Raw genomic sequence first — 57,671 nt, 5'->3', positions numbered from 1 at the left:
ACAATAAACAAGTGCCTATGCTTGTAAAAATTGCACCGGATCTAGATCAAATTCAAATAGAGCAAGTAAGTGAGTCACTTTTAAATAATAAAATCGATGGTGTAATTGCCACCAACACCACGCTTGAGCGAGCTGCAGTTATGGGCCAGCTATATGCAGAAGAAGCCGGCGGTTTATCAGGTCACCCAGTTAGAATGCGTTCTACAGAGGTAGTGAGTGAATTGAAACGCTTAACACAAGGTAAGTTACCAATCATCGGAGTAGGCGGAATAGATGATGCGCAATCAGCAAAAGAAAAGTTCGATGCAGGCGCAAATTTAGTCCAGGTTTATACTGGGTTCATCTACAAAGGTCCACAATTGGTAAAGTCGATCGTTAACGGCTTATAAGGATCAGTTATCTAAGCTTTTGATCGTTCGATAAATGTTCTAAGCAAGCATTTTAAAAGTGGTCAAAAGCGGTTATACTGTGAGCAATAATTATTCAACATACCCAAGGAGGAGTAAATGTTACAAGCATCAAAGCAATGGCAGTGGATTACTTGTCCTAATAAAAATCGTTTGTTACTTGATTTAAATGACGACATGCAATTATGTACGCCCTATAAGTTAAGACAACTCACCGATTCTGTTTTTAAAAATCCACGTTTTAGTCTAGAAGATGCTGCATTTTATGAACAAGTTTATAACTATTTAGATGGGTTTGAATTGTGGTCTGCTGCTCAAATTTGTCAAATATCGCTAAATGCAACCGCTGTTAAATATCACTTAAAACCCGTTTTATCAAAAAGCTGGTTTTTTGAAGAGTACACTGGAACAGAGCCAAGTGTAGAAGCAATAGTTAAATTAATATCTAAAACGCAGACTGGCGATTTTTTAATTGTAGAGCATTGCCCTGATGCATCTATTTGCTTAAATTTAAGCGAAACCTTTAAATTAGACGAAAACTTATCTTTAGCGCAATTTGAAGTAATCCGTATTTTGAATAATCGAGTACACCCCATCCTAAATCAGCAATATCAAAGTCAAACCGCCTAACCAAATTTAAGTCTTAAGCGTGTCTTTATGGCGTGTTTGTAGCCCAACCTATGTTATAATCCTGCGCAATTAGCTATTAAGGGTTATTACTTTGCAATTTATCGCACTTACTTCTATCGGAATCGAAAATTTATTGGTTGATGAACTAACAGAACTTGGCGCAACTGTGTCTAAGCAAACTGTTGGTTCTGTTCGTTTTGAGGCTGACTCATTACTGGCGCAAAAGGTTTGTTTATCAAGTCGTTTTGCAACGCGTGTGCTTATGCTTATTGAAGAAAAAGAAGGCGTAGATGACAAGAATAGCCTGTATAATTTTGCTCGCTCGCAACCTTGGCAAGAGTGGTTTGGACCAACTCAAACATTCGCTGTCGACTTCAACGGTACCAATGACTCATTAAAAAACACACAATTTTCGGGTCTTGTAATAAAAGATGCGATTGTTGACTACTTTAATGATTTATACGAGCAGCGTCCTAACGTTGATAAGCAAGATGCAAATGTGCGTGTTGTTGCACGATTAAATCGTTACGGCGTTTCTATGTATATTGACTATTCGGGCCCTCGTTTGTCTGAACGTGGTTACCGTCAAGGTCAAGGTAAAGCACCAATTAAAGAACATTTAGCGGCTGCATTAATTAAACGAAGTGGTTGGCTTGATAATGTAAAACAACCTTTATTCGATCCATGTTGTGGTGCGGGTACTATTTTAATCGAAGCGGCTGGGATGGCACGAAACGAAGCACCGGGATTATTTCGTGAAGGCTTTGCTTTTGAGCGTTTACCCAGTTTTAGAGCCGCTAAGTTTAAAGAACTTAAAGAAGAGTTACTTGCTAACATTACCGATCCTAAATTGTGGTTAATTGGCCACGATTACGATGAACAAGTTTTAAATAAAGCGATTGATAATGCCAAACGTGCTGAGCTTGATGATGTTATTAAGTTTAAGCAAAGCGATGCAACTAAACTTACTGCTGTTGCAAAATTACCGGGTGTTGTAATTTCAAACTTACCTTATGGTGAACGTATTGGTTCTATGGCTGAGCTTGTTGATTTACACCGTAATTTAGGTGTTGGCTTTAAAATGCACTTTAATCATTGGAAACTTGCCTTACTAGGTATGGACGAGAGCTTATTTAAACTTTTAAAACTTGTGCGCCTTAAGCGTTATAAGTTTAAAAATGGCCCACTTGATGTTGAACTTAACTTATATCAATTAGATGATAAGCAAGTAAGTTTGACTACCGATGATAAAAAAGCGCTTAATTTTGAGGGCTCTACGTCATTCGCAAATAGATTGAAAAAGAATAAGCAAGGCTTAAAAAACTGGCTTAAACAAAATAAAGTAGACGCTTATCGTGTTTATGAAGCGGATATCCCTGAGTACAATGTTGCTGTAGATATTTACGGTGATTCTGCGGTTATTTTTGAATATGCAGCGCCTAAAGAAATTGATGAAAAAACATCAGAAAAACGCCTGCAAGACGTAATAACATTGACTTCGCAACAACTTGATATCTCACCTGAAAATATTGCTGTAAAAGTGCGTAAAAAGCAAAAGGGCGAAGAGCAGTATACGGCCATGTCTAAACAAAACCGCACTATGGTAGTTGAAGAGTTTGGTGCTAAGTTTAAAGTTAATTTATTTGACTACTTAGACACAGGTTTGTTTTTAGATCACCGTTTAATGCGTCGTTATATTCAAGAAAATTCGAAAGATAAGCGCTTTTTAAACTTGTTTGCATACACAGGTACAGCCTCTGTGCATGCTGCACTTGGTGGCGCTAAAGCAATTACAACAGTTGATTTATCTAAAACCTATTTAAAATGGGGCCAAGATAACTTCGATTTAAACAATATCAGTAATACACGTTACCGTTTTGAACAAGCAGATTGTTTAAAGTGGTTAGAGCATGCGACAGCACAATATGATTTGATATTTTTAGACCCTCCAACGTTCTCAAACTCAAAACGTATGAAAGACGCGTTTGATGTGCAAAGTGATCACATTAAATTATTAACGTGGGTTAAAAAGATTTTAAGTCCATCAGGTACTTTGATTTTCTCTAATAACAAACGTGGTTTTGTAATGGATGAAGTTGGCCTGATTGGTTTAGGTTTAAAAGCCGTTAATATCTCAGATAAAACGCTATCACCAGACTTCAAACGTAATAAAAAAATCCATAATAGCTGGCTAATTACGCATGGCTAAATGGATTTTATATCATACTGATGGTTGCCACTTGTGCGAACAGGCTGAGCAACTTATCACTGATGTACTAAATGACAACAGTGAGTTATTACTAATCGATATTATGACTGATGAGCAGCTTATTGCTGAGTATCAAATTACTATTCCTGTATTAAAAAGTGAAAAAGGCGAGAAATTATATTGGCCTTTTACTTTACACTCTGTGCGCGAATTTTCAGCACAAGCAGAATAAGAGCAAATAAGAACTATGGATTTAATAAGAATTTTAAAAGCACAACTTGCTTTTGGTACACATGCTTTGCTTAACAAAGCAGACGCCGTTATAGAAAGTGGCGAAAGGGTGTGTGTAGTTGGTCGAAATGGAGCGGGTAAGTCAACGTTATTAAAAGTGCTCGATGGACAAGTTGTTTTAGATGATGGTGAAATAAATCAGCTTGGTGGCATTCGAATTTCTCGTTTAGAGCAAGATCCACCAAAAGGTGCAAGCGGAACTGTATTTGATTACGTTGCGCAGGGTATGCCGGAAATTGCTAACCTACTCATTGATTTTCATCATGTTAGCAACGAACTGCAAACACAATGTACTGATAAGTTATTAAACAAGCTTGAACGTTTATCAAACCAACTTGAAGCCGCTGATGGTTGGCGCTTTGATAGCCGAATTCAATTAGTTTTGACACAATTAGAATTAACACCAGAGGCTAAACTTGAGTCCCTTTCTGGTGGCTGGTTACGTAAAGTAGCACTTGCGCGTGCACTTGTAAGTGAGCCTGACTTATTATTACTAGATGAGCCAACAAACCATTTAGATATGGCTAGTGTAATGTGGCTTGAACAGTTTTTAAAAGAATTTAAAGGCGGCATTGTATTTATATCGCATGACCGTGCGTTTATTCGCGCTGTTGCTACGCGTATTTTAGATTTAGATCGCGGTAAACTTATTTCGTACCCAGGTGATTACGCGACTTATCTAGAGCAAAAAGCGCATGATTTAAAAGTAGAAGAAGCGCAAAATGCATTGTTTGATAAGCGTTTAGCTGAAGAAGAAACGTGGATTCGCCAAGGTGTTAAAGCGCGAAGAACGCGTAACGAAGGGCGTGTTCGAGAGCTAAAACAGCTACGTAATGAGCGCAAGCAACGTGTTGATCAAGTTGGAAAAACTGACTTTAATATTGAAACAGCTGATCGCTCAGGTAAGTTGGTATTTGAAGCTAAGAACCTTTGCCATGCATTTAAAGACAAAGTTATTGCTGATGATTTTTCGACACTTGTAATGCGTGGCGACAGAATTGGCTTAGTAGGCCCAAATGGTATTGGTAAAACAACACTATTAAAACTAATGTTTGGTGATTTAGAACCTGATAGTGGTATTACTAAGCAAGGTGTTAATTTAGAGTTTGCTTACTTTGACCAATACCGTGAAAAACTTGACGAAGAAGCAACTGTTCAAGATAACGTTGCCGAAGGTAAACAAGAAGTGATGATGGGCGGTCGTTCACGCCATGTTTTAGGTTACCTGCAAGACTTTTTGTTCCCTCCAGCACGCGCTCGAACCCCGGTTAAAGCACTCTCTGGTGGTGAAAAAAATAGACTGCTATTAGCTAAACTGTTTTTAAAACCATCTAATATACTTGTTCTCGATGAGCCAACGAATGACTTGGACATTGAAACGTTAGAGTTACTAGAGGACATTATTAATCAATATCAAGGTACCGTGCTGATTGTAAGCCATGACCGAGAATTTATTGATAATACATGTTCTAGTGTATGGGCATTTGAAGGCAATGGTAAAGTAACAGATATCGTCGGTGGTTATAGCGACTATGAAGCTTATGTAGGTTACTTAGCTGAACAAGAAAAAAAAATTCAGCAACAACCAGTAAAAAAAGTTGAAAAAGTAGCCGCTCCAGCTGCAAAACCAGCAGCTAAGACAAATAAACTCTCTTACAAATTAAAACTTGAATTAGAGCAACTACCGAATAAAATGGAAAAACTAGAAGCTGAAATTGAAGCTCAACAAGCTGTAGTGAGTGACGCAAACTTTTTTAAACAAGAGAGTGATGTAACAACTAAAGCATTGAACCATTTAGCACAACTTGAGTCTGACCTTGAAGCTGCCCTTGAGCGCTGGGAAGAACTTGAAGAATTACAGAATCAGTAGTAAGGATTAAAATGAAATATAAATTACTCGCTGCCAGTATTTTAGCGACATTAAGCACTTCAGCAACAAGTGCGACGTACCAGTTAAGTGAATTAGGGACTCTTGAAGACGCTAAATATTCTTATGTAACAGATGTAAGCGAAAGCGGGCATATTATTGGTTTCGCAAATGGTTTATACAATTTACCTATTGATACAAGCTATATAGATTTTACTGAAAACCTTATTGAAAATAGCTATGACAATACAGAGGCAGCATTTGAATTAAGTGATAAAGAGATTACCTTCACACTTGATGACATTGAAAATAATGATGCGGTACTTACTAATGCTGATGCACACACTTTCATGGTTAGTTTTTTATCTTCAATTTCTACAAATTTTGAATATCAAAAATTAAGCTCATTAGTAGGCATAAAATATAATGATACACAAATAACTGAGCAACCATTATTTGATATTGCATCTGTTGATTATGACGGACTAACACGTTCAACTACTAACCTTTTTAATGCTGTAACTGAAGATGGTGTTACAGTCGGTTGGGGAAGCGCTCCTTACGATAAAGTGTCTTTTACACCTGATGGTGAAGATGATGCAGAAACGTGGTTTACCCACGAATTTATAGAACGTGGGATTGTAATAAGTGCTGATGGCAGTATAAGTGTTGAGTTAGAGCCAGAGTTTAATGAATACGGCGGAACAAGCCGTGCTAACGATATTGTCAAAACTAATAGTGGTTACACTGTTGTAGGTAATATCTCTACAAGTATTCCTGATGACAGACAAGATAATATTGATGATAACTGTGATAATGAAGACGAACCAACGTCAGTGTGTATCAATTTATTAAATTCTAATATTTCACGAGGCTTATTTAATAAGCGTGCTGTTAAATGGGAACTTGATGAATCGTTAAATATTATTTCTGTTGAAGAGCTTGGTATGGCACTTACACCTGATGAAGGTGAAACGGAAGATGACGCATTTACGAGTACTGCTCTAGCAGTGAACAACAACGGTACAATTGTAGGTTCATCGAATACACGTTATTACAAAAATGACGATACAATTCTTACAATGCCAGTTTATTTTAAAGACGGTGCGGTTGTTGATTTTATTAATCAAGAAGATGACTGGCAGTCTGGTAAATCAATTGCTATTAATGATAACGATGTAATTACAGGTTATGCAACTAAGCGTATTGAAGGCACTCTTCGTAATAAATTCTTTTACCATGATATAGCAACGGGTAGTACGGTTTTCCCTACTGATTACTTTTCAAGCTCAAGTTCTTACGGTAACGATATAAACAACCAAGGTTATATTGTAGGTGAAGGGGAAGTGGGTGTTTCCGATAGCTCGCGACTCAAAGAGGCCTTTATTTACAAAATTGGTGAAGACAAAATCACTAATCTAAACGATTTACTGCCTTGTTATGACACCGACGGTGAAACTGATTACGCTTATACTATGGTTGAAGCGACTGCTATCAACGAAAATAATGAAATATTTGGTACTGCGACTAAAACAGTTGAAAAGCTAGATTCATTAGGCGGTGTAGTAACTGATATTAATGGTGAAATTGAATATGAGAGTATTGCAATAGCAGTTAAACTAACGCCAATTGCAAATGGTGAAGTAGAAAGCTGTGCTCCAGTAGAAGCTGAAGTTTATGAGCGTAACTCTGCTAGCTTCCCTTGGTATACATTATTGTTATTACCACTGGTTGGCTTAAGGCGTGTATTTCGCTTTTAAAGTTTATTGATTATAAAAAAACCAACTTGATAAAGTTGGTTTTTTTTCGTCTATAATATTTTATTAGATTAGGATTGCAGCGATTATTTAGCTTTAACGCCACTAATTATTTCGTGATAACCATGCTTTTTTCACAGAGCGGCGCCAAATAATATCGATACCAAAATATCCTATAATTGATGCAATAGAAGCACATACTAATGAACCTAATAAAAATGCAGGACCAATTGTTTCTATACTTTCTAAAAACCAAGACCAACTTGCTTCAAATACAAAGTGTTGTTCTGGCTGATTAAGTATTAACGTACCCACTAAGTATGAGCCATAAAAGATAGGTGGCATGGTTAATGGATTCGTAAGCCATACTAAAGCAACTGATATGGGTAAATTAACCCTAAATAATATAGCACCTGCTGCGGCTAAAACCATTTGAAAAGGAACAGGGATGAAAGCAAAAAATAACCCAACCGCGAAGGCCCCTCGAGCTGAACGTCTATTTAAATGCCAAAGATTTGCGTCTTGCAAAAGTCGTCCAAATATTTTTAGTGATTTATGATGTCTAATTTTATTTGGATCAGGTAAAAATCTTTGGATCGTTTTTTTAGCCATTTAAAGCAACCATTTACATCAGTGTGGATAAGTCTTGGGTTTGTAATTGGCTGTGTAGCAACCGTGTTTTATTATCAAACTCTCGAATTTACAGTCTTCACAATTTTCATTGTAATAGTGAGCGCTTATTTTAAGCCGTTTTTAAACGTATTGTTAGGCTTTATTTGTGCAATTTGCTTTGTTGGTATGCATTTTTACCTTTTTTATAGTTTTGAAATACCAAAATCGAACGAAAAGTATGCACTTGATTCTACATTAGTTGTTGAAGAGGTTATTTCTGATAAAAAACCTCAGTATATCAAAGCCAAAATAGTGGCATTAGACGGGAGTAGTTTTTCGAGTTTTAGAGCACCCAAAGCAATGCTCAGTGTTAATTCTGCACAGCCCTTTACAGTCGGGGATGAATTCTCTGCATTAATCCATTTAAAATATTTTCGCAGTAATAAAAATTTTAATGTGTTTGATAATGAACGTTATGCATTTATAAATAGGATATTATTTAAAGGCAAAGTTCTCAATAAAGAGCTTAATATAATACACAGCGATAAACAAAGCATCGTACTAGATTATCAAAACTTCATTAAAAATACCTATACAAATACAAGATTGCAGTGGCTCTATTATGCATTACTCAGTGGTGATAAATCGTTGATGAGCTATACAGATAAACAATTAATGCAATCACTTGGGTTAAGTCACTTACTGGCTATATCGGGTTTACATATTGGTTTGATTTTTAGCTTTGGTTATTTATTCATTCGATTTATCTGTACGAAAATAAACTTTTCAATTGGTCAATCATTTAACCTTACACTTTACTACAGTTCGTTCGGTTTTATAGCTGCATTAGTTTACGTATATTTAAGTGACTTTTTAGTATCAGCAACGCGAGCGCTAATTATGCTGAGTTGTTATTTGTTAGTTTATTTTCTTGCTAAGCAGCCGCTGCGATGGCGTAGTATTTTATTTGCCTTGGTAATAGTGCTTGCTGTTAACCCATTTAATTTACTTAATCCAGGTCTGTATTTTTCATTTTTAGCTGTCGCTATAATTTTTACTGTTATTAATAAATTACCAATATTAAAAACACGAATAAAAAACAAAATTATTGCGTTATTTGTTATTCAAGTAGCATTGTTTATCGGTTTATTACCACTTTCACTTTATTTTTTTAATGGCGTAAGTATTGCAGGACTAGTGATTAACTTAATTGCGATACCGTTTCTTTCCATCATTATTTTGCCATTTTTGATTGTTTTTACATTACTGAGTACTTTTATAGATATAGGTAATTTAATACATTTGTTTGATACAGGGTTATATGCGTTATTTAAATTACTTTATGAAATACCCGAGCCGTTAAGATGGCTGACAACAGGACGAATCGAGTTAATATTCGTCATTTTTACCTATATTACTATGTTGATGATTTACTTACTCCCCTATAAGTTGCTTTCTTTCATTCCTTTAACAGTACTTTTATTGAATAACCTTCTAAAAGAAAAGCCTAACTGGCAGCTTCATGTGTTTGATGTTGGGCATGGTCTCATGGCATTAATTGAAAAAGATAACCAAGTGCTTATCTATGATTTTGGTCCAAGTTATTTTAATCGTTTTAGTCGTACGCGAAGTATCTTATTGCCTTATATAAAAGCAAATAATTTCACAGTAAAAACAGCGATTCTAAGTCATGAAGACAGCGATCACGCTGGAGGAATACAGCATTTTATTGAAGCTGGATTTGGGGAAACATTAAAGCAATTTCACCCTGAAAATACACTTAATGTGTGTGAAGTCCAAAGTGTTGATTTTGTCGGTTTAAGAGTAGAAAGCTTTAGCACTAGAGGGTATGGGAATGAAAACGACGATTCATGCGTTGTTAGAGTATCGAGTAATACTTATAGTGTGTTATTTACAGGTGATATATCAAAATCCCGAGAAGCCTCTTTATTAGCGAATAATACATCGTTGAAAAGTACAGTCATGTTAAGCCCACATCATGGCAGTGATACATCCTCAAGTGTTAATTTTATTAGTGATGTAGCTCCTAAAGTTGTGATTCATTCAAGTGCTTATAAAGGACAGTGGGAATTTCCCAAGCCAGTTGTTGTCGAGCGTTACAAAGCAATAAGCGCCGAGCAATTTACAACAGGCGTTGAAGGACAAATTAGTATTAAATTCTACTCAAACAATTTGGTCATAGAAACAGCAAGAGGGCAGGAAAGTTATTGGTTTATCAAAGATTGACGTTTAGTTTTATCTCATCGAAGGATACAATACAGGGAGTTACTGTATTTAGAGAGTGTTATGGATCAAAGTACTGCACAAATTTATAAACGTCTTGTTTCGTATGTTGGCGCATACAAAAGCGTCGCTTTTATCGCAATTGTTGGGATGATAGGCTATTCAGCAATGGATGCTTTATTCATTCAATTAATGAAGCCGTTTATTGATCAAGGTTTAAACCAGCGAAATACAGAAGTTTTAAAGTACGCTCCTTTTGTTGTTATCGCGTTAGTACTAGGGCGTGGTGTTTTTAACTTTATGTCTTCGTACTGTTTAAGTTATGTGGGCTCTCAAGTTGTACGCTCTTTACGCCAAGAGTTATTTGAGCACATATTGCATTTACCCGTTTCTTTTCATGACAAAAACTCAACAGGCGATTTAATTTCAAAAATCACTTTTGACACAGAGCAAGTTCAACAAGCAATTACTAAAGCGTTACTTATTGTTGTACGTGAAGGAGCCTTTGTTGTCTTTTTACTTGGTGTAATGTTTTATACCAGTTGGAAGCTCTCACTTATATTTTTAGTCATCATCCCTCTCGTTGCCATTATTGTAGCGGTTGTATCGAAACGTTTTCGCCATATTTCTAAAAGTATCCAATCAGCTATGGGGCAGGTTACACGTAGCTCTGAACAGATGCTTAGCGGACATAAAGTTATTCATGGATTTGGCGGACAAGACCAAGAAATAAACCATTTCTCAAAGATTAATAATCATAACCGCCAGCAGCGCATTAAAATGGATGCGACAAAAGCTTTAAGTGTATCAATTATTCAAATATTAGCAGCAAGTGCTATGGCTGTTATTTTATGGGCTGTATCTCTTCCATCAATGATTGATACGATTACCTCAGGTGACTTCATGGCATTGATTGCCTCAATGATGATGCTATTGCGACCGCTAAAACAACTCGCCAATGTTAATAGCGATATGCAGCGTGGTATCTCTGCAGCTCAAAGTATATTTTTAGTTTTAGATGAAGAAATGGAAAAAGATACTGGCACCGTTTCAGTCGATAAAGTTAAAGGGGTAATTGAAGTTAAAAATGTAACCTTTAAGTACCCAACAAAAGATGAAGCCGTATTAAACGATTTGTCGCTAACGATTAAAGCGGGTGAAAGTATTGCCTTAGTTGGGCGCTCAGGCTCGGGTAAATCAACAATTTCTAATTTATTACCACGCTACTATGACTTAGAGTTACCGAGTGAAATATTACTTGATGGTATAGCCCTGCAGGATTATAAATTAACAGATTTGCGTCGCCAATTTGCTTTAGTGTCTCAGCAGGTCGTGTTATTTAACGATACGATTGCTAACAATATTTGTTATGGCATAAAGCATGATGTGTCTGAGGAAGAATTAGAGCAAGTTGCTAAACAAGCGCATGTTTGGGAGTTTGTTAAAGACCTGCCAGAGCAATTAAACACCATGGTAGGTGAAAATGGTGTAATGCTCTCCGGCGGTCAACGCCAGCGTATAGCGATAGCACGTGCAATATTAAAAGACGCACCTATTTTGATTTTAGACGAGGCTACATCAGCACTTGATACCGAATCTGAAAAGCTTATTCAGCAAGCATTAGAAACGCTAATGAAAGATAAAACCTCAATTGTTATTGCGCATCGCTTATCTACTATCGAAAACAGTGACCGAATCTATGTTATTGATAATGGTCGTGTAATAGAAAGTGGCGATCACAATAGTTTATTAGCAAATGACGGTACTTATTCAGCCCTTTGCAAAATGCAGTTTGGTGATCAGGCGTGAGTAAAATAGAACAAAGCTGGTATAAACCATTTGGTCTAATTACTTTACTGTTATTACCATTAAGTGCTTTGTTTTGGGTTGTATCGTCATTTCGAAAATACTTATACAGCGCTAAAATACTTAAACCTTTTGAGTGCAAAACGCCTGTAATTGTAGTTGGCAATATAAGTGTTGGCGGTAATGGTAAAACGCCTTTTGTTTTGTGGCTGTATGGTCATTTAACACAGCAAGGTTTATCAGTGGGAATTATTAGTAGAGGATATGGTGGGCAATCAGAAAATTACCCGCTGTTAGTTACTGAGCTTGTAGATGCTCAGCAGGCTGGAGATGAGCCCGTACTTTTATACCATCGTTTAAAGTGCCCAATAGCGGTTGGGCCTAATAGACAACACAATATCGATTTATTAGAAAATAATTATACACTCGATGTTATTATTTCTGATGATGGAATGCAGCATTATAAAATGCCTCGTAGCATTGAGTGTTGTATTGTTGATAGTGAGCGTCGTTTTGGTAATGGCTTTGTTATACCAGCAGGGCCACTTCGTGAAACAACTAAACGTTTGCAAAGTGTCGATATAGTAATTGAAAATGGTGGTGAGGCTAATAATAGCTACACATTACAAGTAAGTAATCTTCGCTTGGTTAATTCAAGCGATTATGCAAAAAGTAACGTAAGTGAAGCACATGCAATAAGTGCAATTGGGAACCCTAAACGGTTTGAAAACTCATTAGAAGCACAAGATATTACGTTATTATCGACTCATCATTTTAGAGATCATTATGCTTATACAGTAGATGATTTTGCACAATTTGGTGATGATTGCATTATAATGACCGAAAAAGATGCCGTTAAATGTAAGTCCTTTGCAAAGCCTAATTGGTATTATTTACCAGTAGATGCACAACCTACCGATAGCGTAATAAACAAATTAAATTCAATATTAAAAGAAAAAGGAATACTCAATGGCCTTTGATACAAAATTACTCGAGATAATTGCGTGCCCTGTTTGTAAGGGAAAATTACGCTTTGATAGAGACAACAACGAACTAATTAGCACAGCAGCTAAGCTTGCTTATCCTGTTCAAGATGATATTCCAGTATTACTTGAAAATGAAGCACGTGAGTTATCTTTAGAAGAGGTTGAAAAGTGGAATTCGTAGTTGTAATTCCTGCTCGTTTTGCATCGACCCGACTACCAGGTAAACCGCTTGCTGATATTTGTGGCAAGCCGATGGTTCAACACGTTTACGAAAAAGCATGTTTATCAGGTGCTAGTAAAGTAGTTATAGCAACCGATCATCAAAAAGTATTTGATGCAGTAAGTATGTTTACTAATGATGTAGTAATGACGCGTGAAGATCACCAGTCGGGTACTGAACGATTAGCTGAAGTGGTTGATTTTCTTAAACTTGATAGCAATACAATTGTGGTTAATGTACAAGGCGATGAGCCACTACTTGCACCAGAAAACGTATCTCAAGTTGCTGCACTATTAAGTGATTCAACAGCACCAATGGCAACGTTAAGTGTTGCTATTGAAGAACGTGATGAAGTATTTAATCCTAATGCCGTTAAAGTGGTTAGCGATATAAATAAAAATGCCCTGTATTTCTCTCGTGCAAGTATACCGTTTGATAGAAATACGATGATGGATGATAGCACTGCCCTTAATTTAGCACCATTTCAACGTCATGTAGGTATTTATGCGTACAGAGCGGGTTTTATTAAACAATACATAGAGCTTAGTGTATCACCACTAGAATTACTCGAATCACTTGAGCAGTTACGTGTTTTGTATCACGGTTATAAAATTAAAATAGAACAAGCTCAAATAGCCCCTCATGCAGGTGTAGATACGCCTGATGACTTAGCTAAAGTGATAGCGCATATTAAAAGTAAAAACGTGTGAGTGAGCAAGTAAGTAAGATATTAAAAGTTGTTTATACACATAACGATTTTTATATTTTAGAAAAGCCAGCGGGTCTTAATTTTCATTCTGAAGAGGGGCCCGGCTTTGTTGTTTTAGCTGAACAACAATTATCGCAAAAGCTTTATGCCGTTCATCGTTTAGATAAAGTGACATCAGGGCTGATTATTTTAGCGCGAAACAAATCCGCTGCAGCCGCCTTTACTGTTATGTTTACTGAGCGTGCGATTGCTAAATTTTATTTAGCGATTAGTGATGCTAAACCAAAAAAGAAGCAGGGGTGGATAAAAGGCGATATGGCTAAGTCTCGCCGTGGCTCGTTTAAGTTACTAACGAGTACACTTAACCCTGCAATCACCCGATTCTACTCTCTGAGTTATAAGCCAGGGTTTAGAGGGTATATTTTAAAACCTTACTCTGGCAAAACACATCAACTAAGAGTGGCACTAAAAAGTGTGGGCGCAGCTATTTTAGGCGATGCAATGTATTCAGGCACGCCATCAAATCGTACCTATTTACATGCATATGCATTGAGCTTTTTATGGCAAAGTGAACAAATACAGCTAACTTTATTACCCGATAATGGTGATGAGTATTTGGCGTTACTTAAACATCAAGATTTTCAAGCATGGCAATTGCCATGGCAACTGGATTGGTAAATGAGCGAAAAAGTTACAGATATACGTTTTGGTGGTATTAAACGTTTATATGGTCATCAACAGTTTGATTGGCTTCAAGAAGCACATTTTTGTGTAGTAGGGATTGGTGGTGTAGGAAGCTGGACAGCAGAAGCACTTGCACGTACTGGTGTTGGTAAAATAACACTTATAGATTTGGATGATATTTGTGCGACTAACGTCAATAGACAAATTCACGCGTTAACGGGCACTATTGGTCAAGCTAAAGTCGATGCAATGAAAGCGCGCTGCGAGCTCATTAATCCACAGTGCCAAGTTCATGTAATAGATGACTTTATTACGCTTGATAATATTCAAGAGCATATTCAAGGTTTTGATTATGTAATTGATTGTATTGATGCAGTTAAAGAAAAAGCAGCATTAATTGCTCACTGTAAACGTAATAAACTACCTATAATTACAACTGGTGGTGCTGGCGGGCAAACAGATCCTAGCCAAATAACCTTTGGTGATGTAGCTAAAACTACGCAAGACCCATTACTTGCAAAGGTGCGCTATATTTTGCGCAAGCAATATAATTTTAGTAATAATCCTAAACGTAAGTTTAATATTGATTGTGTTTACTCAACAGAGCAATTGGTTTACCCAGGAAGCGATGGCAGCGTATGTCATGCTAAGCAAAGTGCTGATGGCACGATGAATATGGACTGTAATAATGGTTTTGGCTCTGTGACTATGATCACAGGAAGCTTTGGTTTTTTTGTTGCTGCAAAAGCGGTGCGTAAATATCTAGATAAAAAACACCGCTCACAAGCTTAGTTTTCGTTAACTAAGCTTGTGTTGTGCCATGGTTTGTATCTTATCAACCATGGCTTTAATACCATTACCACGTGATGCGCTTAAGTGGCTTATAAGGCCGAGCTTTTCAAATTCTTCATACGCATTTTTATTCACTACCTGTTCTGGTGTTAGCCCGTTATAAAGCGCTAAAATAATAGCTAATAATCCTTTTACTATACGAGTATCAGAGTCACCTATTACAACAAGTGTATTTTCGGTTAAGTCAAATTCAACGAACATCCATACTTTGCTTTCACAGCCTGGTACAAGTGCGTCATCAGTTTTTAAAACATCAGCTAAAGCCGGTAATGTTTTTCCTAAAAGCATTATTTCACGATATTTTTGCTGCCAAGCAGGTGCATTTTTTATAGATTCTGTGACTTTGTTAAACGTATTTGTCATGAGTTATCCTAATTAATTCTATTAAACTGGCGTTCAATCTAATAAAGCGATACATTTTTTAAGTGAATCAATGAATATATCTACATCTTTGTAGGTATTATAAAAAGAAAAACTCGCTCTTAACGTTCCATTAAGCCCTAAATGTGTCATTAATGGTTGCGTACAATGGTGTCCACTTCTGACTGCAACCCCATATCCGTCAAGTAAAGTTGCCAAATCATAAGGATGTTCATCTTTAAAATTAAAACAGAGTGTACCAATATTGTCAGATAGGTTGCTGAATATGGTAATGCCATCCACCTTTACCAATTTTTGTGCCGCGTAACTAAACAATTCTTGTTCATATTGCTGTATTTGCACGTGATCTAATTCATTTAAATAGTCTAATGCGGCACCAAAGCCTAAAACTCCAGAGATATTTGGTGTGCCAGTTTCAAATTTTGCAGGCGCAGGGCGATAAGTGCTATGAGTTAAGTAAACTTTATCGATCATTTCACCGCCGGATTGGTAAATATCTAGCGTATTTAGCTCTTCATATTGGCCATAAAGTACACCTAAGCCTGTTGGACCGAGCATTTTATGGCTTGAGCAAACATAAAAGTCACAGTTTAATTCACGTAAATCGGGTTTTAAATGCAGTGCACCTTGGGCTCCGTCCACTAAAACAAGCGAATTCACCTCTTTTGCAGCTACAATTAGTGGCTTTAAATCAGTGATATTACCCAGTGTGTTCGATGCTTGTGTAATAGCTAATAAGGCAGGTTTTGTTTCTTTTATAAATTCACAGCATTGTTGTATGTTTAGCGTGCCGTTATTATTAAGCGGCAGAGAGACTAATTTAGCTCCCGTCTGTTGGCTTACTAGTTGCCAAGGCACTATGTTTGCGTGATGCTCAAGCGGAGATATTATTATGGTATGACTTTCATCTAAACGCTTTTTTAAGCCGTTAGCGACCAAATTTATGGCTTCTGTAGCACCTTTAGTCCATACAATCTCTTTACTAAACACATTAAAATACTGTGCAGTTTTATCCCGTACTTGTTCGTATGAATAAGTGGCTTGCTCGCTAAGTGTATGGCGTCCACGGTGTACATTTGCATTTTGAAACGCATAAAACTCAGTAATTGTATCTATAACTGATTGAGGCTTTTGTGAGGTTGCTGCTGAGTCTAAATAAACAAGCGGGCAGCCGTTTATTGTTTGATTTAATGTCGGGAAGTCTTTTCTAATTTTATTTATATCAAACTTTAAAGTAGGCATAGCTCATCTACATAGTGTTTTTAAGGCAGGGATTGTAATCGGTTTATGATAATTCTCAAGTGCTGTTAATAAAAAAGGCCGCAAAATGCGGCCTTTTAAACTAACCAGCGCTAATTAACGCTTGTCAGTTGATACGTAGTCACGTTGAGTGTAACCAGTATACATTTGGCGAGGACGGCTGATCTTATGACCAGGTTGAGATAGCATCTCATCCCAGTGAGTGATCCAACCAACAGTACGTGCCATTGCAAAAATTACAGTGAACATGCTTGTTGGAATACCAATCGCTTTTAAGATAATACCAGAGTAGAAATCTACGTTAGGGTATAGTTTCTTCTCTACAAAGTACGGGTCTTCAAGGGCAATTTGCTCAAGCTTCATAGCAATATCAAGAAGTGGATCTTGGATATTTAGCTCAGCTAAAACTTCATGACACGTTTGACGCATTACTGTAGCACGTGGGTCGAAGTTTTTGTAAACGCGGTGACCAAAGCCCATAAGGCGGAATGGGTCAGCTTTGTCTTTAGCTTTAGCAACGTATTCATCAATACGGTCCACAGAGCCAATCTCTTCTAACATGTTTAAACATGCTTCGTTAGCGCCGCCGTGAGCAGGTCCCCATAAAGAAGCAATACCAGCTGCAATACATGCATACGGGTTAGCACCTGATGAACCAGCAAGACGAACTGTTGAAGTCGATGCATTTTGCTCATGATCTGCATGAAGCATAAAGATTTTATCCATAGCTTTAGCAGTTACAGGGTTAACTTTATATTCTTCAGCAGGCACAGAGAACATCATGTGTAAGAAGTTTTCTGCGTAGCTTAAATCGTTACGTGGGTATACAAACGGTTGGCCGATGTTTGTTTTATAGGCCATTGCAGCAATAGTTGGTAACTTAGCAACTAGCTTAACTGCACTTGTTTTACGTTGTTCTGCATCAGTAATATCAAGGTCTTCATGATAAAAAGATGATAATGCACCCACTACGCCACAAAGCATTGCCATTGGGTGAGCGTCAAAGCGGAAACCTTGGAAAAAGTTAGCAATCTTCTCGTCAAGCATAGTGCTTGTAGTGATTTCATTCTTAAAAACTTCATATTGTTCTTTAGAAGGTAACTCACCATTTAAAAGTAAGTAGCAAAGCTCAATATAGTTAGAATCTTCAGCTAATTGCTCAATTGGGTAACCACGGTGAAGTAGTACACCTTTACCACCATCAATATAGGTGATTGCAGATTCACAAGAACCAGTCGACATGAAACCTGGGTCATAAGTAAAGTGACCATGTGAACCTAACGTACGTACGTCGATTACATCTTGGCCAGCAGTGCCTTGATAAATTGGAAGTTCGATTGGATCTAGTCCATCAATATGGACTGTGGCTTTTTTATCTGCCATCGCTATGTATCTCCTATTAAGATATCTATTCTGATTTTTAGATTTTAAAGTTCTGAAATCTGTTTTAAGCACATCTTCGCATTTTAACGTGAAAGAGGGGGTTAAAGTCAATTTTTATAAACATTATGCATATATGTATAATAAATATTCGGTATTAATTAAATATAATACTATTGGCTAATTCGCAAACATCTCTAAATAAACAAGAATTGTAAAAAGTCCTGTGGGTATATATACTAACAGTGGTTTTAAACCGTATTGTATTTGGGTAAACATATTCTTAACAGCTTAAAATTTACTGTTTTGTGAACTTTAACTATTTTGATACGTTTATTCTGATAGTTCCATCAGTAATATTTGGTGGGTTTTTAGAAAAACAAGTAGATGAGCTCCACTGTGAGCAAAGATGGGCAAGTAACTGTGAAAAAGCAAAGACCTGTAAATCTAGATCTAACAACTATATCTATGCCGGCAACGGCTAAAGCTTCAATTTTTCACCGCGTCACCGGTGTTGCATTGTTTTTTGCTTTAACGTTTGTCATTTGGGCTTGGTCTGAGTCTCTCTCTTCAGCTGAAGGTTTTGAATTCGTCAAGGGTCTGTTTAACGGATTCATTGCCAAATTTATAGCTTGGGGCACTGTTTCTGTATTAGGTTATCACCTTATTGGTGGCATCCGTCATATGATTATGGATATGGGACATTGGGAAGAACTTGAATCAGGTAACCTCAGCGCTAAAGTATCAATGGCTCTTGGTGTTGTGTTTGCCGTATTGGCAGGGGTGTGGATATGGTTTTAAATCAAGCAACTCTAAAACGTGATGGTGTACAAGATTTCGTATCTTTACGTACCACGGCATTAATAATCAGCGCGTACGCGATTTTTATTATCGGCTATTTTTTAGCGACGCCAGAAGTCACTTTCGAAGCCTGGACAGGCCTCTTCTCTAACCTAGCAATGAAAGGGTTTACTTTAATTACCCTTATTTGCATTATGGTTCATACCCGCATTGGCCTTTGGCAAGTTCTTACAGACTATGTTAAGTGTTCGAAGTTGCGTGCTGTTTTAGGTTTTGTTTTAAACCTAATGGCCGTTGCTTACGTAGCTATTGGTCTAATCGTATTATGGGGTGTTTAAGTGAAATATTCTGTTCGTGAATTTGACGCCGTAGTAATTGGTGCAGGTGGTGCTGGTATGCGCGCTGCTTTAGCAATTACAGAATCTGGCAAAACGTGTGCATTAATATCTAAAGTATTTCCAACGCGCTCACACACTGTATCTGCTCAAGGTGGTATTACAGTAGCGCTTGGTAATTCACACGAAGACAACTGGGAATGGCATATGTACGATACCGTTAAGGGTTCCGATTTTATCGGTGACCAAGACGCTATTGAATACATGTGTCAAACTGGCCCAGAAGCTATTACTGAATTAGAAAACATGGGACTACCATTTTCTCGTTTTGAAAATGGCCGTGTTTACCAACGTCCTTTCGGTGGTCAATCGAAAAACTTTGGTGGTGAACAAGCCGCACGTACTGCGGCTGCTGCTGACCGTACTGGTCATGCTTTACTTCATCTTCTATATCAACAAAACGTTAAAAACAAAACAAATGTATTCTCTGAGTGGTATGCACTTGACTTAGTTAAAAACGACAATGGCGATGTAGTAGGGTGTACAGCAATTGAGATTGAAACAGGTGAAATCACTTTCTTCAAATCTAAAGCAGTTGTATTAGCCACTGGTGGTGCAGGTCGTATATTCGCATCAACAACAAATGCTCACATTAACACCGGTGACGGTGTTGGTATGGCAACACGCGCTGGTATTTCTATGCAAGACATGGAAATGTGGCAGTTCCACCCAACGGGTATTGCAGGTGCTGGTACGCTAGTAACTGAAGGTTGTCGTGGTGAAGGCGGTTATCTTTTAAATAAAGATGGCGAGCGCTTCATGGAACGTTACGCACCAAATGCAAAAGACTTAGCGTCTCGCGATGTTGTTGCGCGTTCAATGATGACTGAAATCCGTGAAGGTCGTGGTTGTGATGGTCCTTGGGGTCCTCATATCAAGCTGAAACTTGACCATTTAGGTGAAGAAACGCTTAACCTACGTCTTCCTGGCGTATGTGACCTAGCTAAAACTTTCGCTCACGTTGACCCAGCTAAAGAGCCAATTCCAGTAATTCCTACTTGTCATTATATGATGGGTGGTGTTCCTACTAACGTAAATGGACAAGCACTACAAATCGATGCTCAAGGCAACGAAAAAGTAGTTGAAGGTTTATTTGCTGTTGGTGAGATTGCATGTGTATCTGTACACGGTGCAAACCGCCTAGGTGGTAACTCATTACTAGATTTAGTTGTATTTGGCCGTGCTGCTGGTAACTTCTTAGGTAAATACCTTAAAGATGTTGAAGTATCAAAAGCGGCTTCAGAGTCAGATTTAGAAGCGTCTCTTGCACGTTACAACCGTTGGGAAAATTCAACGGCTGGCCAAGGTGAAGATCCAGTTCAAATCAAAAAAGACCTACAGCAATGTATGCAGCTTAACTTCTCGGTATTCCGTGAAGGCGATTCAATGGCTTCAGGTCTTCAAGAACTTAAAGAAATTCGTGAACGTCTGCAACATGCTCGTCTTGATGATAAATCATCAGACTTCAATACGCAGCGTATCGAATGTCTTGAACTAGACAACTTAATGGAAACAGCTTACTCAACTGCAGTAGCTGCAAACTTCCGTACAGAAAGCCGTGGTGCACATTCTCGCTTTGACTACCCAGATCGTGATGACGAAAACTGGTTATGTCACTCAGTATTCAATCCTGTAACGGATGAAATGAGTAAGCGTGATGTAAACTATGCGCCTAAAACGCGTGAAGCTTTCCCACCTAAAGCACGTGTTTACTAGGAGATAGACGATGGCACAAGTACAATTTTCAGTTTATCGTTATAATCCAGATGTTGACAACGCTCCTCGTATGCAAGAATACACCTTGCAAACAGAGGAAGGTCACGACATGATGGTGTTAGATGCACTTATTCTTTTAAAAGAACAAGATCCTACACTATCTTTTCGTCGTTCATGCCGTGAAGGTGTGTGTGGATCTGATGGTGTTAACATGAATGGTAAAAATGGTTTAGCATGTATTACTCCTTTATCTACGCTACAAAAAAATGGCAAAGGTAAAATTGTAGTACGTCCGTTACCAGGCTTACCTGTGGTTCGTGACCTTGTTATTGACATGAGTCAGTTCTACACTCAGTACGAAAAAGTTAAACCTTATTTAATTAATGATCAGCCTGCAGCAGGCGAGCGTCTTCAATCTATTGAAGAACGTGATAAATTAGATGGGCTATATGAGTGTATTTTGTGTGCATGTTGTTCGACATCGTGTCCTTCGTTCTGGTGGAATCCAGACAAGTTCATTGGTCCAGCAGGCCTTCTTCACGCTTACCGTTTCTTAGCTGATAGCCGAGATACAGCAACTGAAGAACGTTTAGCGGATTTAGACGATGCGTTCAGTGTGTTCCGTTGCCACAGTATCATGAACTGTGTTAGCGTTTGTCCTAAGGGTCTTAACCCGACTAAAGCAATTGGGCAAATCAAATCTATGTTATTAAACCGAGCGGTTTGATTACTTAGTAAACGTAAGATGGCTAATACAGATTATTAGCCATCTTGTTATGATAACTATTAATTTCTGCGCTAAAGAAAAGGGCTTATAAATGCACGAAGGTGTGATGAAGGCATGGCTAGAATCTTCACATTTAAACGGCGGCAACGTTGCTTATGTAGAAGAGCTTTATGAAGCGTATTTAGACGATGCGACTTCTGTGCCAGATGAATGGCGAGAAGTGTTCGAACAATTACCTAAAGTTGATGGTGTGGATGTTGAAGTAAAACATTCAGAAGTTCGAACGCAGTTTGCACAGCTTGCAAAAAACAAGCATAGAGAAGTAGTGGTAGCAGAGGGTAGTGGCGGTGACCTTAAACAGGTTAAAGTTCTACAACTTATTAATGCTTTCCGTTTTCGTGGACACCAAAATGCAAACCTAGATCCATTAGGTATTTGGCAACGAGAGCGTGTACGAGATTTAGAGCTAGAGTACCACGACTTATCTTCAAGTGATTTTGACCGCGAGTTTAACGTAGGATCGTTTGCCGTAGGCCGCGATACTATGCCTTTAGGTGAACTATACCAAGCACTAAAAACTACATATTGTGGTTCAATTGGCGCTGAGTATATGCACATCACATCAACAGAGGAAAAGCGTTGGTTACAACAGCGTTTAGAATCTGTCCAGTCTAGGCCAAAATTCGAAAAAGACGAAAAGCTGCGTATCCTAAAAGGATTAACTGCTGCTGACGGACTTGAAAAATATTTAGGGGCTAAGTTCCCAGGTGCTAAGCGTTTTTCACTTGAAGGTGGCGATGCGCTAGTTCCAATGTTAAAAGAGCTTATTCACCGCGCAGGTGAAAGCGGCCAACAAGAAGCTGTTATTGGTATGGCTCACCGTGGTCGTTTAAATGTTCTTGTAAATGTACTTGGTAAAAATCCATCAGAATTATTTGATGAGTTTGCTGGTAAACATAAAGAAACATTAAGTTCTGGCGATGTTAAATACCACATGGGTTATTCATCTGACTTTGCTACTAAAGGTGGCAATGTTCATATGGCGCTTGCGTTTAACCCGTCTCATCTTGAAATTGTAAATCCAGTTGTTATGGGCTCAGTACGTGCTCGTCTTGATCGCTTAGGTGACAGTTCTGGTATTAAAGCTTTACCAATTACAATTCATGGTGATTCTGCGGTTACAGGCCAAGGTGTTGTACAAGAAACGTTTAACTTATCACAAACTAACGCGTTTAGTTGTGGTGGTAGTATTCGTATTGTTGTAAATAACCAAGTTGGTTTTACTACATCAAAACAAGACGATGTACGCTCTACAGATTACTGTACTGACATTGCTAAAATGGTTCAGTCACCTATCTTCCATGTTAACTCTGATGACCCTGAAGCAGTTGCATTTGTTACTCAAATTGCACTTGATTTCAGAAACCAGTTTAAACGTGACGTAGTAATCGATTTAGTATGTTACCGTCGCCATGGTCACAATGAAGCTGATGAGCCTAATGCAACTCAGCCTGTTATGTACCAAAAAATTAAAAAGCACCCAGTTCCACGTTTAATTTACGCAGATCAACTTATAGCTGAAGGCTCTTTTTCTGAACAAGAAATAAAAGCACTTGCTGATGAGTACCGTAATGCATTAGACGAAGGCAATTGTGTTGTTTCAGAAATACAACCAGAGACATCGCATTCTTCAGATTGGGCAAAGTATGTTGGCCATGAATGGGATGTTGATTACGATGCCAGCGTACCTGTTGAAGAGCTCAAAGCACTCGGTGAGAAAATCGCTTCTTACCCAGAGCAATATAAAGCACAGTCACGCGTTAAAAAGATTTACGATGATCGTAAATTAATGGCTTATGGTGAGAAACCTCTAGATTGGGGTATGGCAGAAACACTTGCTTATGCAACAATTGCAACTGAAGGCACTGACATTCGTTTAACTGGTCAGGATTCAGGGCGTGGTACATTCTTCCATCGTCATGCTGTTGTTCACAGTCAATCAGACGGCGCTACTTATACACCTCTACAGCACTTAAGCGAAGATCAAGGTACTTTTGAAGTATTTGACTCTGTTTTATCTGAAGAAGCTGTTGTTGCTTTTGAATACGGTTATGCAACTGCAGAGCCTACTTCATTAGTACTTTGGGAAGCACAGTTTGGTGATTTCGCCAACGGTGCACAAGTTGTATTTGACCAATTCCTAAGTTCTGGTGAGCAAAAATGGGGCCGTTTATGTGGTCTTACAATTTTGTTACCACATGGCTATGAAGGACAAGGTCCAGAGCATAGTTCAGCTCGCTTAGAGCGTTTCCTACAACTATGTGCTGATCACAACATGCAAGTATGTGTTCCATCTACTCCTGCACAAGTTTACGCTATGCTTCGTCGTCAATCAGTTCGACCACTACGTCGTCCGTTGATTGTTATGACGCCTAAGTCGTTGCTTCGTCATCCTCTTGCAACTTCATCGCTTGAAGAGCTATCGCATGGTGTTTTCCATAATATGATCGACGAAGTTGATGATATTAACCCTGAGAAAGTTGAACGCGTTGTATTTTGTAGTGGTAAAGTTTATTACGAACTATTACAAGAGCGTCGTAAGCTAGAGCAAGATAATATTGCTATTGTTCGTGTTGAGCAGTTATATCCGTTCCCACATGACGAAATGCAAACAATTATGGAGCGTTACCAACACGTAACTGATTTTGTATGGTGTCAAGAAGAGCCACAAAACCAAGGTGCATGGTACTGTTCACAACATCACTTTATTGATGCAATCCCACAAGGTGCTAAATTAAAATATGCAGGACGTAAAGCGTCTGCATCACCAGCGTGTGGTTACATGTCAGTACATACTAAAGAACAACAAGCGCTCGTTGCCGACGCGCTTACTATAGAAAATAAAGGATAAGCAATGAGCACAGAAATTAAAGTTCCTGTTCTTCCTGAGTCGGTTGCAGATGCTACCGTTGCTACATGGCATGTAAGTGTTGGCGACAAAGTAACTCGCGATCAAAACTTAGTAGACATTGAAACAGATAAAGTGGTTTTAGAAGTTGTTGCACAGCATGACGGTGTAATTACAGAAATATCACAAGAAGAAGGTGCAACCGTACTTGGCGATCAAGTTATGGGTTTACTTGGTGATGCTGATGCAGCGCCAGCAAGTGAAGGTTCATCTAAAGAAGAATCAGCACCAGCTAAATCAGAAGACGCGCCAGCGGCGCAATCAGCACCAGCATCAGAAGGTAAAGAAGTGGACATTAAAGTACCTGTACTTCCAGAATCAGTTGCAGACGCAACAATTGCTACATGGCATGTACAACCAGGTGACGCAGTAACACGCGACCAAAACTTGGTAGATATTGAAACAGATAAAGTTGTTCTTGAAGTAGTAGCTCAAGAAGATGGCATCATGGGTGATATCATTCACAACGAAGGCGATACTGTACTAGGCGAGCAAGTAATTGGTTCGGTTAAAGCAGGCGGTGCACCAGCGGCTCCAGCTGCAAAAGCAGACGAAACGCCAGCAGCAGATTCTAGCGAAAGTTCAGATGTGTTAACACCATCAGTTCGTCGTTTAATTGCTGAGAAAGGCTTAGACGCTTCTAAAATTAACGGCACGGGTAAAAATGGCCGCGTAACTAAAGAAGACGTTGATACGTTCTTAAAAGCACCAGCCCCAGCGGCTAAAAAAGCAGAAGCTTCTGCTCCTGCAGCACCGATGGGCGATCGTACTCAAAAACGTGTTCCTATGACTCGCCTGCGTAAAACGATTGCTACACGTCTTCTTGAAGCTAAAAATTCAACTGCAATGTTAACAACATTCAACGAAGTGAACATGGAACCAATCATGAGCCTTCGTAAGCAGTACCAAGAAGTATTTGAAAAGCGTCATGGCATTCGTTTAGGTTTCATGTCTTTCTACGTGAAAGCGGTAACTGAAGCACTTAAACGCTTCCCAGATGTTAATGCATCAATTGATGGTGACGATATTGTTTACCATAACTATTTTGATATCAGCATTGCAGTATCTACTCCACGTGGTCTAGTTACTCCAGTACTTAAAGATTGTGACAAACTATCTGTTGCTGAAATCGAAAAGGGTATTCGTGAATTAGCACTTAAAGGTCGTGATGGTAAGCTAACGCTTGCAGATATGACCGGTGGTAATTTCACTATTACTAATGGCGGCGTATTTGGTTCATTACTATCTACACCTATCATTAACTTGCCACAGTCTTCAATTTTGGGTATGCATAAAATCCAAGACCGTCCGATGGCTGTAAATGGTAAAGTAGAAATACTTCCTATGATGTATTTAGCTCTTTCTTATGACCACCGTATCATTGATGGTAAAGAATCAGTTGGTTTCTTAGTGACTATTAAAGAGTTACTTGAAGATCCAACTCGCTTATTGCTAGATGTTTAATCTAGTTGTATGAAATGTAAGCTGTGAATGAACATTCACAGCTTTTTTTTTGCGCCTTTGGTCTTACTGGGGTTTTCATGTTAAGCCTTGGGATCTATACTAGGTGCGCAATTTGGGATAGTTGTTTATTTGAAAAAATATTCAGCTCTTTTAGTATAAAAAATTGGATAAAGCATCATGAATTTGCATGAGTATCAGGCAAAACAACTTTTTGCCGAATATGGTTTACCAGTTTCTCAGGGTTTCGCTTGCGATACACCTGAAGAAGCTGCAGCAGCTGCTGAAAAAATCGGCGGTGATATGTGGGTTGTTAAAACTCAGGTTCACGCAGGTGGACGTGGTAAAGCTGGCGGTGTTAAGCTAGTAAAAACTATCGACGAAGTAAAAGCGTTTGCAGCTAACTGGTTGGGTAAAAACCTAGTTACTTACCAAACAGACGAGAAAGGTCAGCCAGTAGCTAAAATTTTAGTTGAAAGCTGTACTGACATTGCTAACGAATTGTACCTAGGTGCAGTAGTTGACCGTGCATCTCGCAAAGTAGTTTTCATGGCGTCTACTGAAGGCGGCGTTGAAATTGAAACTGTTGCAGAAGAAACACCAGAGCTTATCCACAAAGCTGAAATTGATCCATTAGTGGGTCCTCAAGCTTACCAAGCACGTGAGCTAGGCTTTAAATTGGGTCTTAACCCAGTACAAATGAAGCAGTTTGTTAAGATCTTTATGGGTCTTGGTAACATGTTTACTGATTTTGATTTCGCACTACTTGAGATCAACCCGTTAGTAATTACAGACGAAGGTAACCTTCACTGTCTTGACGGAAAAATCGGTATTGATGGTAATGCACTTTACCGTCAACCTAAAATCCGTGAGTTCCACGATCCATCTCAAGAAGATGCACGTGAAGCACACGCAGCAAGCTTCGAGCTTAACTACGTTGCTCTAGATGGCAATGTTGGTTGTATGGTTAACGGTGCAGGCCTAGCAATGGGTACTATGGACATCGTAAACCTACACGGCGGCAAACCGGCTAACTTCCTAGATGTTGGTGGCGGCGCGACTAAAGAACGTGTTTCTGAAGCATTCAAAATCATCCTTTCTGACGATAATGTTAAAGCTGTTTTAGTAAACATCTTTGGCGGTATTGTACGTTGTGACATGATTGCTGAAGGTATCATTGGCGCAGTTAAAGAAGTTGGCGTAAATGTACCTGTAGTTGTACGTTTAGAAGGTACTAATGCTGAATTAGGCCGTGAAGTTCTTAAGAACTCAGGTCTAGATATCATTGCTGCTGAATCACTAACAGACGCTGCTGAGAAAGTTGTTGCTGCTGCGGAGGGCAAATAATGTCTGTATTAATCAATAAAGATACAAAAGTTATCTGTCAAGGTTTCACTGGTGGCCAAGGTACTTTCCACTCAGAGCAAGCGCTTGAGTACGGTACACAAATGGTTGGTGGTGTAAGCCCAGGTAAAGGCGGTCAAACGCACCTTGGTCTTCCTGTATTCAACACAGTTCGTGATGCTGTTCAAGAAACTGGCGCAACTGCTTCAGTTATCTACGTACCAGCTCCTTTCTGTAAAGATGCAATCTTAGAAGCTATCGATGCTGGCATCGAGCTGATTGTTTGTATCACTGAAGGTATCCCTACGCTTGATATGGTTGACGTTAAAGTTAAACTAGATCAAACAGGTACTCGTATGATCGGTCCTAACTGTCCAGGTGTTATTACTCCTGGTGAGACTAAGATTGGTATCATGCCTGGTCACATCCACAAACCTGGTAAAGTAGGTATTGTTTCTCGCTCTGGTACTTTAACGTACGAAGCGGTTAAGCAAACTACTGATGCTGGTTTTGGTCAGTCTACGTGTGTTGGTATTGGTGGTGATCCAATCCCAGGTACTAACTTTATCGACGTTCTAGAAATGTTCGAAAAAGATCCACAAACTGAAGCAATCGTAATGATTGGTGAAATTGGTGGTACTGCAGAAGAAGAAGCTGCAGAGTACATCAAAGCTAATGTAACTAAACCTGTAGTATCTTACATTGCTGGTGTTACTGCACCAGAAGGTAAGCGTATGGGTCACGCTGGCGCAATCATCGCAGGCGGTAAAGGTACTGCTGATGAGAAATTTGCTGCATTAGAAGCTGCGGGCGTAAAAACTGTACGTTCACTTGCTGAAATCGGTAAAGCACTTAAAGAGAAAACAGGCTGGTAATTGCTTGTTTCCTCTGAAAAGGCCCGCTTATGCGGGCCTTTTTGTTATTGAGGTAAATTTAGAACGGATAACTAATATGCTGAAAAAAGCGTACAGACAAATCTTGTCGTTGCTTATTTATGGCCAGCTCGTTACATAATGCATGAATTGTTTTCTCTACTTGGTTCATAAAGCGGCCATAACCAATTTCATGTTTATCCTGCTGCGTTGCGACAATAACAAAATGTAGTGTTTCTACTAATTTTGTTGCTTCATAAAAATACTTAATTTGATTTTCATTTGATTCAACATCAAAGCTCAACTTTTGTAACTCTGCATTACCTTCATTTTTATCTATTTTACTGTTTCGGACAATGGGTATTGCGCCATTAGCTACCATTGCACCGTGTGTTAGTTTGTTTTGTTCACATGCGCGTTTAAAACTATCTGCAAAGTAATCATAAAACTTTTCCACATCGTTATTGTTCACCATTGTTTGAAACTGTGTTTTGATGGCCCGAGAAACCGCAATGGTAAATGTTGCGTAAGTCATTTCAGCATAGTCACTAGGAATATTACATTGCCTTGATTGATAACGAGGGTAGAGGCTTCTGAGTTTATATCCATAACTCTCTTTATTTCCCTTATCTTTAGCAAATAAATCGTAAGTTAGATGTTGGTGATCGCGAAGTTTAAATTGGGGCTGATTTATAAATAACTGTTCTTGGAGTAAGTTTAATACTTTTTGCACTCTATTGTGAAACAAAGCTGAGTTTGCACGTAAGTCTTCACCCGTGGCTAAAAACAAGAAACGTATTTTCTTACTTTTTATATCTGATGAGTAATAAATTTTATGTGCTTCGTGATAACGAGGATTATAAAAAAACAACATCTGCTTGTCGGTTTCTAGTTGATATGACTCATCATGAAAGCGTACAACCGGTAGTTTATCGTTTGCTAATAAATGTACATTATGCAGTTCATATTCATCACAACATGCAAATAATTGACGCGCAATACGCTCGTAGCAACAGTTTATAGTACTAAAGCTATTATAAAATGCTTCATTAGGTATTATTTCAGCCAATAAATAGTGGTTAGCGCGTGCATTAGTTGGAATATATACACGGTGTTGATTAAGTGTCGCCATCTTAGAATCCTTATAAAGTAGGTTATTTAGCTACTATAATTGGCTTTGATGACCTAAATGTTGCGTTAAAACAAATTTTATTCATAAACAATTGAACAAGTGGATTAAAGTTAATCAATATCTAAAATAAACCTTAATCTATTGCTGTATGTTAGTGTATGTTTTTGTAATAATGCATTAGTTTTGTTATTACGTAATATTTAGAGGATCACACTCCTATGGCGGAAATTGAGAATCGCCCAAGTAACTTTATTAGAACCCGAATTGATGAAGACTTAGCAAGTGGCAAACATGCGACAACGCATACACGTTTTCCACCTGAACCAAATGGTTTTTTACATATTGGCCATGCCAAATCAATTTGTTTGAATTTTGGTATCGCAAAAGACTACAACGGTTTATGTAACCTACGTTTTGACGATACAAACCCTGAAAAAGAAGACATTAACTACGTTAACTCTATTAAAGAGGATGTACAGTGGTTAGGCTTTAATTGGGATGGCGACATAAAGTATTCTTCTAACTATTTTGATACTTTATATGGTTACGCAGTAGAGCTTATTGAAAAAGGCTTAGCGTACGTTTGTTTTTTAACTGCAGACGAAGCACGACAGTACCGTGGTACATTAAAAGAGCCAGGTAAAAACAGTCCTTATAGAGATACTTCAGTTGAAGAAAACCTAGCGTTATTTGAGAAAATGCGCGCTGGCGAATTCAAAGAAGGTGAATGTGTACTGCGGGCTAAAATTGATATGGCAAGCTCATTTATGGTGCTTCGCGATCCAATTATTTACCGTGTTCGATTTGCTCATCATCACCAAACAGCTGACAAGTGGTGCATTTACCCAATGTATGACTTCACTCACTGTATTTCTGATGCGCTTGAAGGTATTACACATTCATTATGTACATTAGAGTTCCAAGATAACCGTCGTTTATACGACTGGGTACTTGATAACATTAGTTTAGAGTGTCACCCGCAACAAATTGAGTTTTCGCGCTTAAATCTTGAATACACTATTATGTCAAAGCGTAAGCTAAATGATTTAGTAGTAAATAACTATGTAGAAGGGTGGGATGACCCTCGTATGCCTACTATTGCAGGTTTACGTCGTCGTGGTTATACACCAGGTTCAATTCGTGAATTTTGTTTGCGTATTGGTGTAACAAAACAAGAGAATATGGTTGAAATGGGCATGCTTGAAGCCTGTATCCGTGAAGACTTAAACGAAAATGCACCACGTGCAATGGCTGTACTCGATCCTGTTAAAATCGTTATTGAAAACTACGATGCAGATAAAGTTGAAACTTTATCAGTGGCTAATCACCCAAATAAAGAAGAAATGGGGCGTCGTGATGTTCCATTTACTCGTGAAATCTATATTGAACGAGAAGACTTTAAAGAAGAAGCGAATAACAAATTCAAACGTTTAGTACTTGATAAAGAAGTACGCTTACGTGGTGCTTATGTTATTAAAGCGCAGCGTGTTGAAAAAGACGGAAATGGCGAAATCACAACTATCTTCTGTACATACGACAGCGAAACACTTGGTAAAAACCCAAGTGATGGTCGTAAGGTAAAAGGTGTTATTCATTGGGTTTCAGCACCAGAGTCTATTACTGCAGAAGTTCGTTTATACGACCGTTTGTTTAGCGTACCAAATCCAGCAGCTGCAGAGGAATTTGAAACTACGCTTAACCCGGAGTCATTGGTTGTTTTACCTAACGCTAAATTAGAACCATCGCTTGCTAATTCACAAGCAGAGCAGGGCTTTCAGTTTGAGCGTACAGGTTATTTCTCTCGTGATTCTAAATCAGAGAACGTTGTATTTAATCAAACAGTGGGTCTTCGCGATTCATGGTCTAAAACTCAATAAGTAATACCAATTCGCTTAATTAAGTGATCTATTTTGAGGCTGGAAAAACGTGTTGATAGCTAGGCAAAAAATTCGCTATTTAGTTGTTCTAAATGAGCATTTTTTAACGCAGGTAGCGACACGTTTAGCCCCGCGAAATGATTAAGTATTATTGCGGATTGGTATAATACTTAAAATATACCCAGGATTTACTGGGTATATTTATTACTATTGTCTTTTAGGCACAAAAAAAACCTGCACTTAGCAGGTTTTTTTATTGCTTTTAAAAGCGATATTAGCTGTTAGCGTCGCTAAATTCTTTACACGCTGCTTTATCATTACACTCACCGTATAAATACAAAGAATGGTTTGTAAGAGTAATACCATTTTCTTCAGCAATTTCTAGTTGACGACGCTCAATCATGTCATCTTCAAACTCTACCACTTTGCCACATTTCAAACATACTAAATGATCGTGGTGAGTGCTTCCAGAAAGTTCAAATACTGATTTTCCGCCTTCAAAGTGATGACGGCTTACAATACCCGCATCATCAAATTGGTTAAGTACGCGGTATACAGTTGCAAGACCAATTTCTTCACCTAGATCCAAAAGAATTTTGTAAACATCTTCAGCACTGATGTGTTGGTTATCTGGAGATTGTAAAATCTCTAATATTTTAATACGCGGTAAAGTTACTTTTAAACCGGCTTTTTTAAGTTCCAAGTTATGATCAGTCATTAAATCTGTCTCAATTTTATTTGGTTATACTAGACATCTTGCAAAGATGTACACGACACATTAGCAACAAACAGGATAACGTGCCTAAGCGTTAAGTGCAAAGAACAATTGATATATATTGCCACTAAAGCTTAAAACGCTAACTGTTTGATAATTATTTAAACAGCTAGCGATATATGCAGTAAATTAGTCAGCTAATTCACTTAAACACATTTCTTCATACACTTGAGCAGACCATGCTTTAACACGTTGTTCTGTAAGCTCTGGTTGACGGTCTTCGTCGATACCCAAACCTACAAAGTGCTTATCATCAGCCATTCCTTTAGATGCTTCAAAGTCATAGCTTTCACTTGGCCAATGGCCCACAACAATAGCGCCACGTTCAGTAACAATATCGTTGATCATGCCCATTGCATCTAAAAAGTACTCAGCGTAATCTTCTTGGTCACCACAACCAAAAATAGCAACAAGTTTACCTTCAAAGTCTACTTCCTCAAGTTCTGGAAAAAAGTCATCCCAGTCACATTGAGCTTCACCGTAGTACCAAGTAGGGATACCGAATAAGATTAAATCAAATTCAGCAATCTCTTCTTTAGAGCTTTTTGCAATATCATGAACAGCCACTAGCTTTTTACCCAATTCTTTTTGGATCATTTTTGCTACGTGTTCTGTGTTACCTGTGTCACTTCCGAAAAAAATGCCTACACTTGCCATGGATTTAAAACCTTTTATGTATCAATAGCCAATCTTTCTTGTAAAATCGTTTCAATCAGCGCACTACGGCTAATATTTTGTGCATCTGCCATATCACTCAATGCTTGATATAACTGCGATGAAACTTTAAATTCAACACGCTTTAAACCACGTGCTTTATCTCTTTTTATTTGATTACGTTTATTTACCTTTAACTGCATATCCCGAGAAAGGGGATTGGTTTTAGGTCTGCCTGGGCGTTTTTCGTATTCAAATAAATCGAGTGTAGTTCTATCTGTTTCTGACTTCGCCATGCTTAACCTACACCTGCGCCTTGCCAAAATACTTGAATAAGCCCTTTAGCAATAAAGCCTGAACAACCTAAAAAGAGCACGCCCCAAACAATGTATTGTCCGAACTTTGGTACATTGCCACTTTTTAGTACGTCTTTAATTGCCATGCCGATGAATATGAAAATACCGGCTAAGCCAAAATACAACCCTAGGGTATCAAATTCGTTAATTAACTGACTGACCATCAACGTATAACCTTTAAATTAAACGGCGCGTACTATAGCATATAAATATTCATATATTTAGTGCGCTGAATTAAAAACACGCGATTAAAATTGCTTTAAACCGCAGTTAAAAAGTCATTTATCGCTTTATTAACAGCAAGAGGCTTTTGAGCATGAAGCCAATGACCTGCGCCATGAATAATTTTAGCCTTGGTGTTTTTAAAGCGTGCTGTAATTGCAGTACGATGCTCGGGCAATATATAGTCAGAATCATTACCTTTGATGAAAAGAGTATCGCATAAACAAGAATTGTTTTCATTAACATTGGACGTGATTGTCGAATATTTTTCGTCAAGCACATTTAGGTTAAATCGCCATGCAAAATGACCTTCTTCATTTTTAGCGAGGCTTTTAAGTAAAAACTGTCGAACCCCCAGCTCTTCAATATAAGGCTGCATAATTGCATCAGCTTGCTTTCTATCGTCTATTGACTGCGTTGAAACTGCTTTTAATGCTTGTAATATTTTTGTGTGGCGAGCAGGGTAACTAACAGGTGCGATATCAAGTACAACCAATTTATTTACCAGTTCAGGGTGTGTTAGTGCTAATTCCATTGCGACTTTCCCACCCATAGAGTGACCAACTAAATGAGCTTTATCTATGTTTAAATGTGCTAATAACTCGACAATATCTTGAGCCATTGCAGGGTAGTTCATTTCATCACTATGAGGAGAAAGCCCGTGGTTGCGTAAATCAACGTTAATAACATTAAAGTGTTCACTTAATGGTTTTGCGATTACATTTAGGTTTTCTAATGATCCAAAAAGTCCGTGGATCAAAATAACATTAGGGCCTTGCCCTTGTTGCTTGTAATTTAACTGCATACACGCCTCCTGAAAATTTCGCCATAGTTTGCCGAGCATTGCTCTAAAAAGCAAAAAATACAGCGACTATTTATTAAATTGGGCTTTTGTTTGTTAAATCAACAACAATCTAGTAAATATTAATATGTTTACGGGAGTGCTTGTTGTAACTCGCATTTCTGATTGGTTTGGGTATAATCACACGGGAGAAAAAAATGTGACCCGTAATGACAGGAAGAACATGAAACAAATCGACATAGACGACGAGTTATATCAGTATATTGCAAGCAATACGCAAAGTATTGGTGAAAGTGCATCCACTATTTTACGTCGTTTATTAAATCTGAGCGGCGAAAAAATTCAAACCGCAAACGTAGAACTAACTCAAAATAATCAAACTGCGACTACGTCTACCGCCACATTAAAAAGCTCAGAGCTACCTGCTGCTGAGACTGCAAAAAAACAAACGCCTGTAGCTCACGCACCCGTGAAGCAAAAAAGCGATAATGTTTTTAATGTATTAAATAAAGAAGAGCTGGCAATGCAGAAGGGTGTTGTTGGGCGCTTTTTGTTTATTTTAAGTGCATTTTACCGCACACATAAAACTGATTTTTCGGCTGTACTAGATATTAAAGGGCGTGACCGTGTTTACTTTGCTACTAGTAAAGAAGCCTTAGTAAATAGCGGTAGTAGTATGAACCCTAAAAACATAACTGATAGTGAATATTGGGTTATGACAAATTCTAATACAACGCGTAAAAAAATGATGCTTCATGAAGTTGCTCTTTGCCTTGGATATAGTGCAGAGCAAGCTGAAAAAATTCGCGATTACCTGTAAGGAAATATAATGGCTATTCACTCAGGCGCAGGCAAAACTGCTCCACAATCAGCACTGGTTAACGTACCTAAATTAGTATCTGCGTATTACTTAAACGAACCTGATCTTGAACAAAATCCAGAGCATTGTGTTGCTTTTGGTACATCAGGCCACCGTGGTTGTTCTTACGATGTTAAATTTAATGAGTCACACATTTTAGCAATTACTCAGGCTATTTGTGATTATAGAAAACAAAATGATATTTTTGGTCCGTTATTTTTAGGTAAAGACACACACGCACTGAGTGAGGCTGCATTTAATTCAGCTATTGAAGTTTTAGTTGCTAACGAAGTGCAAGTGATAACGCAAGAAAACGGTGACTTTACACCAACGCCAGTTATCAGCCACGCCATAGTTAGCCATAACAAGCTACACCCAAATGAGCTTGCAGACGGTATTGTTGTTACGCCTTCGCATAACCCTCCTGAAGATGGTGGCTTTAAATACAACCCACCTAATGGCGGACCTGCTGATACCGACGTTACTAAATGGATTGAAGACAGAGCAAATCAACTTTTATTAGAAGACTTGGTTGAAGTTGAGTTATTCCCATTCGCTAAAGCTTCACGTTCAGGCTTTATTCGCTACGAAGATTTAATGACTCCTTATATTGATGATTTAGCAAATATCGTTAATTTAAAAGCCATTAGCGATGCAGGTATCAAAATTGGTATTGATCCACTAGGTGGTTCAGGTATTAATTTTTGGCCTGTTATTGCTAAAAAATATAATTTAGATTTAACCGTCGTTAATGATGTTGTTGATCCACGTTTTGCTTTTATGCCACTTGATAAAGATGGCAAAATTCGTATGGATTGTTCATCACCTTATTCAATGGCGAACCTTATTGCATTAAAAGATGATTTTGATGTGTCTATTGGTAACGACCCTGACTACGATCGTCACGGTATTGTAACGCCAGATGGTTTAATGAATCCAAACCACTTTTTAGCAGTGGCAATTGATTACTTACTTAAACACCGTGATTGGAATGAAACAGTAGAGATTGGTAAAACACTGGTTTCTAGCTCTATGATCGATAAAGTAGCAGCGCGCAATAATCGTAAAGTAAAAGAAGTACCCGTAGGCTTTAAATGGTTTGTTGAAGGCTTAAGCAAAGGCAAGCTTGCTTTTGGTGGCGAAGAAAGCGCAGGTGCTGCATTCTTACGTTTTGATGGCTCTGTATGGTGTACAGATAAAGACGGCTTTATTATGGGACTACTCGCTGCAGAAATACTTGCAGTAACAGGTAAAACTCCATCAGCGCTTTATAAAGAACTAGAACAAGAGTTTGGTTCTCCAATTTATAAACGCCTTGATGCACCGGCCTCAAGCGGCCAAAAGTCACGTTTAAAAGCATTGAGTGCTTCTGATGTTAAAGCAGATACACTTGCTGGCGAACCTATTTTGCAAAAACTGACTCATGCACCAGGTAACGATGCGGCAATTGGTGGTTTAAAAGTGGTCACTGAAAATGGCTGGTTTGCAGCGCGTCCATCAGGTACTGAAGATATTTATAAAATATACCTTGAATCATTTAAAGGTGAAGAGCATTTAGCGTTACTTGAAAAAGAAGCTAAAAAGTTAGTCGATTCTGTGATCAGCTAACACTGCTTAAACTATTTTAAAACGGCTGATTTATTCAGCCGTTTTTGTTTCTATACCTCTACCTTGTGCATATATATGCATAAGAGTTTACTCTCACATTATTTTTAAAGGGCTTATTACATGTCAGCCAATCCATCTTACTTAAATGAATTAAAACAAACGGGCGATTTTTTAACGCTTAGCCGTAATAACGAATGGCATTTAGATGTAGGTGAATTTGTTTTAGATAATGGAACTTGTGTAAATATACACGATACCGGCGTAATTGAGTTTCAACCTGCTGTTAAAACAAGCAAAGATGTAATTTATTCAAGCGCTGTACACGGTAACGAAACTGCGCCAATTGAAATTTGTGATGCGCTCATTAAACAAATTATAAAAGGTGAGCTAGTCCTTAAGCAGCGTGTTTTATTTATTTATGGTAATCCACAATCAATTAATATTGGCCTGCGTTTTGTAGAAGAAAACTTAAATAGATTATTTAATGGTCACCATACAGTTGAAGGTGTACCAATGAATAATGAACGAAACCGCGCTGCAAAGCTTGAGCAATACGTAAGTGACTTTTATGCCCGTGGCCAGCAAGGCAGTAGCCGATGTCATTACGACTTACACACTGCAATTAGAGGCTCTAAAAACGAAAAATTTGCTGTGTATCCATTTTTACATGGTAAGCCATGGAAAAAGTCACAGTTACAATTTTTATTGAGCTGTGGTGTAAATACCGTACTTATGATGAAATCACCCGCAACAACGTTTAGCTATTATTCGTCGTTTGTTCATGGTGCAGACTCGTTTACGGTAGAGCTGGGTCAGGTTAAGCCATTTGGCCAAAATGATATGGCACGCTTTGAAAAAACAAAGCAAACATTAACTGCATTAATTAGCCAAAATGAAGTTAAATACCCTGATTTTAATGCAAGTGAGTTTGAGTTATTTGCAGTGCACCGCACAATTAATAGAACGCAGGATGATTTTAGTTTCCCTTTTTCTGATGATGCTGAGAACTTTACTGGCTTTGCGAAAGGTGAACTACTTGCAACCGACGGTGATACAGCGATTTACGCTGACGTTGAAGGTGAGGCTATTATATTTCCAAATGCGAGCGTAGCATTAGGCCAAAGAGCACTGCTTACCGTTATTCCAATGGATATTGATAGCAATTTCGTCTAATTAAACTCATCAGACCACTGGTAGCTTCAAGTTAACTATATGATTACTATTGATTAAAGTAACCGTATCGTTAACTTGCCACTTATTTAACCTGTATTTGCTTTTGTTTCGTCCCAGATGTGTTGAATAACACTTTACGTTAACGTAAAGTGTTGGCAGCTTTAATTAAAGATAGTGCAGATGTTGCAAAGTTTAACCAGCAACAATCACCCACAATAATAATTTAAAGGGGCACTGTTTTACCGACAACAAAAGAAGGTAGGTTATGAGTAATCCAAATAACGTATCGCTGAATATTAACCACGAGCTTGAATTTATTGATGGCCAAGCACTTAATATTCCAACCCTTAGTATTTTAACTGAGGACGGCGACATTCATCCTAGTGCAACCGCACCTGATATTTCAAAACATACCGCTATTAAGTTATATGAAACAATGCGTTTTATACGTTTGTTAGATGAACGTATGCAAGGCGCGCAGCGCCAAGGTCGTGTTAGTTTTTATATGCAATGCCTAGGCGAAGAAGCCGCAGTTACAGCCTCTGCTGCTGCACTTGATCAAGATGATATGATCATGGCGCAATATCGTGAACAAGCAGCACTGCATTATCGTGGCTTTACGCTTGATCAATTTATGAACCAAATGTTCTCAAATGAATTGGATTTAGGTAAAGGTCGCCAAATGCCAATCCATTATGGTTCTAAAGCGCTAAACTACATGACGATTTCATCGCCACTGGGTACGCAAATACCACAGGCCACAGGTTATGCATATGGTCAAAAAATAAAGCATATCGACGCTAAAACAGGTGAGCTTGCAAGCACAATTGATAACGTGACTATTTGTTACTTTGGTGAAGGTGCTGCATCAGAAGGTGACTTTCATGCGGGCTTAAATATGGCGGCTGTTCACAAAGCGCCGGTTATATTTTTTGCACGTAATAACGGCTATGCCATATCTACCCCTGCTGATGAACAGTTTAAAGGCGATGGTATTGCGTCGCGTGGTGTAGGTTATGGTATTAAAACAATTCGTGTTGATGGCACAGATGCACTTGCTGTGTATGCAGCGACCAAAAAAGCACGCGAAATAGCCTCAACACAAGGTGAGCCTGTACTTATTGAATCGATTGCTTATAGATTAGGCGCGCATTCTACCTCAGACGATCCCAGTGGTTATCGCTCTAAAGATGAAGAGGCAAATAATCAAATCTGTCCTATTGATAAATTTAGAAAATGGTTGGTCAAGCAAGATTGGTTAAACGAAGAAGACGATATAAAAGCAAAAGAGTCGATTCGTGAAGAAATTTTAGCAGCGCTTAAGCGTGCTGAAGTTGTTGACAAGCCCGCTTTAGAAGAATTGGTATCTGACGTTTACGATACACCAATTCCATTATTGCAACGTCAGTACGAGCAATTAAAAGAACATATAAAACAGCATCCAGATGCTTACCCAGTAACTGCAGGGAGAATTAAGTAATGGCTAAAATGAACATGCTCCACGCAATTAACTCTGCCCTCGATATTACGATGAACGAACACCCTCAAGCCTGTATTTTTGGCGAAGATGTTGGTTACTTCGGTGGTGTATTTAGAGCAACATCAGGTTTGCAAGAAAAGTACGGTAAGCATCGCGTTTTTAATACGCCTTTAACCGAACAAGGTATTTTAGGCTTTGCTAATGGTTTAGCGGCATTTGGTGCGCCTGCATTGGCAGAAATTCAATTTGCTGATTATATTTTCCCAGCGTTTGATCAAATAGTAAATGAAGCCGCTAAATTTCGTTATCGCAGTGGTAATGAATTTAATGTAGGTAACTTAACTATTCGTACGCCTTATGGCGGTGGTATTGCTGGTGGCTTATATCACTCGCAATCACCCGAAGCTTATTTTGCACATACACCGGGCTTAAAAGTGGTTGTACCGCGTAACCCTTATCAAGCTAAGGGTTTATTACGTGCCTCTATTAAAGATGATAACCCTGTCATATTTTTTGAGCCTAAGCGTTTATATCGTGCATCAACAGGCGAAGTGCCAGAAGAAGATTATAGTATTGAATTAGGCACGGCTGAAGTAGTACAAGAGGGTACCGATATTACGCTTTTAGCGTGGGGTGCTCAAATGGAGATTATTGAAGAGGCAGCACAGCAAGCAAGCGAGCAAGGTATAAGCTGTGAAGTAATAGATCTTCGTAGTATTTTACCATGGGATGTTGAAACGATTGCTAAATCGGTTATTAAAACCGGCCGTTTAATCGTGAGCCATGAAGCGCCTATAACTAATGGCTTTGGTGCCGAGATAGCAGCAACAATACAACAAGAGTGTTTCTTGCATTTAGAGTCGCCAATTTTACGTGTATGTGGTCTAGATACACCATACCCGTTGGCACTTGAAAAAGAATACGTACCGGACGCACTAAAAGTGTTGGCTGCAATTAAACAATCAATGGATTTTTAGGGGTTACCATGGCGAAAGATTTTATATTACCCGATATTGGTGAAGGCATTGTTGAATGCGAAGTTGTTGAGTGGCTAGTTCAAGAAGGCGATACCGTATCTGAGGACCAGCCAATTTGTGATGTGATGACAGACAAAGCATTAGTACAAATTCCAGCAGTGCATGATGGCATTATTTCAAAGCTATATTATCAAAAAGGTGAAATTGCTAAAGTACATGCTCCTTTATTTGCTATGGATGTAACTGGTGATAGTACGAGTAATGAAGTAGTAGAAGAGCCAGTTCAAGCTGAAAATCAAACTAATAACAATGCATCTGATGTAGTTGAAGACTTTATACTCCCTGATATTGGTGAAGGTATTGTCGAATGTGAGATTGTTGATTGGTTAGTCGCAGAAGGCGATGAAATAGAAGAAGACCAAGCGGTTTGTGACGTAATGACCGACAAAGCATTAGTACAAATTCCGGCAAAATATACAGGCACAGTAAAAAAACTATATTACCAAAAAGGTGAAATAGCAAAAGTACATAGCCCGTTGTTTCAAATGACAATTGCAGGCAGTGCAGTAAAGCCAAATGTTGATATAAACCAAGCGGTCGTAAAGGCTCAAACTAATGCCGTCGCTGAAAAAGTTGCCTCTGTTAAAACGCAGCAAGCTGCAAAGGTTATCAATCAAAAAGCGGTGGCGTCGCCTGCAGTTCGTCGTAAAGCACGTGAGCTAGATGTTGATTTAACGTGCGTACCAGGTAGTGGAAAAAATGGACGTATTTACAAGCAAGATATTGAAGAGTTTGTAAAAGGCGAAGTGCCAAATACTATTGATACTTCACCGCTTAATAGCGATGCTTCTCAAAGTGCAGTACAAAACCAAACACAGAATCAAAGCGGTGGCGTACGAGTAGAGCAAATTAAAGGCATTAAAGCGGCCATGGCCAAGCAAATGGTGGCTTCGGTTTCAACTATTCCGCACTTTACTTTTAGTGATGAAATCGATTTAACACAGCTTATAGCTTTGCGAAGCTCCTTAAAAGAGCAGTACAAATCACAAGGCGTTAAGCTCACCATGATGCCATTTTTTGTAAAAGCACTCTCGCTAGCAATGAAAGAGTACCCTGTACTGAATTCAAAAGTGAATGATGATTGCTCAGAGCTTACCTATTATAACGATCATAATATTGGTATAGCGGTTGATTCAAAAATTGGCTTGTTAGTGCCTAATATTAAGTCGTGCCAGAGTAAGAGTGTTGTTGATGTGGCTAATGATTTAACCCGCTTAACTCATTCTGCGCGAGAAGGGCGTGTTGCACCGGATGATTTAAAAGGAGGGACGATTAGCATCTCTAATATTGGTGCAATTGGCGGCACTATCGCAACCCCCATCATTAATAAACCAGAAGTGGCTATTGTTGCATTGGGTAAACTGCAGCACTTACCGCGTTTTGATGAAAGTGGCCAAGTTGTGAGTAAAGCTATTATGCAAGTGAGTTGGTCTGGCGATCATCGCGTTATTGATGGCGGCACTATTGCACGCTTTAATAACCTATGGAAATCGTACTTAGAAAACCCATCGGCAATGATGATGGCTATGAGTTAATAATATAATTGTTTAAACCTAGGGCGTGTTGATCTTTGATGATTGAATTTGCAGCAGTATGTTTGGTTTTTAGGCAAGGCAGAGCCTATGAAGTGTGGTTACTCCCCATAAGTAGGCGATAACGCAGCATAAATGCCAAACATGCGCTGCTCTTCGGGTTCTGCCTAGGGGCGATAAACTCTTTGTTGCTCGGTTTTTACTTAGCCCACTAGGTTACAAACCTCGCGCCGCGATTAAATCGTCCCTAGATTGAACAAATTACAATCCGCAAAGGTCAACACGCCCTAATAAAAAAACCAGCAATTTGCTGGTTTTTTGTTTTAAATGAGTCTGTTTTTATTTAAGATACATGTGTTACTAAAAAGTAATAAAGTTAACCCCGTTAGGGAATATAAAAAAATAACACTAAGGAAATTTCATGGAACATTATATGAACGCGCTTCGCAGCTACGCGGATTTTTCAGGCCGTAATCGTCGTAAAGCATATTGGATGTTTGTATTATTTAACTTCATTTTTTCGGTAGTTTGTAATGCGATTGATGGTGTACTAGGTACAATGTTCATTGGCACTATTTATAGCTTAGCGCTATTAATTCCTGGCTTAAGTGCTGGTGCACGTCGCCTTCATGATACTGGTCGTTCAGGCTGGTGGCAGTTACTTTGGTTAGTGCCAGTAATTGGTTGGATTGTTTTAATTGTTTTTCTTGCACAAAACTCACATGAAGGTGAGAACGATTATGGCCCAAATCCAAAAGAACTAGCTGCAGAGCCAGCAGCCGTATAAATAAAATAAGTTAACATCCTAAAAGCTCAGCAATAGCTGAGCTTTTTTGTTTATGGCAATTTTAACTTAAAAAGTAAAGGCCATAGCCAACGGCCAAAGCAGGAATAGATGTATACACAGTCGCAATTACAGCCGCTTTAGGTGCCATTGCAATTGCAGGAAATAACGCATCACCATCGTTAGATATTGCATTAGCAGTTAATGCACTAAATGGAATGATCCCCTGAATATATAACGTAGTAACAATTATTTGCGGACCACAACCGGGTAAAAAACCAATCACCACAGCAATAAGTGGCGCTAAATAAGCATAATGTGCAAACCAGTTTTTTAAATCAAGCCCTGCAATATTTACTAAAATCTCAAACAACATAAACGATGCCACTACCCATGCGGTCACAAAGTGTGTGTCTTGAAGTACTTTAATAATTTTAGAAGGTGGATTACATTCATCGTCTTCTGAGGTTACTTCTTTATAGCTTTCACCTTTAGAAGAATACGCCCATATAGTTACAGTAAATAACGCCATTGCAGCACCAAAAATACTAATACTTGTGCCTGTGTATTTTCCAAATTGATCAAAGTCGACATTAAATGCAATTAAAAAAGCAATAATGAGGCTTGGAATAATAGCGAACATCCAAACGGGTTTGCTTATTTTAATTATACGAGTTGGCAATACTTTAACTTGGTGTTTTTGTTCTTGCTTTGTTGGGCGTAAAAAGTCTTTTGCATGAAGGGCGTTTACTATAACACCACAAAGCGTGCCTACTACTAAGCCAATGGCCATTATGGTTAAACCTTCAGTAGGGCGAGTGGCAAGGAGTAAAAATGCGGCATCTCCCATTGTAGCTGTTAAAACAGCAACAATAGCCCCAAAACTTGCTTGGCCTTTTGTAAACTGGGTAACCACTATTATTGCACCACCACATCCAGGAAGGGCACCTAAAACGGCAGCAAAAAATATTTCTAATACCGGCGATTTAGCACTTAAATAACTAAGCTCTAATTGAGGTAAATGCTCTATGGCGTAGTAATAAATTAATAATGTAGCAGCAACAAATACGCTAACTTGAAAAAAAGCATCACTTAGTGCTGTTATTGTAATTTCACGAAGTGATGGCACAGCTAAGCATACCAGTAAAAAAAGTGGTAATAATAAACGTTTATTTTGGCTAACAAAGCGTTTAGAAGCGGGCGTAATAAATCCTATTTGAGAGAGTAAAATCATACAGTGTTACCAATTAAATAAACTTAGTAACACTGTATATTTTAATTAAATGATAATCAATATCATTTACATCTATTTAAATCGATTACTCTCTTTGAGTTTTTCGATGTTAAACCAATGCTACTTACGTTGAAATTCTGAGCTTGCATTCCACGTTGGCCATTGCTCTTGCTCCGAAATATCAAAACCTACTTTATAAAACAATTGTAAGTCTTGAACAGCACCCGATAAATCCCATTCGTCACGGTAACGATCACACGGTTGATGATAACAACCGCGAAGTACTAAACTCATGCGTTTACGGTAATTAGCTGTCTCTTCGTCAGCTGCGACTGTGCCGCCACCTGCGTACATGGCTGGAATCCCCATATTAGCAAATGCAAAGTGATCAGAGCGGTAATAGCCACCAGATGATGGTTTAGGATCGCCTGATATTGTTCTGCCTTGCTCTTTAGCTGCAGTTGCTAAAAACTCATCCATTTGTGACTTGCCAATACCAACCACATTCATGTCTTTTACTTTGCCTAATAAATTTAAGCTATCCATGTTTATGTTAGCGACTGTTTTATTAGCTGCAATCACTGGATTAGCTGCATAGTATTTAGAACCTAGTAAGCCTTGCTCTTCAGCAGTTACTGCTAAAAATGTCATTGAGCGGCTAGGGTGCTTTGGTAATTTAGTAAAGGCTTCAGCTACTTCAATTAGCCCAGCAGTACCCGTTGCGTTGTCGTGAGCACCGTTGTAAATTTGATCGCCTTTACGTGTTTTATCTGTACCTAAGTGATCCCAATGAGCCGAGTAAATAACATGCTCATCTGGTTTCTCACTACCAGGTAAAGTGGCAATAAAGTTATACGACACTGATTTTTTAATCGTATTTTTAACATTAACAGAAGCAGTTAAATCGCCCATATCAACATGGTAAGCACTTTTAGCAGCATTTGTTTTAACGGTATCAAAATCTAAACCTGCTTTAGTAAAAAGCTCTTTTGCTACGTCAGTTGTAACCCAGCCTTCAACGGCTACGCGGTCCATGTTGTTGTTTTCTTTTTGAAAACCAAACTGCTCGCCGCTCCACGAGTTTTCAACTACTGACCATGGGTATGACGCAGGTGCTGTTTCATGAATAATAATTGCGCCAGCTGCACCTTGTCGACTTGCTTCTTCATATTTGTATGTCCAACGACCGTAATAAGTCATTGCGTCGCCAGTAAATAAAGCAGGGTCTTTTGTTGCAAAGCCCGGATCGTTAACCAGCATTACAACCGTTTTGCCCTTAACGTCTAACCCTTCGTAGTCATTCCAATTGTATTCAGGTGCATTAACGCCGTAGCCCACAAAAACAAGTTCAGAATTTTCTATGCCTTCTTGTGCGCTAATGCGGCTGCTACCCATAACCATATCTTTTTTATATTGATAGTCTTTACCACCAATACTTAATACCATGTTTGCATCAGCCTCAAGCGACACAAGTGGAACTTCTTGTAAGTAGCTGTCGCCATTACCTGGCTCTAAACCTAGGGCTTTAAACTGCGCAGTTAAATAATCAAGCGTTAGCTTTTCGCCAGGTGATGAAGGAGCACGGCCACCAAACTCATCCGATGCGAGTACTTTTACATGTTTAGCCAATTCATCAGCTTGAATACTGTTATAACCATTTGTTACATCAGTAGGTGTAATACTTGTTGTTGCGCAACCTGCTAAAACAGCAGTAGCGAGGAGTGTGAGAGAGAAATAATGTTTCATGTCAGCTCTTTTTTTGTTTTAAGTTGTGATTAGTATATTAACTTCTATTAAGTAGAACCAGTTTTTGCGGTAAACTTCTCGTAAATTATAGGCATAAATTGTTAAAGGTTTAAATGAAGCGTTTTACTCCCCCCGAGCAGTGGCAAATCAGTAGTTTAGAAACAGGTGCATTTGCGCATTTACGTGAGCTATTTAAAGTTAACGAACTAACAGATTGGCCGGCGCCGCAGTGGTTTTCTCCATTTTTAACTGCTATTAATGAGAATAATATTCCTATTACTTTTGAAGATGATGCAAAGGTAGACTTTGGCGAGCGGTATTACGAGCAAGTAATTTTTGAAACGGGTGTTGTACCTACACGAAGTGAAAATTGGCATGACTTATTTGGTGGGTTTATATGGTGTTTATTTCCAAAAACCAAAGCGTTAATAAACCATAGACATGTGCAAGATATAGCTGAGCATGGACTGCAACAGCGTACTAAGCATCGTAATGCACTAACGCTTTTTGATGAGTGTGGTGTTGTATTAGCTATAAGTGAGAGTAAATGGCAGCAGTGGCTTTGCGATCACCAATGGAAAACTGCATTCGTTGAACACAAACATGAGTGGGGTAAAACAATAAAACCTTTTATGTTTGGTCATGCTAATTATGAAATGCTAACAAAGCCTTATATAGGTTTAACGGGTAAAGCGTTATTTGTTTGTGTACCGAATGAAATATTTTGTAAAGATTTAGTAACTCAATACCAGTACCTTGACCAAGCCCTTTATGAGATGATTAATACAGATAACTGCTTAGCCGATAACAAAAAGCTTTCACCGCTGCCTTTATTAGGTGTGCCAGGCTGGCATGACGAAAACAAAGATGACTCTTTTTACAACAATACAGATTATTTTAGAGCGAAACGAAGGATGCGAACATGATAGAAGTTGCTGGGCTTAAAAAGAAATTTAAGCTAACTAAAGATCACAAAAAAAATAAAATAGACGACATCGATCCTCGTGAAGATAAAGACTACTTTCACTCAGTACGAGACGTTAGTTTTAGTTGCGCTAAAGGTGAGGTACTTGGATTGCTCGGCCCAAATGGTGCGGGTAAAACGACGACACTGAGAATGATTTCAACCGCGTTAAAGCCCGATGAAGGCTCAATAACGATTGCCGGAAACGATATTGTAAAAAAACCCCTACTAGGGCGTAAGTCTATTGGATTTTTATCAGGCTCTACGGGTTTGTATGGCCGCTTAACTGTAAAAGAAAACATAGAGTATTTTGCAAAGCTTCATGGCATGAACAAAAGCGATATTGCATCGCGTTGTGATGAGCTATTTACATTGCTAGACATGCACAAATTTGTAGATAAACGGGCAGAAAACCTTTCAACAGGTATGAAGCAAAAAGCAAATATAGCGCGTGCAGTTGTTCATCGCCCAGCAGTTGTGGTACTTGATGAGCCAACAACGGGTCTTGATATAATGACAACACAAACCGTTATTAAATTTATCAAAGGTTTAAAGGCGCAAGGGACGCCTGTTATTTTCTCAACCCATCATCTAGATGAAGTAGCTCTTTTATGTGACCGTGTCGCTGTAATTAACGAAGGTATTAGCTGTTTTGACGGGACAGTAGAAGAGTTTAAACAAGCAGGTAATAGTGATGAGCTTAATCAAGCGTTTATGAATATATTAACGGAGAAACATGATGTTTGAGGTATTTAAAAAGGAATTAAGAGAGTTATTACGCGATAAAAAAACGCTATTATTTGTAGTCGCGCTCCCTGTTGCTATATTTCCGTTATTGTTTGCCGTAATGGCATTTATAAGCTCGCAAGCTGCAATGGACGCTGAGCAAAAAGTAAACACTTACGCGATAATCAACGGTGACTACGCACAAGAGTTTACAGATAAAGTGTTTTATCACAAAAGTTTTGAGCTTTATAAAGGGGATAAAACCTTTAACAATATAGATGAGCTTAAAGCAGGTGTAATCGCTGGCGATATTGATATGGGTATTTATTTACCAAGTCATGCTGTGCAAACATTGGACGATGGAAAACAAAGCCAGTGGCAGGTTGTTTTTAACGATTCAAAATCTATCAACTTTTTATTCGAACGCGTTAAAGAGCTCGCAAAAGAATACAGTGACGTGCTGCAAACTCAAAAGCTAATCAGTTTTGGTATTGAAGAGTCTGTTCAAAAATCTATTCTTAATCCAATTGAAGTCATAAAAGTAGATACCGCCGATAAACGTGAAAACCTTGGCGAAAAAATTGGCGGTTTTTTACCTTACCTACTTATTCCATTAGTATTGATGGGGGCAACTTATCCCGCTATTGATTTAGGCGCTGGCGAAAAAGAACGCGGCACACTAGAAACACTCCTACTTACACCTATTACGCGTACAGAGCTGGTGCTTGGTAAATTTATAACCTTGTTAACTACATCCATTGCCTCCACAACCATAACCGTCTTAAGTATGGGCTGTTGGATAGCATTGGCGCTCGCATTTGCCGATCTTGATTTTATTAAAGCCGCGTTTAGTACATTAGCAGTTACCGATTTACTAATGATATTTGTACTATTATTACCTGTTGCAGCTATATTTTCGGCCTTAGCTCTGGCTATATCTATCTATGCTCGCACGTTTAAAGAAGCGCAGAATTATATGGCACCACTTAGTATGGGCGTATTTTTCCCGATTATTATTTCAATAATGCCAAATATGGAACTAACTGCTAAAACAGCATTCATTCCTGTTACAAACGTAGCATTAGCAATTAAAGAAATAGTAAAAGGGACTGTTGATTACACATTTGTAGGCTTAATATTTTTAGCCACTGCAATCATTGCTGCTGGGCTATTGGCATTTTGTGTTAAGTGGTTTAACAGAGAAGATGTGCTATTTAGATAATGTACATAAAGGTTTTAAGAATATATAAAAGGTAGCAATTGCTACCTTTTATACTTTGAAGCGATTAATAGTTAAAATAGCCCATTTATTAATTTTGTAAGCCAATATTTTTTCACCCATTCATTTAAAATTCACATAAGGGTTGTGCTCTAAATAAAACTAATGATTTAGTCTTTTTATTATAAAAATTATAGCGATAACTGATTAGTTAGATGGTCCAATTCTTTCGTTAATGCTCTATACTAATAACAATAAAAATTTATGGTGAAGGTAAATGCTAAAAAGAAATATTTTGTTGAATGTAACAAAAAATAATAAATTAATGCTCGTTGCAACAATAATATTTGTTCTTATAGCTTTACCATCTCTGTATTTGTTCGATCAAAAAGTAAGAAGTGATGTTTATAATTCAGCTCAAATAGAATTAAAGCGTGAACTTGAAACAAAAAGCCTTTCATTAAAAAAACATCTTAAAGACAGTGTTACCGCCATTCGCTTTTTAGATGCTACACCACCAATACAAGGCATTACCCGCGCTAAAGAAAATAAACTAATTGATCCTGTTCTTGGTACGCCAATAGATGTTTGGCAAGAGCGCTTAGCAAGCATTTTTACTGGTTTTATGCAGACCGATGACAGTATTTTGCAAGCTCGCTATATTATGCTCGAAGATGGTGGGCAAGAGATTGTTAGAGTTGACCGAAATCAACTTGGAGAGATTAATCGACTGCAAGGTCTGCAATTACAAAAAAAAGGTCAACGCGATTACATAATCAAAGCAAGCATGCTTGATAAGAAAAGTGTTTATATTTCTCCAATTAACTACAACCGTGAAAATGGACAGATACAAGAACCTTATATAAGCACTTTTCGTGTTGCTAAGCCTGTTTTTGATGAAAATAATAAAATATTTGCAATATTAGTTACTAATTACTTTGCGGATAAATTACTTGAAGATTTAACAGTTGAATCTCCACAAGGGACGCAGGTTTACCTTATGAATAATGAAGGTGAATTTTTATATCATCCAAACCCACAACTTCGATTCAGTTTTGAATTTAATAAAACTAAAACATGGTCTGAAGAATTCTCCACTGCAACTACCATGACAGAGCAAGGCACTTTACCAATAAGTAATTATCCAGTGGCTTACACTTTAAAAAAACGAATTTCGTTTGAGGGTGATATAGCCATGCTACCTTTAGAGCTTGGTGTAAGTGTTGATACAAAAACATTGTTTGCAAAGGTGAATGAGAGACGTCAAAACTTTATTGCAATGTTAGTGGTATTTTTTAGCATATTTTTAGTTATTGCTTTTTTATACCAACGCTTTATAAACCGTAAATTGTTAATTAATTCGTTAAAAGAGCAAAATAATAAAGTAATTGAAAACTCACTGGATGCTATTTTTACAATTGAGCAAACTGGCGAAATTGTTCACTTTAACAGCACGGCTAAAGAGGTTTTTGGTACTTCAATTACAGGTGCTAGTCCTGACTTTGTCTCTTTATTTAACTTAAATGAAGTCGATAACAACTGTATAGAAGAGACTATTTCAAACGGGTCAAAAATGCCGTTTGAAGCTATCTACACAGATGGTTATGGCAATAAACAATACTTTTCAATTACGCTCAGCAGTATTTTTGACGTATATAATAACCGTTATCAGGTAGCGGCTATTTTAAGAAATATTAGCTCATTAAAAAATACGCAATCAGAGCTCGAAGCGTTAAACAGTACTCTGGAGCTAAAGGTTTCACAAAGGACCATTGAACTAGAACGTGCAATTGACCAAGCATTAGCAGCAAGCCAAGCAAAAAGTGACTTTGTAGCAAATATCTCTCACGAAATACGCACACCAATGAATGGCGTACTAGGGATGCTTGAAATGCTCAAAGAAGATGGATTAACCGATCAACAATACCATTATTTAAAACTAGCAAATAGCAGTGCTAACTCACTGATGAACTTGATTAACGATATTCTCGATTTTTCGAAAATAGAAGCGGGTAAGCTTGATATTGATAATCATACATTTGATGTTGTGACAGTATGTAGCGATATGATTAGCTCTTTAGCGTTACAGGGCCAGCGCAAAGGTCTTGAAGTATTTTTAGATACTAAAGATGTAGTAGACAGAATGGTTATTGGCGACAGCCATCGCCTTAAACAAATTTTAATTAACTTAGTTAATAATGCTTTTAAATTTACCCACCGAGGTGAAGTAAGTTTAACTGTCGGCTCCAAGTACATTACCGACTCAAAGTTATTAATGAGCTATACAATAAAAGATACCGGAATTGGTATAGAGCCAGAGAACATAGACAAACTATTTGAAGTGTTTACACAAGAAGATTCAAGTACAACCCGTCATTTTGGTGGTACAGGCTTAGGCTTATCTATATGTAAAAAACTTGCTCAGTTAATGGGTGGTAATATTACGGTTATAAGTGAAAAGGGTGCTGGTAGTACCTTTACCGCAACGGTTGAGCTACATGTAGCACAAGAGAAAAAACTAAACACAGGTATTGAACTTGCTACAAGTATTAACGTAGCGGCATTAATAGCGCGCGATAACGTTTATAAAAACGTGTGCGATTTATTGCTACTAACCTGTAAAGTAAATGCAGAAAACATTGTAAGACTCGACTACTTTAGTGAGCATAAAGAGTTTGAGGCTGATTTATTATTGATTGACGATGAGCATCCTCAAATTGATGCCCTTATTGATTATTGTAAACAGTTTAATAAAAAGTACGTCTTAATTTTACGCGACATGGTGACCGATAAACCGACTAAAATGATATTACCTGAGGGTAGCCACATTCTAAATAAACCGCTTACCCAAGATCAATTTAGCTATAAGTTAGCCAGCTTATTTGGTGCCAGTAATGATTGCATTATAGCGCCACCAAAAGGCTTGGAAGAGGAACAAGTAGAGCCTGACCTATCTGCGTATCATGTATTATTAGTTGACGATAATATGATAAACATTGAAGTAGCTAAGGCAATATTAAAACGTACTAAAGTAAAAATCACTTGTGCGTCAGACGGTATAGAAGCCTTAGAAGCACTGAGAGAAAACGAAGAGCAAGCTTTTGATGTTATTTTAATGGATTGCCAAATGCCCAATTTAAATGGCTATGATACAACAAGTGAAATCAGAAATAGTAAGGCCGGGGTAGATTATATTCACATACCGATTATCGCTATGACAGCGAGTGCGATGGAAGGTGATAGAGAGCGTTGTTTAGCTGCTGGAATGAACGACTACATTACTAAACCAATTAAACCACAAACTTTAAAAGACAAGCTAATTACTTGGTTAAGTTAATCGTTTTGAAAATCAGCTGCTAAGCAGCTGATTTTTTTGGTTTGGTATTTGTTGACGTATTTAAAGGCGTGTTAAGAATAGCTATGTCTGCGCTATCGAGTATAAATTGTGTATCTGACCAATGTAGTAATTCTATCTTTCCATCTTCCTGCTCTACAAGCGCAGTACAGCTCTCAATCCAATCACCATCGTTACAGTACATAATACCGTCATCCACTTTAATTTTGGGATGGTGAATGTGTCCACAAATAATACCGTCTACGTTTTGTTTTTTAGCTTCATGAACTGCGGCATCTTCAAAGGCACTAATCGCTTCTCGAGCTTTGTGTACCCGAGCTTTTATCCACGATGCAAGCGAGTAGTAGTTACCACCAAATATTTTACGTATACGATTGGTCCAGCGATTTAAAAATAATAAAAAGTCGTATCCTGCATCCCCCGCAATACTAACAAGTTTGTTATAACGAGTCGCTGAATCAAAGTCGTCGCCGTGTATAAGTAAAAACCGTTTATTAGCTTTAGTGGTGTGAATAAACTGCTGGTGGATTTCAACACCAAATAATGTTTGATTTATATAGTTTCTAAACGCTTCATCATGATTACCGGGAATATAAATAACACGTGTACCGCTAGCTGCTTTTGTTTGTATGCAGTTTAATACTTCATAATGAGAAGGGTGCCAATAAAACTGTCGCTTCATTGACCATAAGTCAATAATATCACCCACTAAATAAAGTGTGTCGGATTCTACCGAGTTTAAAAAATCAAGTAAGTAATCAGCTTTACAATCTTTGTAACCTAAATGAACATCAGATATCCAAATGGCTGGATAATGTTGTTTTTTACGCAGTTGATTGTTTGTCATGCCCGTCATCCATAGTGTAATAATTAAACACTGTAGATAAACCTAATGACACTTATGAGACACTTTAGCGAAGCCTCCATGACAATTTATACCAAGGCACGTAATTAAATGATTTCTACAAAGCTAGGAAAGGTGAGTCATTGAGCAGCTATTATTACGTATTGCTATTAATCGCGCATAAAAAAGGCCGCATTTTAAATGCGGCCTTTTAGTCTATTTTGAGCGTGCGTGTTATTAACCTTTAACAGCCGCTTTAATTGCATCAATTGCTGTATCAATATCAATCATTAGCTTTTCACCGGTGCGGCGGTTTTTAAGCTCAACTTTATTCTCGTCAAGGTTACGCTCACCAATTACAAGCGTGTAAGGTACACCAATTAGCTCCATGTCATTAAACATAACACCAGGGCGTTCTTTACGGTCATCAAATAACACATCAAGACCTGCATCTTTTAAACCCTGGTAAAGGTTATTTGCAATATCAGGAATACGATGCGATTTGTGCATGTTCATTGGAACAATCGCTAAATCGAATGGCGCGATTGATTTTGGCCAAATGATCCCGTATTGATCGTTGTTTTGTTCAATAGCAGCTGCAACAATACGTGAAACACCAATACCGTAACAACCCATGGTCATGGTTTGGTTTTTACCACCTTCGTTTAATACTCCCGCTTTCATTGCTTCTGAGTATTTAGTGCCAAGTTGGAATATATGACCTACTTCAATACCGCGTTTTATTTGTAAAACGCCTTGGCCACATGGGCTCATATCGCCTTCAACAATATTACGAATATCAGCAACTTCGTAATCAGTTACGTCACGATCCCAGTTAATACCACTGTAATGCTCGTCGTCTTTATTAGCACCGGCAACAAAATCAGCAAGGATATTAGCGGCTCTATCAACAATAATAGGCATAGATAAGCCCACAGGGCCTAATGAACCAGGTTTTGCACCAATAGCAGCAACAATATCTGCCTCTGTTGCCATTTCAAGCGGAGAGTCTACTAATGGGTGCTTTTCAGCTTTTAATTCATTTAAATCATGATCGCCACGAAGTACAAGCGCCACTAAACCACGTACATCGTTTTCATCAGGTGCACCGTAAACAATTAAGGTTTTAACACCACGATGAGGTTTTACACCGTAATGCTTTTTAAGCTCATTAATTGTTTTAGCGTCAGGAGTAGGGAATGCTTTTAACTCTTTACTTGCTTCTGGGCGTGGATCGTTTGGCGCTAGTGCTTCTGCTTTTTCAATATTAGCTGCGTAATCACTGCCATCACTAAATGCAATGGCATCTTCGCCCGACTCAGCAAGTACATGAAACTCGTGCGATAGGCTACCACCAATAGACCCAGTATCAGCAAGTACAGGGCGGTAATCAAGGCCTAAACGCTCAAAAATGTTACAGTATGCTTTATGCATCGCTTGATAAGTCGCATCTAAACATTCTTCACTTAAGTGAAAAGAGTAGGCATCTTTCATTGTAAATTCACGAGCTCGCATCACACCAAAGCGAGGGCGGCGTTCGTCGCGTACTTTAGTTTGTACTTGATATAAAGTAACTGGTAACTGCTTGTAGCTGCTTATTTCTTTACGTACGAAATCAGTTATTACTTCTTCGTGTGTTGGACCAAGTGCAAACGTACGGTTATGACGGTCTGTGAAGCGCATAAGCTCAGGACCAAATTCATTCCAACGGCCAGACTCTTCCCACAAATCAGCGGGTTGAATTACAGGCATTAGCATTTCAATAGCACCTGCTTTATCCATCTCTTCACGTACAATGTTTTCTACTTTACGTAGCACACGTAAACCAGAGGGTAACCAAGTGTATAAACCCGAAGCGACGCGACGGATCATACCGGCTCTAAGCATTAACTGATGCGATACGATTTCAGCATCTGATGGCGTTTCTTTAAGTGTTGCGAGTATATATTGGCTTGTACGCATGTTTTTTCCGAAATAGAGTAATTATGTTCTTTTAATAGAGCTTAAGTTTAACAGCGGAAGCTTTTACACTAAAGCGCTAAGTGAGTTATTTAGTTTTTTCTATGTTTGTTACTACGTTATGCTCGCCATTGACTTGCCAGCGAATATTATAATTGTACAAAGTCATACCATAGCTTTGCTCGCCGTCTTTTTGTTTTTTATAGGCAGGGCGGGGATCTTGTTTTAAAACATTAGCTATAAAATCATGTAAATCTGGGTATTGTGTTTGCGCATTAACAAACTCAATTGCCTGAGGGCTAAATTCAACCGTCATTTGTGTTTCTGGGCGTGTATCTGCAAAGCCAGCACTGGCGTCAAGCATTGCATCTGAATAGGGTAAGTACGGTTTAATATCGATAATGGGGGTGCCATCAAGTAAATCAATGCCAGCGAGTAATAAACTAAGTTGTCCGTTTTTATATTCAATACCATCAAGTTTTACTGCGCTCATACCAATCGCGTTTGGTCTAAATGTAGCGCGGGTAGCAAATACACCTTTTCGCTCATTCCCACCTAAACGTGGTGGGCGCACCATCGCAGAATAACCTTTATCGGCCGTTTCATGAAAACGAAATAACAACCAAATATGAGTAAATTCATCTAAACCACGTACGAACTCTTCGCGATTAAAATCAGGTGCAAAAATAAGTTTTGCCTTGGCTTGTGGCACTAAACGAGGCTGCCTAGGTATAGCAAACTTTTGTTTATAAGGAGATTCAATGTGGCCAATAGCCGAAATGGTATAATCGCTCATAGTACTCGGGTACAAATAAAATAGAGCGCTATTCTACCTGCATTTAGTATTTATGGCATTAGTGTAAGTAAGTTTATTGCTTATAGACCAATCGGTTTGAAATCAATTATTAGACTGAGTGGTTTATATTTTGTATTAATATATTTAAAAAGGACCTAAAACAAAAAAGGGCAAGCTTATAAGCTTACCCTTTTCAAACATGTTAAAGATTAATTAAAACATGTATTGAACTGATACAGATGCTACATCCATGTCTGGATCAATATCGTCATCAAGTTTGTAGCGTTCGTACTCTAAACGAAACTGTACATTTGTTGTAAGTGCGTATTCAATACCCGCACCGTAAAATGCATCACCACCATCTGTAGAAGCTGTTACACCACCTACTGGTAAATCTTGTGTGTAATCTGCATCCCACTCAAGCCAACCGCCTTTTGCATATACAGAAAAGCTCTCTGTTATTGGGTAGCCCAAACGTGCGGCAAGCGATACGCCATCAATTTCAGCTTTGCTGTCTATATCACTTACTTCATCAAAGTTTTGATAAGCAAGTTCTAAGCTTAGGTATTCGTTAAACTGAGTACCAATATAGCCTTTAAGCATTTGTGCATCGTCGTCAAAGTCAGTGTCGTTGTCACTGTCTTCAAATTCAAAAGAATATTGACCGTAACCGATACCAGTATAAATACGTGGAGAATCGAAATCAGAAATGTCAGCGTGTGCTGCAGAGTTAAAACCCAGTGTTGCTAGTGCAATAGCTGAAAGAGAAAGTGTTTTAATCATTGAATAGCTCCTTTACAAAAAATAATCAAATGCTTGATTTCATTAATCAAACTTCAATTATCTACTTGCAGCGAGCGTGCCAATATTAAAATGGATTAAAAACACGCCATAATTGGTTCTTTTGTATTGGTTTTTACATTGTTTAGCGTGTTTTATAATCAAAGTGAACTTTTGTGTAATCGTGTACTCTAAAATAGGTTGTATGTTTTACAAAGTATAATGAGTTTTTTACATAGCCTTACTCTATTTAAATTACTAATTAGACTTTATGAAGCAAGTTTTCTGTTTCAATTGCTATTTCTTTCATTTTTATAGCGTAATTTTCTAATTTAATGTCTTCATCGGTCACTGCTTTAAACGAAGGCACTTCTATTGGGTAGCCCGTTTCATCCATTGCAATAAAGCTGATAACACAATGGTTTGTTTCAACCATATTTTGCGTTTTTGGATCGCCACACCTAACTTGAATAAATATTTGCATGCTACTTCTACCCGTATGGGCAATTTTAGCTTCTACTTCGACTATTTGACCCACTAAAATAGGGCGTCTAAATTTAACACCCGCAACCGAAACAGTTACGCAGTAATGACCGCTCCAACCTGCAGCGCACGCATAACCTGCTTGGTCAATCCACTTCATGACGGCCCCACCATGAACTTTACCACCAAAATTAACATCAGTAGGCTCTGCTAAAAAACGAAAAATAACTTTTGACGACGGCATAAATAACACTCTTATTATTAAAACTACTATTAGCATAACGTAAAAAAGGGGCCGAAGCCCCTGCAATTTAGGATATGTTTATAATTTATATGTAAAAAACGTAGTTATATAGCTATACAGCGCATAATTTAGTTACATATTAGGATAATTTGGCCCACCCGCACCTTCAGGTGTTACCCATGTAATGTTTTGGCTTGGGTCTTTAATATCGCAAGTTTTACAGTGCACACAGTTTTGGGCATTAATAACAAACTCTTTATTGCCTGCAATTTCTTGTACTTCGTAAACGCCTGCTGGGCAATAACGTTGTGCGGGTTCATCAAATTTAACTAAATTTACGTTAATAGGAATTGACGTATTTTTAAGCTTTAAATGACACGGCTGTGATTCTTCGTGGTTAGTATTTGATAAAAACACACTTGAGAGTTTATCAAAGCTAAGGTGTCCATCT

General features: G+C 38.3%; 51 protein-coding genes (2 of these 51 cut by a window edge). 33 read left to right on the top strand and 18 right to left on the bottom strand.

The features are described from left to right. From pyrD to H5116_RS03055, 6 genes are all read left to right on the top strand, one after another. Positions 1–389 carry the final stretch of a quinone-dependent dihydroorotate dehydrogenase gene (gene pyrD / locus H5116_RS03080; protein ID WP_165743190.1) on the top strand. The gene continues 622 nt to the left of window position 1, outside the view, so the window shows 389 of its 1,011 coding nt (coding positions 623–1,011); the start codon falls outside the window, past its left edge; it ends in the stop codon at positions 387–389. Positions 390–506: 117 nt separating this feature from the next. Then, positions 507–1,037 carry a cell division protein ZapC domain-containing protein gene (locus tag H5116_RS03075; protein ID WP_182692355.1) on the top strand — a complete coding sequence of 177 codons (531 nt, stop codon included), beginning with the start codon at positions 507–509 and terminating at the stop codon, positions 1,035–1,037. Between the two features lie 91 nt (positions 1,038–1,128). Then, complete coding sequence (rlmKL, locus tag H5116_RS03070; RefSeq protein WP_182715535.1) at positions 1,129–3,246, top strand: bifunctional 23S rRNA (guanine(2069)-N(7))-methyltransferase RlmK/23S rRNA (guanine(2445)-N(2))-methyltransferase RlmL; 2,118 nt, start codon at positions 1,129–1,131, stop codon at positions 3,244–3,246. After that, on the top strand, positions 3,239–3,478 hold the full coding sequence (locus H5116_RS03065) for a glutaredoxin family protein (protein ID WP_182715534.1): 240 nt from the start codon (positions 3,239–3,241) through the stop codon (positions 3,476–3,478). Before rlmKL ends, H5116_RS03065 begins: the two co-directional genes overlap by 8 nt. Before the next feature lie 15 nt (positions 3,479–3,493). Continuing rightward, on the top strand, positions 3,494–5,407 hold the full coding sequence (locus tag H5116_RS03060) for an ABC transporter ATP-binding protein (RefSeq protein ID WP_002961781.1): 1,914 nt from the start codon (positions 3,494–3,496) through the stop codon (positions 5,405–5,407). Between the two features lie 11 nt (positions 5,408–5,418). Continuing rightward, positions 5,419–7,164, top strand: coding sequence for a DUF3466 family protein (locus tag H5116_RS03055; RefSeq protein WP_182715533.1), 1,746 nt, complete (start codon positions 5,419–5,421; stop codon positions 7,162–7,164). A 102-nt stretch (positions 7,165–7,266) separates the two neighbouring features. On the opposite strand, the gene H5116_RS03050 is transcribed toward H5116_RS03055, so the two are convergent. Further along, positions 7,267–7,773, bottom strand: coding sequence for a DUF2062 domain-containing protein (locus tag H5116_RS03050; protein WP_024595571.1), 507 nt, complete (start codon positions 7,771–7,773; stop codon positions 7,267–7,269). On the opposite strand from H5116_RS03050, the gene H5116_RS03045 reads away from it, so the two are divergent. Genes H5116_RS03045 through tcdA form a run of 7 tightly spaced genes read left to right on the top strand, consistent with a single transcriptional unit; the run spans position 7,753 to position 15,214 of the window. After that, the gene (locus H5116_RS03045) at positions 7,753–10,020 is read left to right on the top strand and encodes a DNA internalization-related competence protein ComEC/Rec2 (RefSeq protein WP_182715532.1); all 2,268 of its coding nucleotides are present in this window, start codon (positions 7,753–7,755) and stop codon (positions 10,018–10,020) included. The genes H5116_RS03050 and H5116_RS03045 overlap by 21 nt on opposite strands. 60 nt (positions 10,021–10,080) lie before the next feature. Next, positions 10,081–11,826 (top strand): lipid A export permease/ATP-binding protein MsbA, encoded by a 1,746-nt coding sequence (msbA, locus tag H5116_RS03040; RefSeq protein WP_182715531.1) that lies wholly within the window; start codon positions 10,081–10,083, stop codon positions 11,824–11,826. Next, positions 11,823–12,803, top strand: coding sequence for a tetraacyldisaccharide 4'-kinase (gene lpxK / locus H5116_RS03035; protein ID WP_182715530.1), 981 nt, complete (start codon positions 11,823–11,825; stop codon positions 12,801–12,803). The genes msbA and lpxK overlap by 4 nt, the downstream gene beginning before the upstream one ends. Continuing rightward, on the top strand, positions 12,793–12,990 hold the full coding sequence (locus H5116_RS03030) for a Trm112 family protein (protein WP_182681254.1): 198 nt from the start codon (positions 12,793–12,795) through the stop codon (positions 12,988–12,990). The genes lpxK and H5116_RS03030 overlap by 11 nt, the downstream gene beginning before the upstream one ends. Then, positions 12,978–13,739: a 3-deoxy-manno-octulosonate cytidylyltransferase gene (gene kdsB, locus H5116_RS03025; RefSeq protein ID WP_165743201.1), complete on the top strand. Its 762-nt coding sequence runs from the start codon at positions 12,978–12,980 to the stop codon at positions 13,737–13,739. The genes H5116_RS03030 and kdsB overlap by 13 nt, the downstream gene beginning before the upstream one ends. Then, positions 13,736–14,416: a TIGR01621 family pseudouridine synthase gene (locus H5116_RS03020; protein ID WP_182715529.1), complete on the top strand. Its 681-nt coding sequence runs from the start codon at positions 13,736–13,738 to the stop codon at positions 14,414–14,416. The genes kdsB and H5116_RS03020 overlap by 4 nt, the downstream gene beginning before the upstream one ends. Beyond that, positions 14,417–15,214: a tRNA cyclic N6-threonylcarbamoyladenosine(37) synthase TcdA gene (gene tcdA / locus H5116_RS03015; RefSeq protein ID WP_182715528.1), complete on the top strand. Its 798-nt coding sequence runs from the start codon at positions 14,417–14,419 to the stop codon at positions 15,212–15,214. A gap of 6 nt (positions 15,215–15,220) precedes the next feature. Here the strand turns inward: tcdA and H5116_RS03010 are convergent, their stop codons facing one another. The 3 genes from H5116_RS03010 to H5116_RS03000 all read right to left on the bottom strand — a co-directional run bounded on the left by H5116_RS03010 (position 15,221) and on the right by H5116_RS03000 (position 18,298). Then, complete coding sequence (locus H5116_RS03010; RefSeq protein WP_182715527.1) at positions 15,221–15,637, bottom strand: SufE family protein; 417 nt, start codon at positions 15,635–15,637, stop codon at positions 15,221–15,223. Positions 15,638–15,670: 33 nt separating this feature from the next. Further along, a complete protein-coding gene (locus H5116_RS03005; protein ID WP_182715526.1) occupies positions 15,671–16,897 on the bottom strand; it encodes a SufS family cysteine desulfurase in 1,227 nt (408 codons plus the stop codon). Positions 16,898–17,011: 114 nt separating this feature from the next. After that, on the bottom strand, positions 17,012–18,298 hold the full coding sequence (locus H5116_RS03000) for a citrate synthase (protein ID WP_002961796.1): 1,287 nt from the start codon (positions 18,296–18,298) through the stop codon (positions 17,012–17,014). 420 nt (positions 18,299–18,718) lie between these two features. Here H5116_RS03000 and sdhC point away from each other — a divergent pair, with 420 nt between their 5' ends. From sdhC to sucD, 8 genes are all read left to right on the top strand, one after another. Then, entirely contained in the window at positions 18,719–19,096 is a 378-nt protein-coding gene (gene sdhC / locus H5116_RS02995; protein ID WP_122975019.1) for a succinate dehydrogenase, cytochrome b556 subunit, read from the top strand. Then, a complete protein-coding gene (sdhD, locus tag H5116_RS02990; RefSeq protein ID WP_002961798.1) occupies positions 19,087–19,434 on the top strand; it encodes a succinate dehydrogenase, hydrophobic membrane anchor protein in 348 nt (115 codons plus the stop codon). Before sdhC ends, sdhD begins: the two co-directional genes overlap by 10 nt. Continuing rightward, positions 19,435–21,207: a succinate dehydrogenase flavoprotein subunit gene (sdhA, locus tag H5116_RS02985; protein WP_002961801.1), complete on the top strand. Its 1,773-nt coding sequence runs from the start codon at positions 19,435–19,437 to the stop codon at positions 21,205–21,207. 10 nt (positions 21,208–21,217) lie between these two features. Further along, entirely contained in the window at positions 21,218–21,934 is a 717-nt protein-coding gene (locus H5116_RS02980; RefSeq protein WP_002961804.1) for a succinate dehydrogenase iron-sulfur subunit, read from the top strand. Positions 21,935–22,025: 91 nt separating this feature from the next. Next, complete coding sequence (gene sucA / locus H5116_RS02975) at positions 22,026–24,845, top strand: 2-oxoglutarate dehydrogenase E1 component (RefSeq protein ID WP_182715525.1); 2,820 nt, start codon at positions 22,026–22,028, stop codon at positions 24,843–24,845. A gap of 3 nt (positions 24,846–24,848) precedes the next feature. Continuing rightward, entirely contained in the window at positions 24,849–26,366 is a 1,518-nt protein-coding gene (gene odhB / locus H5116_RS02970) for a 2-oxoglutarate dehydrogenase complex dihydrolipoyllysine-residue succinyltransferase (protein ID WP_039487977.1), read from the top strand. A 177-nt stretch (positions 26,367–26,543) separates the two neighbouring features. Further along, a complete protein-coding gene (gene sucC / locus H5116_RS02965; protein WP_002961809.1) occupies positions 26,544–27,710 on the top strand; it encodes an ADP-forming succinate--CoA ligase subunit beta in 1,167 nt (388 codons plus the stop codon). Then, on the top strand, positions 27,710–28,582 hold the full coding sequence (gene sucD / locus H5116_RS02960) for a succinate--CoA ligase subunit alpha (protein WP_002961811.1): 873 nt from the start codon (positions 27,710–27,712) through the stop codon (positions 28,580–28,582). The genes sucC and sucD overlap by 1 nt, the downstream gene beginning before the upstream one ends. Before the next feature lie 58 nt (positions 28,583–28,640). Here the strand turns inward: sucD and H5116_RS02955 are convergent, their stop codons facing one another. Continuing rightward, complete coding sequence (locus H5116_RS02955) at positions 28,641–29,711, bottom strand: DUF3083 family protein (protein ID WP_182715524.1); 1,071 nt, start codon at positions 29,709–29,711, stop codon at positions 28,641–28,643. A 218-nt stretch (positions 29,712–29,929) separates the two neighbouring features. On the opposite strand from H5116_RS02955, the gene glnS reads away from it, so the two are divergent. Beyond that, the gene (gene glnS / locus H5116_RS02950) at positions 29,930–31,588 is read left to right on the top strand and encodes a glutamine--tRNA ligase (protein WP_182715523.1); all 1,659 of its coding nucleotides are present in this window, start codon (positions 29,930–29,932) and stop codon (positions 31,586–31,588) included. Positions 31,589–31,862: 274 nt separating this feature from the next. On the opposite strand, the gene fur is transcribed toward glnS, so the two are convergent. The 5 genes from fur to H5116_RS02925 all read right to left on the bottom strand — a co-directional run bounded on the left by fur (position 31,863) and on the right by H5116_RS02925 (position 34,400). Continuing rightward, a complete protein-coding gene (fur, locus tag H5116_RS02945) occupies positions 31,863–32,306 on the bottom strand; it encodes a ferric iron uptake transcriptional regulator (RefSeq protein ID WP_002962922.1) in 444 nt (147 codons plus the stop codon). Between the two features lie 186 nt (positions 32,307–32,492). Continuing rightward, positions 32,493–33,020, bottom strand: a complete 528-nt coding sequence (gene fldA / locus H5116_RS02940) for a flavodoxin FldA (RefSeq protein ID WP_007586856.1) — start codon at positions 33,018–33,020, stop codon at positions 32,493–32,495. Positions 33,021–33,034: 14 nt separating this feature from the next. Then, a complete protein-coding gene (gene ybfE / locus H5116_RS02935) occupies positions 33,035–33,313 on the bottom strand; it encodes a LexA regulated protein (RefSeq protein ID WP_002962928.1) in 279 nt (92 codons plus the stop codon). A gap of 2 nt (positions 33,314–33,315) precedes the next feature. Next, on the bottom strand, positions 33,316–33,537 hold the full coding sequence (locus tag H5116_RS02930; RefSeq protein WP_002962930.1) for a DUF2788 domain-containing protein: 222 nt from the start codon (positions 33,535–33,537) through the stop codon (positions 33,316–33,318). Positions 33,538–33,632: 95 nt separating this feature from the next. Further along, positions 33,633–34,400 carry an alpha/beta fold hydrolase gene (locus H5116_RS02925; RefSeq protein ID WP_002962931.1) on the bottom strand — a complete coding sequence of 256 codons (768 nt, stop codon included), beginning with the start codon at positions 34,398–34,400 and terminating at the stop codon, positions 33,633–33,635. A gap of 220 nt (positions 34,401–34,620) precedes the next feature. On the opposite strand from H5116_RS02925, the gene seqA reads away from it, so the two are divergent. The 7 genes from seqA to H5116_RS02890 all read left to right on the top strand — a co-directional run bounded on the left by seqA (position 34,621) and on the right by H5116_RS02890 (position 42,873). Further along, on the top strand, positions 34,621–35,217 hold the full coding sequence (seqA, locus tag H5116_RS02920) for a replication initiation negative regulator SeqA (RefSeq protein ID WP_182711206.1): 597 nt from the start codon (positions 34,621–34,623) through the stop codon (positions 35,215–35,217). A 9-nt stretch (positions 35,218–35,226) separates the two neighbouring features. Continuing rightward, complete coding sequence (gene pgm, locus H5116_RS02915) at positions 35,227–36,864, top strand: phosphoglucomutase (alpha-D-glucose-1,6-bisphosphate-dependent) (RefSeq protein WP_002962933.1); 1,638 nt, start codon at positions 35,227–35,229, stop codon at positions 36,862–36,864. A 120-nt stretch (positions 36,865–36,984) separates the two neighbouring features. Next, the gene (gene astE / locus H5116_RS02910; RefSeq protein WP_182715522.1) at positions 36,985–38,037 is read left to right on the top strand and encodes a succinylglutamate desuccinylase; all 1,053 of its coding nucleotides are present in this window, start codon (positions 36,985–36,987) and stop codon (positions 38,035–38,037) included. A gap of 265 nt (positions 38,038–38,302) precedes the next feature. Next, the gene (locus H5116_RS02905) at positions 38,303–39,517 is read left to right on the top strand and encodes a thiamine pyrophosphate-dependent dehydrogenase E1 component subunit alpha (RefSeq protein ID WP_182671603.1); all 1,215 of its coding nucleotides are present in this window, start codon (positions 38,303–38,305) and stop codon (positions 39,515–39,517) included. Further along, a complete protein-coding gene (locus H5116_RS02900) occupies positions 39,517–40,494 on the top strand; it encodes an alpha-ketoacid dehydrogenase subunit beta (protein ID WP_165723475.1) in 978 nt (325 codons plus the stop codon). Before H5116_RS02905 ends, H5116_RS02900 begins: the two co-directional genes overlap by 1 nt. Before the next feature lie 8 nt (positions 40,495–40,502). After that, positions 40,503–42,089 carry a dihydrolipoyllysine-residue acetyltransferase gene (locus H5116_RS02895; protein WP_182715521.1) on the top strand — a complete coding sequence of 529 codons (1,587 nt, stop codon included), beginning with the start codon at positions 40,503–40,505 and terminating at the stop codon, positions 42,087–42,089. Between the two features lie 418 nt (positions 42,090–42,507). Then, a complete protein-coding gene (locus H5116_RS02890) occupies positions 42,508–42,873 on the top strand; it encodes a DUF805 domain-containing protein (protein WP_182692748.1) in 366 nt (121 codons plus the stop codon). A gap of 61 nt (positions 42,874–42,934) precedes the next feature. Here the strand turns inward: H5116_RS02890 and H5116_RS02885 are convergent, their stop codons facing one another. Next, positions 42,935–44,104, bottom strand: a complete 1,170-nt coding sequence (locus tag H5116_RS02885; protein WP_138489105.1) for a putative manganese transporter — start codon at positions 44,102–44,104, stop codon at positions 42,935–42,937. A 120-nt stretch (positions 44,105–44,224) separates the two neighbouring features. After that, on the bottom strand, positions 44,225–45,850 hold the full coding sequence (locus H5116_RS02880; protein ID WP_182715520.1) for a M28 family metallopeptidase: 1,626 nt from the start codon (positions 45,848–45,850) through the stop codon (positions 44,225–44,227). Positions 45,851–45,963: 113 nt separating this feature from the next. Here H5116_RS02880 and H5116_RS02875 point away from each other — a divergent pair, with 113 nt between their 5' ends. From H5116_RS02875 to H5116_RS02860, 4 genes are all read left to right on the top strand, one after another. After that, positions 45,964–46,776, top strand: a complete 813-nt coding sequence (locus tag H5116_RS02875) for a DUF3025 domain-containing protein (protein ID WP_096793172.1) — start codon at positions 45,964–45,966, stop codon at positions 46,774–46,776. After that, positions 46,773–47,561: an ABC transporter ATP-binding protein gene (locus H5116_RS02870; protein WP_024596859.1), complete on the top strand. Its 789-nt coding sequence runs from the start codon at positions 46,773–46,775 to the stop codon at positions 47,559–47,561. The genes H5116_RS02875 and H5116_RS02870 overlap by 4 nt, the downstream gene beginning before the upstream one ends. After that, entirely contained in the window at positions 47,554–48,762 is a 1,209-nt protein-coding gene (locus tag H5116_RS02865; RefSeq protein ID WP_182681438.1) for an ABC transporter permease, read from the top strand. Before H5116_RS02870 ends, H5116_RS02865 begins: the two co-directional genes overlap by 8 nt. A gap of 274 nt (positions 48,763–49,036) precedes the next feature. Beyond that, entirely contained in the window at positions 49,037–52,096 is a 3,060-nt protein-coding gene (locus tag H5116_RS02860) for an ATP-binding protein (RefSeq protein WP_182715519.1), read from the top strand. Positions 52,097–52,115: 19 nt separating this feature from the next. On the opposite strand, the gene H5116_RS02855 is transcribed toward H5116_RS02860, so the two are convergent. The 6 genes from H5116_RS02855 to H5116_RS02830 all read right to left on the bottom strand — a co-directional run. Beyond that, positions 52,116–52,961 (bottom strand): UDP-2,3-diacylglucosamine diphosphatase, encoded by an 846-nt coding sequence (locus tag H5116_RS02855; protein ID WP_182715518.1) that lies wholly within the window; start codon positions 52,959–52,961, stop codon positions 52,116–52,118. A gap of 234 nt (positions 52,962–53,195) precedes the next feature. Next, positions 53,196–54,920 (bottom strand): proline--tRNA ligase, encoded by a 1,725-nt coding sequence (locus tag H5116_RS02850; RefSeq protein ID WP_182715517.1) that lies wholly within the window; start codon positions 54,918–54,920, stop codon positions 53,196–53,198. 85 nt (positions 54,921–55,005) lie between these two features. Then, positions 55,006–55,713, bottom strand: a complete 708-nt coding sequence (gene tsaA, locus H5116_RS02845) for a tRNA (N6-threonylcarbamoyladenosine(37)-N6)-methyltransferase TrmO (RefSeq protein WP_182715516.1) — start codon at positions 55,711–55,713, stop codon at positions 55,006–55,008. A gap of 213 nt (positions 55,714–55,926) precedes the next feature. Next, positions 55,927–56,496 (bottom strand): outer membrane beta-barrel protein, encoded by a 570-nt coding sequence (locus H5116_RS02840; RefSeq protein WP_002961225.1) that lies wholly within the window; start codon positions 56,494–56,496, stop codon positions 55,927–55,929. A gap of 259 nt (positions 56,497–56,755) precedes the next feature. Further along, on the bottom strand, positions 56,756–57,220 hold the full coding sequence (locus tag H5116_RS02835) for an acyl-CoA thioesterase (protein ID WP_024596822.1): 465 nt from the start codon (positions 57,218–57,220) through the stop codon (positions 56,756–56,758). Positions 57,221–57,352: 132 nt separating this feature from the next. Beyond that, positions 57,353–57,671, bottom strand: the 3' portion of a protein-coding gene (locus H5116_RS02830; protein ID WP_182715515.1) for an electron transfer flavoprotein-ubiquinone oxidoreductase. It continues 1,328 nt past the right edge of the window; only the last 319 of its 1,647 coding nucleotides appear in the window; its start codon lies beyond the right edge, outside the window; the stop codon is at positions 57,353–57,355.

Source organism: Pseudoalteromonas sp. SG45-2, assembly GCF_014164115.1.
GTDB lineage: Bacteria > Pseudomonadota > Gammaproteobacteria > Enterobacterales > Alteromonadaceae > Pseudoalteromonas > Pseudoalteromonas distincta.
The sequence above is the reverse complement of the archived record's forward strand: the minus strand, read 5'-3'. Positions and strand labels throughout refer to the sequence as shown.

Coding starts and splice junctions, on each gene's coding strand:
- H5116_RS02840 (WP_002961225.1), bottom strand. CDS start 56,496: ATGATTAAAACACTTTCTCTTTCAGCTATTGCACTAGCAACACTGGGT.
- astE (WP_182715522.1), top strand. CDS start 36,985: ATGTCAGCCAATCCATCTTACTTAAATGAATTAAAACAAACGGGCGAT.
- glnS (WP_182715523.1), top strand. CDS start 29,930: ATGGCGGAAATTGAGAATCGCCCAAGTAACTTTATTAGAACCCGAATT.
- H5116_RS02905 (WP_182671603.1), top strand. CDS start 38,303: ATGAGTAATCCAAATAACGTATCGCTGAATATTAACCACGAGCTTGAA.
- H5116_RS03065 (WP_182715534.1), top strand. CDS start 3,239: ATGGCTAAATGGATTTTATATCATACTGATGGTTGCCACTTGTGCGAA.
- H5116_RS02875 (WP_096793172.1), top strand. CDS start 45,964: ATGAAGCGTTTTACTCCCCCCGAGCAGTGGCAAATCAGTAGTTTAGAA.
- H5116_RS03055 (WP_182715533.1), top strand. CDS start 5,419: ATGAAATATAAATTACTCGCTGCCAGTATTTTAGCGACATTAAGCACT.
- H5116_RS02925 (WP_002962931.1), bottom strand. CDS start 34,400: ATGCAGTTAAATTACAAGCAACAAGGGCAAGGCCCTAATGTTATTTTG.
- H5116_RS03060 (WP_002961781.1), top strand. CDS start 3,494: ATGGATTTAATAAGAATTTTAAAAGCACAACTTGCTTTTGGTACACAT.
- sucA (WP_182715525.1), top strand. CDS start 22,026: ATGCACGAAGGTGTGATGAAGGCATGGCTAGAATCTTCACATTTAAAC.
- H5116_RS02885 (WP_138489105.1), bottom strand. CDS start 44,104: ATGATTTTACTCTCTCAAATAGGATTTATTACGCCCGCTTCTAAACGC.
- H5116_RS02870 (WP_024596859.1), top strand. CDS start 46,773: ATGATAGAAGTTGCTGGGCTTAAAAAGAAATTTAAGCTAACTAAAGAT.
- H5116_RS02890 (WP_182692748.1), top strand. CDS start 42,508: ATGGAACATTATATGAACGCGCTTCGCAGCTACGCGGATTTTTCAGGC.
- tsaA (WP_182715516.1), bottom strand. CDS start 55,713: ATGAGCGATTATACCATTTCGGCTATTGGCCACATTGAATCTCCTTAT.
- seqA (WP_182711206.1), top strand. CDS start 34,621: ATGAAACAAATCGACATAGACGACGAGTTATATCAGTATATTGCAAGC.
- sucC (WP_002961809.1), top strand. CDS start 26,544: ATGAATTTGCATGAGTATCAGGCAAAACAACTTTTTGCCGAATATGGT.
- pgm (WP_002962933.1), top strand. CDS start 35,227: ATGGCTATTCACTCAGGCGCAGGCAAAACTGCTCCACAATCAGCACTG.
- H5116_RS03050 (WP_024595571.1), bottom strand. CDS start 7,773: ATGGCTAAAAAAACGATCCAAAGATTTTTACCTGATCCAAATAAAATT.
- H5116_RS02955 (WP_182715524.1), bottom strand. CDS start 29,711: ATGGCGACACTTAATCAACACCGTGTATATATTCCAACTAATGCACGC.
- H5116_RS03005 (WP_182715526.1), bottom strand. CDS start 16,897: ATGCCTACTTTAAAGTTTGATATAAATAAAATTAGAAAAGACTTCCCG.
- H5116_RS03000 (WP_002961796.1), bottom strand. CDS start 18,298: ATGGCAGATAAAAAAGCCACAGTCCATATTGATGGACTAGATCCAATC.
- fldA (WP_007586856.1), bottom strand. CDS start 33,020: ATGGCAAGTGTAGGCATTTTTTTCGGAAGTGACACAGGTAACACAGAA.
- H5116_RS03010 (WP_182715527.1), bottom strand. CDS start 15,637: ATGACAAATACGTTTAACAAAGTCACAGAATCTATAAAAAATGCACCT.
- sdhD (WP_002961798.1), top strand. CDS start 19,087: ATGGTTTTAAATCAAGCAACTCTAAAACGTGATGGTGTACAAGATTTC.
- H5116_RS02880 (WP_182715520.1), bottom strand. CDS start 45,850: ATGAAACATTATTTCTCTCTCACACTCCTCGCTACTGCTGTTTTAGCA.
- fur (WP_002962922.1), bottom strand. CDS start 32,306: ATGACTGATCATAACTTGGAACTTAAAAAAGCCGGTTTAAAAGTAACT.
- H5116_RS02900 (WP_165723475.1), top strand. CDS start 39,517: ATGGCTAAAATGAACATGCTCCACGCAATTAACTCTGCCCTCGATATT.
- odhB (WP_039487977.1), top strand. CDS start 24,849: ATGAGCACAGAAATTAAAGTTCCTGTTCTTCCTGAGTCGGTTGCAGAT.
- H5116_RS02850 (WP_182715517.1), bottom strand. CDS start 54,920: ATGCGTACAAGCCAATATATACTCGCAACACTTAAAGAAACGCCATCA.
- tcdA (WP_182715528.1), top strand. CDS start 14,417: ATGAGCGAAAAAGTTACAGATATACGTTTTGGTGGTATTAAACGTTTA.
- H5116_RS02980 (WP_002961804.1), top strand. CDS start 21,218: ATGGCACAAGTACAATTTTCAGTTTATCGTTATAATCCAGATGTTGAC.
- msbA (WP_182715531.1), top strand. CDS start 10,081: ATGGATCAAAGTACTGCACAAATTTATAAACGTCTTGTTTCGTATGTT.
- H5116_RS02930 (WP_002962930.1), bottom strand. CDS start 33,537: ATGGTCAGTCAGTTAATTAACGAATTTGATACCCTAGGGTTGTATTTT.
- sucD (WP_002961811.1), top strand. CDS start 27,710: ATGTCTGTATTAATCAATAAAGATACAAAAGTTATCTGTCAAGGTTTC.
- H5116_RS02865 (WP_182681438.1), top strand. CDS start 47,554: ATGTTTGAGGTATTTAAAAAGGAATTAAGAGAGTTATTACGCGATAAA.
- H5116_RS02895 (WP_182715521.1), top strand. CDS start 40,503: ATGGCGAAAGATTTTATATTACCCGATATTGGTGAAGGCATTGTTGAA.
- H5116_RS03030 (WP_182681254.1), top strand. CDS start 12,793: ATGGCCTTTGATACAAAATTACTCGAGATAATTGCGTGCCCTGTTTGT.
- H5116_RS03075 (WP_182692355.1), top strand. CDS start 507: ATGTTACAAGCATCAAAGCAATGGCAGTGGATTACTTGTCCTAATAAA.
- H5116_RS02860 (WP_182715519.1), top strand. CDS start 49,037: ATGCTAAAAAGAAATATTTTGTTGAATGTAACAAAAAATAATAAATTA.
- ybfE (WP_002962928.1), bottom strand. CDS start 33,313: ATGGCGAAGTCAGAAACAGATAGAACTACACTCGATTTATTTGAATAC.
- H5116_RS02855 (WP_182715518.1), bottom strand. CDS start 52,961: ATGACAAACAATCAACTGCGTAAAAAACAACATTATCCAGCCATTTGG.
- H5116_RS02835 (WP_024596822.1), bottom strand. CDS start 57,220: ATGCCGTCGTCAAAAGTTATTTTTCGTTTTTTAGCAGAGCCTACTGAT.